This window comes from Moorella sp. E308F (genome assembly GCF_006538365.1).
Classification (GTDB): domain Bacteria; phylum Bacillota; class DSM-521; order Neomoorellales; family Neomoorellaceae; genus Neomoorella.
On sequence record NZ_BJKN01000003.1, the window covers coordinates 175,491 to 232,783 of the forward strand.

Here is a 57,293-nt window from a genome sequence, read left to right on the forward strand (position 1 = left end):
TGGACGGGAAACCCTTGCCTTCATGGACTTATTGTGCTATCTTATAGATGCAAATCGTTTGCATTTAGGCGGTGCATTCATGGCTGGGAGGAATAATCTCGAGGAAACCCTTGCCGGAAGCGGTTACAAGCTGACCAGGCAGCGAAAGGCAATACTGGCGGCCCTGGCCACAACCGGAGAGCACCTTACCGCCGAAGAGGTGCATCAGCGGGTACAAATGACGTGCCCGGAGCTGAACCTGGCCACGGTTTACCGCAATCTGAACCTGTTAGCCGACTTAAAACTTATTGGTCGGGTGGATTTTGGCGACGGCCGCGCCCGCTTTGAAGCCCGGGCCGAACATCATCACCACCTCTTCTGCCTTAGGTGCGGCCGGGTCATAGAACTTTCTTCCTGTCCGGTGCAGCTGGATGAGAGTCTGGCCAGGAAGCACCGCTTCCTGGTAACCGGGCACCAGTTTGAAGCCTACGGCTACTGCCTGGACTGTGAGAAGTGCAAAGGAGGGTCCTAGAGCCATGAGTCACCTCCATATTCCCGACGGGGTCATCGCTCCTGCCTGGCTGGTCGTGGGTTATGCCGTTACGGCCCTTGCTTTAGCCCTGGCTGTCAGGCAAGCCGGTAGGGAAGACCTCAGGAAGAAACTACCCCGCCTGGGATTCGTCAGCGCCTTTATGCTCCTGGCCATGAACGTACCCCTGGGATTACTCCCGGTGCACCTGAATTTAACGGTCCTGGCGGGCATTCTCTTGGGGCCCTGGCTGGGTCTGGTGGCGGTTTTTATAGTCAATCTCATCCTGGCCCTCACGGGCCACGGTGGAATTACTGTTGTGGGCCTGAATACCCTGGTGGTCGGCAGTGAGGCGATTATGGGTTATTACTTATTCTTCGCTTTCAGGCAACGATTCCGCCCGGTAACGGCAGCAGCGGCCGCCACCTCCCTGGCCCTGGTTTTTTCCCTTTCCCTGATGTTTGCTACGCTGGGCCTTACCCGGATAGACCCGGTCCTGGTCTTCTACGAAGACCATCATGAAGAACAGGTAGTAGAAGCCAGCGGACCGGACATAGCCGCTGCCGGGAATGAAATGCACAACGAACCTGGGATATCCCTGGCGCGCCTGCTCCGGGTCGTCCTGCCTATCAGCCTGGCAGGTATAATTGTTGAGTCTGTGGTAACGGCCCTGATCATAGGTTACTTATTAAAAGTAAGACCCGGTTTAATCGACGGCCCGGCTCCACCGGTGGCTACGGAATAGATTTTTCGAGAGAGGGCGAAAAAATGCACCTGGCGGATATTGACTACCTGGCTTTCCGGGGCCATAGTTTCTGGCACCGGGCTTCGGCCACGGCCAAGATACTTTTTACCATCGCAGTAATTGCTGCCGTGGTACTGAGCAGCAAGCTTTTACCCCTTGTCTTAACCCTGGTTTTGCTGCTGGCCCTGCTGATCACGGCCGGTATACCCCTGCGCCGCTTTGTACACATACTTTTCTACCCGGCCTTTTTGGCCGGCGTTTTTGCCATGAGCCTGCCGGGTAACGGCTGGACGGGGCCGGTTCTGGTAATTCTTAAAGCAATCACTGCTGCCACTTCCATGGTCCTGTTGTTAACCACTACCGGTGTCCCCGCTATCTTTGCCTGTTTGCGGAGATGGCTACCGCCGTTCATCGCCGACGCCCTCTTTTTGACCTACCGTTCCTTCTTTATTCTCTTAGACCGGCTTGATAATTTTCTGACGGCCCTGAAGGTTAAGGGCGGCTATAACCCCCTCAAATTAATAGTCAACATGCGCAATGCGGCCGCTGCCCTGGGGGTGCTGCTAATCCATTCCCTGGATACCAGTGAGCGGATGTATCACGTACTGGCCCTGCGGGGCTACCGGCCGGGGAGTTTTTATGAAGGTAAATGGTACCAGCCTACCTGGTATGATCTGGGCCCCTTGCTGGCCGGGCTGGCTGTCCTTCTCTGGGTGGTGATGCTATGACGGAAGTGGTCAGGGTTAAATGCCTGCGCCATGTCTACCCGGACAAAACGGAGGTGAGATTCTGCGGGCTGGATTTTGTGGTCCGGGCCGGGGAGAGAGTAATGATTCTTGGTCCCAACGGTTCGGGAAAAACTACTCTCCTGGCTCACCTTACCGGCCTGCTTAAACCTGTTGAAGGCGAGGTCCAGGTCCTGGGGGTGGACCCGGTCAGGGAATTTGCTTCCTTGAGGCGGCGGGTGGGGGTGGTCTTCCAAAACGTGGATGAACAGATTATCGGGCCTACGGTCTGGGACGACATCGCCTTGGCTCCCAGGAACAGCGGTTTAAAGCCCGGTGAAGTCAGGGAACTGGTGGAGAACATCCTCCGGGCCATGGACATTTATCACCTGAAAGATAAAATCCCCCATTACCTGAGCGGGGGTGAGAAAAAGAAAGTGGCCCTGGCGGGGGCCATGGTCATGCGGCCCGAATTGCTTCTTCTGGATGAGCCCTTCGACGGCCTGGATCCCCGGTCGAAAAGGGAAATAATCCATCTGCTGGATCGATTTAACCACCAGTTCGGCACCACCATAGTGATGACCAACCATGATATCAACCTGGTGCCCTTGGTCGCCGACCGGATATATGTAATCAGCGAGGGCGTGATCCTGATGCAGGGCAGCCCGCGTGAGGTCTTTGCCCGGCTGGATATCTTACGCCAGGCCAACCTGGAACCTCCCCTCCTGGTGGAGCTCTTTGCCCATCTTTCCCGGGAGGGTATACCTGTAAACTTACCCCTAACCCTGGAAGAAGCCAGGCAGGAGCTGCTTCCCCTCTTAAAATCCGGCCTAACCTGCGCCCGTTATGAGGAAAGGGAACCCAAAAGGGTGGCCTGCCTGGAAGGCTAAGGGCCTTTCCGGCGGCGCCGGATTTCTACGGCGGCGTAATTGAAGGTCCCGGGCAGGGGTGCCCGGGGTTTTTTTACCCGCACCAGCACCTCTTCTACCGGGAAGCTGGTGAGGATTTTTTGCGCTACAGCTTCCGCCAGGGCTTCCAGGAGTTTAAAGCGTTGCCCGGTGACGGTCTCCCGAATCAGGCGATAAACCGCATCGTAATTAACCGTGGCCTGCAGGTCATCAGCCTGCCCGGCCGGGGCGAGGTCCAGGTAGAGTTCGGCATCGACGATGAAGGGCTGGCCGAGCTCTGCCTCGGCAGGGTGGCAGCCGTGGAAGGCATAGAATTCCAGCCCGTCCAGGATTATTTTATCTTTAACCATAAAGCCCTCCATGGAGAAAGGTTTAGCCAGTTATTTGCCCCGGATCAGCGCCATAGCCTCGGCCCGGGCGGCCTGGTCACGGCGGAAAAGGCCGCGGACGGCGGAGGTGATGGTCAGGTGCCCGGGCTTTTTGACCCCCCGCATACTCATGCATAAATGCTCGGCTTCAATGACTACTACCACGCCGTAAGGGTCCAGCTTCTCCATGATAATATCGGCGATTTGCGACGTTAAACGCTCCTGGACCTGGGGCCGCCGGGCGGCAATGTCCACTACCCGCGCCAGCTTGGAGAGGCCCGTAATCTTACCACGCGGTATATAGGCAACATGGGCTTTCCCAAGGAAGGGGAGAAAATGGTGCTCGCAGATGGAATAGAGGGGGATATCCTTGACCAGCACCATTTCTTCATGGTGCTCATCAAAGACTACCGTCAGTTCTTCCCCCGGGTCGCGGTTGATACCGGCAAAGATCTCGGCGTACATATCGGCAATACGACGCGGCGTTTCCCTCAAGCCTTCCCGCTCCGGGTCTTCACCTACGGCCTCGATGAGCATCCTTACCGCCTGGCGGATTTTTTCTTTATCCATAATTCTTCCTCCCCGGCGAATTACCATTGTTTTTTGTCATTAAAACATATATCTTACGGCCAGTCAATTCTATGGAGAAGGAATATGGTTTTCAAAAGCGAAATATGTTTCATCAGGAGAATGCGGGGGTGGAAATATGGCCATTGCGGCTACCTATGCCGAGCAATTGCGTTTTTTGGGTATTGGCGAGGCGGAGCTGGCCCTGATGCACGCAGAAAGAGATATTTTTATGAAAGAAGCTGATACTGTAGTTAAAAACTTTTATGATCAGCTTGTTCAGTATCCGTACCTGGATGCTTTAATTAAAAACCACAGTACGATAGAACGACTATCAAAGACCCAGAAAGCTTATTTTATCAGCCTTACTTCCCCGGTCATAGATCAAGAATACATATCCTGGCGCCTGCGCATTGGTAAGAAGCACCAGGAAATCGGCCTCTATCCCAAGTGGTACCTGGGGTCCTATCGCCTTTACTTCAGTGAGCTTCACCGCATTATCTGGCACTACCATGGCGATGATCCCGATCTGGCCCTGCGCTTGCTGGAGGCCTTTACCAAAAGGATTGTCTTTGACATGCAGCTGGCCATTGAAAGCTATATTATTGACCAGCTCCAGCACCTGACCCGTTTCCATGATGAAATCGCTGCCGTAGCCAGGATTATCGGCGATATCGCCGAGCAGACGAAGATCCTGTCCCTCAATGCCTCCATCGAAGCGGCCCGGGCCGGGGAGCACGGCCGCACCTTCACGGTGGTGGCCCAGGCGGTACGGGACCTGGCGGCCCGGACTTCCCAATCGGCCAAAGATATCACCCAGAAGGTCCAGGAGAACCACCGCATCCTGGCCAGAATGCAGCAAAAGGAGAAGTGAGAAAGAGTTGCCCCATGAGGATCTGCAGGCTTATCTTGCCTGCCTGGAACAAAAAAGACTGCTCCACCGGGTGAAGGTAGAAGTCGACCCGGTGCTGGAAATTGCCGCCATAACCGACCGGGTAGTGAAAAAAGGGGGGCCGGCCCTCCTCTTTGAACGGGTAAAGGGCTCACCTTTACCTGTAGCCACCAATCTTTTCGGTAGTGAGGAGCTGGTGAAAGCGGCCCTGCAGATCGCCGACCTGGAAGAACCGGCTGCGCGATTGAGGGCTTTACTCGATTTACCTGGAAAGGCCGGCGGCTGGCTGGAGAAATTGAAAAGCCTGCCGCGCCTGGCCGAACTGGGCCGTTTTCTTCCGCGCCGGGTCAAAACCGCCCCCTGCCAGGAGGTGCGGGTTGACCCTCCTTCCCTGGCGGAACTGCCGGTACTGCAGCTCTGGCCGGAAGATGGCGGTCGCTTTATTACCCTGCCCCTGGTTTTCACCCACGACCCGGTCACCGGCCGTCGCAATGTAGGCATGTACCGCATGCAGGTATTTGATGATCGCACCACCGGCATGCACTGGCAGCTCCACAAGGACGGGGCGGAGCACCTGCGCAAAAGCCAAGGCCGCCTGGAAGTAGCCGTAGCCCTGGGGGCCGACCCGGCCGTGATTTATGCCGCGACTGCTCCCCTGCCGCCGGGATTTGATGAAATGCTTTTCGCCGGGTTCTTACGCCGGGAACCGGTGGAGATGGTCCCGGCCTTAACGGTGAATGTCGAAGTGCCGGCCCGGGCGGAAATCATCCTGGAAGGTTATGTGGACGTCCATGAAAGGCGGCTGGAAGGCCCCTTCGGCGACCATACAGGCTACTACTCGCCGGCCGACTATTACCCGGTTTTCCACCTTACCTGCCTGACAATGCGGCGCCGCGCCGTTTACCCGGCCACGGTGGTGGGGCCGCCGCCCATGGAAGATGTCTATTTAGGCAAAGTAACGGAACGGCTCTTTTTGCCCCTGATCCAGCTCCAGCTGCCGGAGGTTGTGGACATTAACTTCCCGGCCGAGGGGGTATTCCACAACTGTGTCATCGTCTCCATCCGCAAAAGTTACCCCGGCCAGGCGCGTAAAGTCATGCACGCCCTCTGGGGCATGGGGCAGATGATGTTTACCCGGCTGATCATTGTCGTTGACGACGACGTGAATGTGCATGATCTTCAAGAAGTGCGCTGGCGTGTTCTAGGCAACATTGAACCCCGACGGGATACGGTAATCGTGGACGGGCCGGTGGACATCCTCGATCATGCCTCCGCCTATACAGGTTACGGCAGCAAGATGGGGCTGGATGCTACCCGGAAGCTGCCGGAAGAAGGGTACCCGCGGCCCTGGCCCCGGGAAGCGCGCATGAGCCGGGAGATTTTGGAACGCATCGACAGGAAGTGGCACGATTATGGCCTGCCGTAAGCTGAAGATCTTCCTGGAAATGATCAAGTTTGAGCATACCATTTTTGCCCTCCCCTTTGCTTACCTGGGTGCTTTCCTGGCGGCCGGCGGCCGGCCGACTCCGGCCCAGCTTGGCTGGATTACCTTGGCCATGATCGGGGCGCGGACGGCAGCTATGTCGTTAAACCGCCTCATTGACCGCCATATTGATGCCTTGAACCCGCGCACGGCCGGCCGGGCCCTGCCCCGGGGGCTTTTGTCCGTAGCCGAAGTGTGGCTGTATACCCTTCTTTCCTTTGGCCTTTTATTTTATGCCGCCATGCAGTTAAACTGGCTCTGTGTGCAGCTGCTGCCCATTGCCGTTTTTGTCCTGGTTATTTATTCTTATACCAAACGCTGGACCTGGGCCTGCCATCTGGTCCTGGGGCTGGCCGATGCCCTGGCTCCCGTGGGAGCGTGGGTGGCTGTCCGGGCGACCATGGACCTGCCGGCCATAGTCCTGGGCCTGGGCATGGGGAGCTGGGTGGCGGGGTTTGATATTATCTACGCCTGCCAGGATTACGATTTTGACCGGGAGTACGGCATTCATTCTATACCAGCCCGTTTTGGCAAGGCCCGGGCCCTGATTATCGCCCGCTGCCTGCATGCCTTCGCCATCCTGATGCTCGCCCTGGTGGGCGTGCTCCTGCACCTGGGTTTAATCTATTTCCTGGGGGTATTGCTGGCGGCCGTAATCTTAATCTATGAGCATCGTTTAGTTTCCCCGGAAGACCTGTCGCGCTTGAACCTGGCCTTTTTAAACTTGAATGGCTATTTAAGCGTACTCATGTTTGTTTTTACCTTTCTGGCGTTAACCTGGCGGTAAAGGGTTACTGGAAAAAGGAGTGAAAAAATGCGCGGGAAACGCTTAATCTTCTTTTTGCTAACCTTGCTTATGGTTTTAATGGCAGCCGGCTGCAGGGCACCGGGAGGTAAGGCCAGGGGAAAGGAAAGCCTGAAGCTGGGCCTGATCCCGGTAGAAGACAACTTCCCCTTTTTTGTCGCCGAGCAGGAAGGCCTTTTTGCCAGGGCCGGGCTGAAGGTCGAGTTAGTACCCTTCAACAGCGCCCGGGAGCGCGACCTGGCCCTGCAGGCCAAAAGCATTGACGGGGAAGTGGCGGACATTGTGGCCACGGCCCTCCTGCGGAAAGGCGGGACGCCGGTCAAAATCGTCTCCCTGACCATGGGGGCAACACCGTCCGAAGGACGCTTCGCCCTGGTTACCCGGCCGGGCTCCGCTGTCAGCCGCCCGGAACAGCTCAGGGGAGCAACCGTGGGCATTTCGGAAAATACCATCATTGAATATATCGCCGACAGGCTTCTGCAGGGCGCGGGGGTAGAACCCGGCAGCGTGCAGAAGGTGGCCGTGCCCCAGATCCCGGAACGCCTGCAGCTGCTCCTGGGGGGCAGGCTGGAAGCAGCCCTGCTGCCCGATCCCTTTGCCACCCTGGCCGAGAAAAAAGGCGGCCGGGTCATCCTGGACGATACGAAAATTGACCGCAATTTGTCCCAGGTGGTCCTTATCTTCCGGGAAGAAACCATCAAGGAGAAAGGGCCCGCCATCAAGAAGCTGCTGCAGGTTTATGCCGAGGCAGCCGGTCTGGTAAGCAGCCATCCGGATAAGTACCGGGAGCTATTTATTACCAGGGCCAGGATTCCCGCAGAGCTCAAAGATACGTACCTGTCACCCAAATTTTCATCACCAGGGGTGCCGGCAAAAACCGAGGTAGCCGATGTCCAGGAGTGGATGGTGGCTAAAAAATTACTGCCGGCGGCATACAGCTACGAAGAACTGGTGGACCCCACCTTTGTCCCTGCTGGCAGGGAGAATAAGTGATCCGGGTTTTTAATCTTGATTACACCTATTACACCGGCGGGGGGGCCGTACCGGCGCTGGTTGACATCAACCTCACCGTACCGGCGGGGCAGACCTGTGTCCTCATAGGCCCTTCGGGTTGCGGTAAAACAACCCTGCTCTACCTGCTGGCCGGTCTTTTGCAGCCTGCCGGGGGGGAAATATGGATCGGCGGGGAAAGAATAAAAAAGCCGCGGCAGCGGACGGCGATTATTCTCCAGGATTATGGCCTCCTGCCCTGGAAAACGGTGTGGGAGAACGCGGCCCTGGGCCTGGCCCTGCGGAAGTTCACCGCTCGCCAGCAGCAGGAGCGCCTGCAGCCTCTGCTGGCCGGTCTGGGGCTGGCCGGCCTGGAAAAACGCTATCCGGCCCAGCTGAGCGGGGGACAGAAACAACGGGTGGCTATTGCCAGAGCCCTCTCCCTGGAACCGGATGTCCTGCTGATGGACGAGCCCTTTTCCGCCCTGGATGCCCTGACCCGGGAGAGCCTGCAGCAGACCCTGGTAGAAATACAAAACCAGCGCCGGCTGACTACCGTGCTGGTTACCCATAACATCGAGGAAGCCGCTTTTCTGGGACAGCAAATTATTGTCCTGACAGGAGCGCCGGGACAGGTAAAGGCGGTCCTGGCCAACCCGGGGGCGGGAAGGGAGGATTACCGTTTTACCCCTGAATTCCATCAACTTTGCTCCCGCGTGCGCCAGCTCCTGCGAAAATAAATGTAGCACCTAATATTAGCACCGTGTCGCGGGGAGGTGTATAGTCCCGTGCCGGATTCCCGCCGGGCCCTATCCTACCTGGCGTCCATTCTTTTTTTATTTAGCCTCTGGTGGCTTGTGGCCGTATGGATCAACAACCCGGGCCTGCCGGGTCCCTTGCCGGCCTTCCGGAGCCTGGTTAAGGCGGGATGGCCGGAACTGGCCCGGCACTTTTATATCAGCACCTATCGGGTACTGGGAAGCCTGGCTCTGGCCCTTATAATTGGAGTACCTTTAGGCCTCCTGGCCGGCCGCCACCGGGCCTTCGATTCCTTCCTGGCGCCCCTGGTCTATCTGCTTTACCCGGTTCCCAAGGTAGCCCTTTTACCTGTAGCCATGGTCCTCTTAGGCATTGGTGACACCACCAAGATGCTGGTCATTTTCCTGGTCATTGTCAACCAGATCTTGATTACAACCCGGGACGCGGCCCGGCAGATCCCGCCCCAGCTGCTGCTGTCCGTTGCTTCCCTGGGGGCCGGGAAAATCAGCCTCTACCGCCAGGTAATAATACCTGCCTGCCTGCCGGAGATCATTACTGCCAGCCGCATATCCCTTGGCAGTGCTATATCCGTTCTATTTTTAAGTGAGACAATTGCTGGGAACAGCGGCCTGGGCTATTTTATCCTGGACGGCCTGTTCCGGGCCGACTACGGCGCCATGTTTGCCGGGATACTAGCCATGGCCGGCATGGGATTGGTGCTGTACATGATGCTTAATTTCCTTGAATATCTCCTCTGTCCATGGCAGCGGCTATAACTTGACGCCCCGGCCTCTGGCTTTCGACCACTGTTTTTGCCAGGCGTCGGGCCTCCTGGACGACCTGCCAGGCGGGGTCGTCCAGGACTGTGTCCCTGGCGGCGATAATCTTCACCACCTGGTCGATAATCTCTGGTTCGAGGCCAACCCTGGTCATGATCTCCCTGGCCAGGGCAGTGCTGCTTGCTTTTTCTCCGGCTGCACCCAGGTCGTAGAAGAGGCAGGCGGCGATGGCCACCAGGGGCTGCACGCCTTCTTCCCTGGCTATTTTTTCGGCAAAGCCGGCGGCCTTTAAAGCCAGGTTGAGCAATTCCCGGTGGTGGAAAAGATTTTTCCGGGCTTCCACTTCCAGCTTATCGCGGATCACCCGGGGCTGGCGCTGGTAAACAGCGGCCATGTCGCCCAGGCACTTGCTGGCGTAGGAACACCAGGCGGCACAGCCGGGATCAAAGCGGGGATTGGTTACCAGCTTGCGGCAGTGGGGACAGCGTAAGTTTACGTCGTCTTTCCAGAACTCAATCAGCCCGCCGCAGTGGGGGCAGGGTTCCTCGAAAATATCGTCGGGCTTCCAGTAGCGCCGGTCCTGGCCGGGGCAGCGTCCCAGGCTCATTTTTGGGTCCCCCCTTCAAAAATGTTACCTGCATACTAATACACAGGCTTCCAGACAGCTATGATGGAGATCACATAGAAAGGGGATTTACCAGGATAAATGCCACCTGCAGACAAAGTAAAAAAAGTTTCTCTTCTGATCATTACCAGCTTGCTCCTCCTTTTAAACAGCGCAGTACCCGCACTGGCTGCAAGTACCGCCGGCCCTCCCGAACTTACGGCTGCGGCAGCGGTACTGATGGATAGAGCTACGGGAAAGGTGCTCTTCGCGAAAAATCCCGACGAACGCAAGGCTCCGGCCAGTACCACGAAAATCCTCACCGCCATGATTGCCCTGGAAAAAGGCCATTTAAATGATGTGATCACTGTGGGACCAAACCCGCCCCGGGTGGATGGGACCCGGGTCTACCTGGTGGAAGGGGAGAAAGTCACCCTGGAAAACCTCCTTTACGCCATGCTCCTTAATTCCGGTAACGATGCCGCCCTGGCTATAGCCGAACATTACGGCGGTTCCCAGGAAGGCTTTGCCCGGCTGATGAATGAAAAGGCCGCTTCCCTGGGCGCCTTGAATTCCCACTTTGTTACGCCCAGTGGTCTGTCGGACCCTAACCATTATACCACCGCCCGGGATCTGGCCATCATCGCCCGGGCCGCCATGCAGAATGAAACCTTTCGCCGCATAGTAGCTACCAGAACCCGGCCCTGGCACGGCCAGGAATGGGAAACAACCCTGGTCAACCAGAACAAACTCCTCTGGAACTATGAAGGTGCCGACGGCGTCAAAAACGGGTATACTTCCGAGGCCCGCTTTACCCTGGTAGGCTCGGCTACCCGGGAGGGGCAGAGCCTTATTGCCGTTGTTCTCGACGAGCCCAGTGCCCGGGCGGCCGAGGAGGACGTGGCTGCCCTCCTGGACTACGGCTTTAAGGAGTTTCGTTCTTTTCAGCTGGTCCGGCAGGGTGAGATAGTAGCCGTAGTGGACACGGGCAACGGAAAAAAGATAGAACTGGCCGCCGCCGGTGACCTGGCTGTAGTCCGCAAAAATGATAACAGCAGCCCCCCTACCGGCCAGCTGGAGTTATCTTCCCTGAAAGGGCCTCTACCTGCAGGTAAGCGAGTAGGGGAGATGGTTTTCCGGCAGGATGGGGAAGTAATAGGCCGCGTCGATATCATCAACCGCCAGCCCATCCCGGCCCGTTCCCTTAGCCTCAGCGATTGGTGGCTGCGGCTGAGTCTGGTAATGGGGGCGTTCTTCCTTTTATACCGCCAGGCGCAGGTTAAGCGGCAGCGCCGGCGGGTCTTCCGGAGCCGGGTTTTCAGCGATTACCCCTGAGCCCATTAAGGCCGCCCGGCCGCAGCCAGCCCCTGCTGGACGTACTGCTACCCGGACATATCAGGAGAGGAAGTTGCTTCCGGGCCGGATAGCCAGGGGAATGCCCAGGGCTCTGGCCGATACCGGGTTCAGGGCAGCCAGGTCGGTCTTGTTGACCTGGCGGACGGATTTCTTGCCCAGGGCCCGCACTCCTTCCATGATCTCGGCGTTGCACGCCCGTAAAAAATTGGCCAGATTATGGGCCGCCTTGTCTACATCCAGCCGGTCCTGATAGCGCCCCCGGGCAAAAACCACCTCGACCGGAGGTTCCCAGGGCATGGCTTTCAAGACCTGGGTGTGGGTGAGGGCGAAGAGGGCGATGGTACCGATATATACGGCGTCAGCCCCCAGGGCCAGGATTTTTAAAAAGTCGCCCGGGGTAACCAGCCCACCGCCGGCGATGAGGCTTACTTTGTCTTTTACCCCCTGTTTTTTTAGAAAAGTGGCCGCGCGGTTGACGGCGTAAACCGTGGGCACGCCAAAGTCATCCTGGACGATGGGCGGTGAGCCCTTGCTGGCCGCCCCGGCTCCATCGATGGCAATAAAGTCGACGCCTGCTTCCAGGAGGATGGCCAGGTCCTGCTCCAGGTCGTTGCCGGCACCGATTTTAGCGCCGATGGGGACACCGCCGGTCAGGTGGCGTAACCTGGTGACCAGGGGCGGCAGGTCTTTTTGCGGATCTTTAATGCCGGGCATACGGGCATGGGTAACAGCCGCCTGGCCGGGCTTGAGCCCCAGGAGGCGGTGTCCCCGGGGAGGTATCTCTTCATAATTGCTGCTGTGGCCCAGGCCGCCGATGGCTGCCTGGCCGAACTGGACCTCTATCATATCGGCCTGTTTTAGTATGTCCGGGTGATGATTCCAGCCGCCGCGGGTGTACTGGAGGATGAGGTGTCTGGCAGCCTCTCTCTCGGAAGGCAAGAAAGGCCCTTCCCCGGTATTGGTGGCTGTACCGGCCAGGCTGGCCCCCCTGGCCAGGGCTATCTTGGCCTTTTCGCTTAAGGCCAGCCCGTAGGCCATGCCGGAAACGATGATGGGCATGCTTATTTTCAGGGGCCTGGCCGCCCGGGGCCCCAGGGTTACCTTTGTATCAACGGGAACGTTTTCCTCAACAGGAAGCCTGGCCAGCTGCGCCAGGTTAAAAATGAGGCCGTCCGTACCGGGGGAACGCCAGGGGCTGCCGAAAGGACGGTGGATGAGCTTCCCCTGCTGGGCGCGCAAATTGGTCTCCACAATTTTCTGGAGACCGGTACGGGCGGCGGCCGAGACAAACTCCCAGAAATTTTCCTCATACGGATCGGTCATCACGATTTTAAGAAAAGAATCGTGCAGGCGGTTCAGGAGGGGACGGCTGAAAAGCCATAGCCCCAAAAAGGTGAGGCCCGCCGAACCCAGGGCCACTTTCCAGAGATCGGTACTTCCGGCTTTTCTATTACCCATCTGACGCTCCGTTCCCTTGTGGATAATGTATTATCAGTATCTCCTTAAAGGCGAAAAATATATTCTCCGCTCATTACCGCGCCTGGAACTGGACAGACTAGGGCCAGGCAGGTGATAAAAACGAGCGCGGATATCAAACGGGTTGTTTTTGAGCCGGCAGCCCTCAATTATCCCCTGGGTAAAAAACTATATCATGCTTTCCGTCAAAAAGGGCTCGAGATACTCTTTACTCCATCCCACAACCGGGTAACCTGCGTCCCGGGTAGATCAGTGCAAGAAAGTTTCATGGAAGCCAAACGAACCCTGGTGGTGGGGGTAAGACGAAGCAGGCATTTAGAAACCTGCAAACCTTCGGCCCACTACCAGTTGCCCCTGGCTACCAGCTGCCCGGCCATGTGTGAGTACTGTTACCTGTTTACTCATTTTGGACGCAGGCCTTACCAGAGAGTTTATGTAAATCTGAGCGAGATTCTGGAACTGGCCGGGGAATATATTGAGCGCAGAAAACCAGAGGTTACGGTTTTTGAAGCGGCAGCTACTTCAGACCCCCTTCCGGTAGAAAAATATACCGGTAACCTGGCCCGTACCATTGAATTTATGGGTAATCAACCCCTGGGACGCTTGCGCGTTGTCACCAAATTTACCGATGTAGCCAACCTTTTGGGATTAGACCACCGGGGTCATACCCGCTTTCGTTTTAGTATTAACGCCGCAAATATAATTAAGCGTTTTGAGCATGGTACGCCGCCGCTGGCAGAGCGGCTGGCAGCAGCCCTTAAAATTGTAAAGGCCGGTTACCTTCCGGGTTTTATCATAGCCCCCATTTTTTACCTGGACGGCTGGCAAGAGCAATACCGGGCTCTTTTTCAAGAAATTGCCCGGCAACCTTTATTGGCAGAACAAAACGATCTGACCCTGGAATTGATAACCCATCGCTTCACAAAAAAGGCGAAGACCACGATAGAAACTTTATTTCCAAAGACAGAATTACCTCTCGATGAAGAGAACCGTACTTTCAAATACGGCCAGTTCGGTTACGGTAAATATGTTTACCCCGCCAAGGTAAAAACAGAGATTGAGTCGTTTTTTAAAGAGATAGTAGCTGCCTATCTACCCCGGGCGACTATTGAATACTTTATATAGCTATGATTATTAGTTTACAAGGCGCGTATTTTTACTCCCCGGGCGAGGTCTGCGCCGGTTAAATTATAAAGCGTATCCAGGAGGGCTACCTGGAAGCTGGCCGGCCCCTGGCTAACTGCCGCCGCCCTTTCAGCCGCCAGCCCATAATAGGCGAGGGCCGCGGTACTGGCCGTTACACCATCATCTTCCACGGCCCGGAAAGCGGCGATTATCGCGGTGGCAGAACAGCCGGTACCGGTAACAAGAGTCAGCAGCGGGTGCCCGTTGTCCACTGCCAGCAAGCGTTCCCCGTCACTGATGTAATCGGTGGCTCCCGTAACCGCTACCACAGTATTTAAATCCCTGGCTACTTGCTTGACCATGTCTGCCACCTGGGCAGGAGCCCCTGCGGCATCTACTCCTTTTGTATGCCCGCCAAAACCACCTATGCTGGCTATCTCCGAGGCATTGCCGCGCAGGATATCGATATGCAGTTCCTTGATAATTTTTTGCGCCGTCCGGGTGCGGAAAGGCGTTGCCCCGGCTCCTACAGGATCGAAAATTACAGGGATACCGGCCTTATTGGCTGCTTTACCCGCCAGGAGCATGGCTTCTACTACCTCTCCCGTCAAGGTTCCCATATTCAGTACTACCGCCTGGGCCAGGCGGGCCATATCAGCTACTTCTTCCCCGGCATAGGCCATGACCGGCGAGGCGCCAACCGCCAGCGTAACATTAGCCGTAAGATTAGTTACAACTAAATTGGTAATATGATGTACTAACGGCCGTTGTTCATATACCCTTTGCCGTCTCGAAGCCACCTGTTCTCCCCAGTTCATAATACCCTTCCTTTCAAGGAACTTTTTACCTTGTTGAACTTTAGTATACCATAAAGTTCAAGCAATGGAACGATAAATGCCGGCAGGAATTTTAACCTATCCTGGCGAAATTTGCCTTATGATTGATGCACCTTTAGTCCGGGCTACCCTGGCATATATATGCGGGTTGCTCCTGGCCTCACGAATAACAGTGGGGCCAGCCTGGTCCCTTGCCCTGGCTGTAATCCTCCTGGCTCTGGCTTACCTTTTCCGGCAGCCGCCGCGGCGGGCAGAGTGGCAGGTATTTCTCCTGGCCGGTTTTATGGCCCTGGGCCTCTTGAACGGCACCTGGGATAGCAATTTTCACCAGAGCCAGCTTACAGGCGACCGCGAGACCTTCCTCGACCTGACCGGTGTGGTAATAGAGGAACCCCGGGTTTACGCCAACCGGGTCGTCTATACGCTGGCGGCCCGGGAGATAAGGCAGGGAGACTACCATAAAAGGGTAAAAGAAAAGGTACAGGTTGTTCTTTACCGGCCGGTAGAGGGCGGGGAACCTGTACTTTACCGTTACGGTGATGTCCTTCGCGTCCACGGCCAGCTGGCGGCCCCGCCGGCGGCCCGCAATCCCGGTGAATTGGACTACCGCGCCTACCTGGCGCGGCAGTATATCTATAACCGGATGGTAATAAGTGACCCGCGGGCCATAATCAAGCTGGGAACTGAGCCGGGCCATCCCCTGGTGCGCCTGGCCCTGGCAGCTAAAGCCAGGGTAAAAACGGCCATCACCGCCGCCCTGCCGCCGCGCCAGGCAGGGATCCTGGCGGCCCTCCTTTTTGGGGATGTTAACGAGTTAACAGATACTGACAGCGATACCTTCAAAAACCTGGGAGTCTTTCATTTCTTTGCCGTCAGCGGGTCCAACACGGCCATTGTTTTACTTATACTGATGGCCATCGCCGGCTTCCTGGGACTTGAACGCAGCTGGGCAGTATTCCTGGGGCTTGCCGGGCTTATCTTTTATGCCGCCGTCACCGGCTTTACCCCATCTGTCAGCCGGGCCGGCATCATGGCCGGCCTGGGGTTGATAGCCTATCTTCGCCGGGAGCGGCGTGACTTTTACACCGCCCTGGCCCTGGCGGCCCTGGTAATCTTGCTCTTCCGCCCCCGTTCCCTGTATGACAGCGGCTTCCAGCTGTCCTTTGCCGCCGCCTGGGGCATTGTTTATTTTTATCCTTTGCTGGATGACCTCCTGGCCTGGCTCCCGGCCTGGCGGTCTTACCTGGTGGTCCCCCTGGCAGCGCAAGCATCCACCCTGCCCCTGGTGGCCTATTATTTTAACTTTGTTTCCCTTTTGAGCCTTCCGGCCAACCTTGTTACTGCCGGCCTGGTAGGGGTAATTGTCACCCTGGGGCTGGCTGCCTCCACCCTGGCCCTCATCACCCCGGCCCCGGCAGTTATGATATTTGCCGCTCTGGGACCCCTGGTAAACCTGCTTCTGGCCTTCCTGGAACGCCTGGCCGGCCTCCCGGGCATCACTATACCTCTAGCCACACCTTCGCCCCTGGCCGTGGCCGGTTATTACCTGGCCCTAATCCTTTGGCGGGAATTCTGGCTGCGCCGCCATGAACCCCGCTGGCAGGCTCTGTGGCGGTGGCACCGCCGCGAGCTGGGCCTGCTGGCCATCCTTACCCTGGCCACCCTCCTGATTTTTCTTTATCCTCCGGGTCGGCAGGAGGAACTCAAGGTAACCTTTATTGACGTCGGCCAGGGGGACGCTATTTACCTGGCCACCCCTGCCGGCCGGCACCTCCTGGTTGACGGCGGCGGCCGGCCCTACGGCCAGGGCGATTTTGACGTCGGGGAAAGGGTGGTGGTACCTTTTCTCCACCGTCAGGGGGTACGGCGCCTGGACGTGGTGATCAGCACCCACCCTGATGCCGATCATATCGGCGGCCTTATGGCCGTGATCCGGGAAATGCCGGTGTCCCTGGTGGTGGTCCCGCCCCTCCGCGGGGCCATGCTGGACGCCTACCGTCCCTTCCTGGCCGAACTCCAGGCCAGGGGGGTCCCCTGGCAGGAAGCCGGCCGCGGCGATACTCTGGCCCTGGACCCGGCTCTCAATATCCAGGTCCTGCACCCCGGCCGGGAAATCATCGGCAGCAACTCCGACAGCAATAACAACTCCCTGGTGCTGAAGGTAATTTACCGGCAGTTCAGCTTGCTCCTGAGTGCCGATATCGAGGCCGAAGCCATGGTCGATCTTAAGGCCAGCGGGGCAGACGTCCGCAGCACCGTTTTCAAAGTGCCTCACCACGGCAGCCGCTACGGCCTGGAACGGGAGTTTTTAAAAGAGGTGGCCCCGCAGGTGGTGGTGATTCCCGTCGGCGAGAAGAATAATTTCGGCCACCCGGCGCCGGAAATTTTAAGTTACTGGCAGGAGCAGGGCGTCCCCGTTTACCGCACCGACAGGCAGGGGGCGATTATAATCAAGAGCGACGGGAAACGCTGGCAGGTTGATACCACCATCCCCTGACGGTATTTACCTGGTTGCTAAAAAGAACCATGGAGTGCAGAAGGAAATAGTTAACTAAGGGCGAATATTTTATTGCAGCACCCTATCTTACCTGGTGCACAGGCAATAGCTGGAAAACTGCATACTCACCCCGGGGGTGCCCGTGAGGGCTGAGAGGTGCTAACCGTGCACTAACCCTTGGAACCTGATCTGGGTCATACCAGCGTAGGGAAGTGGGGTCAAAGGTATGTCAAGATCACCTGCTTGCCGCAGGTGTTTTTTATTAAAAAGGGGGTAAACGCAAATGACGCAAATAGAGGCGGCCCGGGTGGGACAGGTAACGCGGGCCATGGAAAAGGTGGCGGCAAAGGAAGGCATCCGGGTAGAAGACCTGATGGCGGCGGTGGCGGCCGGCCGGGTGGTGATCCCGGCCAATAAAAATCACCGCAACCTGGAACCCTGCGGCATTGGCAAAGGTTTAAGGACCAAGGTCAATGCCAACCTGGGGACTTCCACGGCCTACCCGGATATTGAGCCGGAACTGGAAAAGCTTAGAGAAGCCCTGGACGCCGGGGCCGATGCCGTCATGGACTTAAGCACCGGCGGCGATATCGATGCGTGCCGGCGCCAGATTATTGCCCATTCCCCGGTTGCCGTCGGCACGGTGCCCATCTACCAGGCCACGGTGGAGGCCCAGGAAAAATACGGTGCCCTGGTGGAGATGACCGCCGAGGACTTATTTAGAGTAATCGAAAAGCAGGCTGAAGACGGGGTGGACTTCATCACCGTCCACTGCGGCGTTACCCTGGAAGTAGTAGACCGCCTGCGGCGGGAGGGGCGCCTGGCTGACATTGTCAGCCGGGGTGGTTCTTTCCTGACAGGGTGGATGCTGCACCATGGGGAGGAGAATCCCCTCTATGCCCAGTACGACCGCCTGCTGGAGATCGCCCGCCGTTATGATGTCACCTTGAGCCTGGGCGACGGCCTCCGGCCCGGCTGCCTGGCCGATGCTACTGACCGGGCCCAGATCCAGGAATTGATTATTCTGGGTGAACTGGTAGACCGGGCCCGCGAAGCTGGCGTCCAGGCCATGGTCGAGGGGCCGGGACACGTGCCCTTAAACCAGGTGCAGGCCAACATCCTGCTGGAGAAGAGGCTGTGCCATGAGGCGCCCTTTTATGTCCTCGGTCCCCTGGTAACCGATGTCGCCCCGGGCTACGATCATATAACGGCGGCTATTGGCGGTGCCCTGGCAGCAGCGGCGGGAGCGGACTTCATCTGTTATGTTACCCCGGCCGAGCACCTGGGCCTCCCCACCCTGGCTGACGTGCGGGAAGGGGTAATTGCCGCCCGTATTGCCGGTCATGCTGCCGACCTGGTCAAGGGTATTTCCGGGGCCTGGGAATGGGACCGGGAGATGGCCCGCGCCCGAAAAGCCCTGGATTGGGAGCGCCAGCTGGAGCTAGCCATTGACCCCAAAAAGGCGCGGCAGTACCGCCAGAACCGCAACGAAGCTGCCGCCGTTACCTGTTCTATGTGCGGCGATTTTTGTGCCATGCGCCTGGTGGGGGAGTACCTGGGCAAGCCGGTAGAAAAGTGCTAAAATGAAGGGAGAACCTTTTGGGGGCCAGCGCCCCTAGCAAAGGTTCCCCCATAGGGACTCGTGCCAGGGAGGACTTATCATTTGGACTGGCAGGAACTGGACAGGGAACTGGAACAAGGTAAGATAGCCCCGGTATATCTCTTTTATGGTAACGAAAGTTATCTCCTGGAACGGGCTTTAAAAACCCTCCAGGAAAAACTGGTCCCGGGGGAAGTAGCGGCCTTTGATTACCAGGAATTGGACGGCCGGGAGCTGACAGCCGGAACGATAGTCCTCGTGGCCGCTACCCTGCCGGCCCTGGCGCCCAGACGGCTGGTGGTAGTAAAAGATCCAGCCCCGGAAATATTGCAGGCCGGGGCGGGAGAACTCTTGGCCTATCTGGAAAACCCGGCTCCGACAACCTGCCTGATCCTGGCAGTTAATGGTAGTATTGACAAACGCTTAAAGCTTGTCAGGCTAATCCAGCAGACCGGCCGGGTGGTAGAATTTTTACCCCTTAAGGCGGCGGACTTGGAAAAATGGCTGCAGCGTGAGGCCCGCGAGGAGGGTTATATATTACCTCCGGCGGCAGCCCGGGCCCTGGTCCAGGCCAGCGGGGGAGACCTGCGCCTGGCCATGAATGAATTATATAAAGTAATGACCTTTACCGGGCAGCCGGGTACCATTACACCGGCAGATGTTGAGGTCCTGGTGCCGGCCGCGGCTGCGCAAACCACAATTTTCCAGTTAGTAGACGCCCTGGGGAACCGCAATGCCGCCCTGGCCATCAGCTCCCTGCGCCGACTGCTGGAAAAAGGCGAAGCCCCGTTAGGTATCCTGGCTATGCTGGCCCGGCAGCTGCGGCTAATTTACCAGTATCACCTGGCGGCGGATAAACGCGCGCTGGCCGCCAGGCTGGGAGTAAGGCCCTTTGTCGTGCAGAAAGTTGCTGCCCAGGCCCGCAATTTTTCCCTGTCTGCTGCCGCGCGGGCCCTGGAGGAATTATTAAAGGTAGATACCGGAATCAAAACCGGGCAGGGCGGAGCCGGTTCCCTGCTGGAAAAAGCCATCTGGACTATTATTAAAGGGGAGCATTAATGCTCCCCCAGCTTTACTCTTCACCAGCGGGTCGCTTCTGGTCCCTTCCCCGGACTGCTCCGGCAGTACCCCTGGCAGTACCGGGTGTATTAGTACCGGGGGTCGCAATTTCGGTACCAAATTCATAGGCGGTACCGCGGGTACCTTCGGTAGCAAGGCCCTTCCGGGTGGCTTCTTTTTCCGGGCGCTCTTTGGCGGCACCAGGTTTTTCCGGCATAAATTAAAGTCCCTCCCTTCTTAAAGCCTGTTTTTATTATGGCATGTTGAAGGGGGGAAAATACCGGCCTGCAACTGGGACCATTCCCTTATGCTGTCAAATTAAAAACCCCCTGTATAGGCGGGGGTTATGCTGCTCAAATTAAGCCGTAGGATTAAGCAGATGTTTTGTTAAACAGGCGCTGTAGTCTTGATTTTTTCCGGGCGGCAGTGTTAGGGTGGAGAACGCCTTTGGTAACGGCTTTGTCGATGGTGCGAATGGCCTGGCGCAGTTTTTCAGCAGCGGTACTATCTCCCTGTTCCAGGGAGGCCCGGAATTTTTTGATGGCCGTTTTCACGCGGGATTTGACGGCCTTGTTGCGTTCGGTACGAATGCGGGTCAGCTCTACGCGTTTGATGGCCGACTTAATGTTGGGCATCCCAGCTCACCTCCCGCCTTATTTTATCATGGCAACCTGGTAAAAGCAATATTTAACCAGATTGAGCCGGGTTTTCCCGCCGTAGCTCTTCGATAACTGCGGCCAGAACCCTGGCGACCAGGCGGGCGGAACGTTCAGCTTCTTCCAGGGTATTATTATCGCTGCCGATTTCGAAGAGCAGGGCACGGGGCAGGAGGTGCTGGTTGTAGCGTCCTTCCTGGACCCGGACACCCAGGCATAAACCGGGATAAAATTCGTCCATTTTTTTCGCCACCCGCTGGGCAAAGGCTTCATTCTGGCGCCAGTTGGGGTGTTCCAGGCGGGCATTGCTGCCTACGATAATGAGCACCTGGGCGACTTTCTGGTTGTTGATTTCCACTACCGGTGGTGCCGGCAGGCCGGCGTTGCGGTGGATATCCAGGGCTACCAGGACGGAAGGGTTTTCCGCCAGCATTCTTTTCAGGGTTTTTTCGGAATTGGCATAGGACCTGGTGAAGTCGGGATAATCGTGGATGGTAGTTGAACGTACTACCGGGACACCGTAGTCTTTACTTAAAGCTTCGGCCAGGACCGCCGCCACCTGGCTGACGCCGCCGTTTTTCCCGGGAAATTTAGCCTGTCCCTCACTCGGCTGGTAGGATTCCGCATTGTGGGTGTTGTATATAGCTACCAGGGGGTTTCCGGCGCTGGGGAGCTCCATTTCTGATGGCGCTGGCGGTACACTTTCCTCCGGCAGGGGCTGGGGTAATACATACTCTTCTTCGGTGGTTAAGAGGCGTGTTGATTCAGCGCTACCGGGGAAAACTACCAGGGGTGAGGCCAGGACCTGGACGGCAGCCGCCAGGGCTTCACTGGAATTATCCTGCGGGCTGCTGGCCGCGCGTAAAGCAAGGGTCGGCAGGCCCTCGCTTAAAATGCCTTCCAGCAGGGGCAGTGGTAACCAGGCAGAATAACCGGGTACTCCCAGGGATAGCTGGCGGCCGGCTTTAATCAAACGCCAGGTACCGGTAGCCAGGGAAAAAATAACCACCACTGCCACGAGAACTTTTACCAGGCGGGATAGAAAGAGTCTGGCCTGCCAGCGGGTAATAACGTGAATCCGCAACCTTTCCGCCCCCTTGCTGGTAGCCATTTTATTCCTCCGCGGGATAATTTAGACCTGGGGAGGGACCACGAGGGGCAATGTTTAGGAGCCCCTCATGGCGGTACGCTGCCACCAGCGAGGGAATGAAAAATGCCTGGCTGGCATTTGTCGGAAGCGAGCGACTTGGCCCGAGTGGCGAAGCGGCCCAGGCGAAGCTGAGGAGCGAGGGCGGGGCCGAGGACAGGATGTCCGAGGCCGGATTCTAAAGGCAAGGACGCCGAATAGGCCGGGAACCCCGCCCGAGCCCGAGGCTGAGCCGTAGGCCGCTCCACAAGGGCCATGGAGCGAGCGTGACAATGCCAGCCTGCGATAGAGTTATTTCCGGAGGAGGCTGAGCAGTGACTGAGGCCCAACTCAAGGATCTTTTGCAGGCCTATAAAGCCGGACAGGTTGACCTGGACACGGTTATGGGGCATTTAAAAACTTTAAAGGAAGAAGACCTGGGCTTTGCCAAGGTCGATCATCACCGTGCCTTAAGGAACGGCTTTCCGGAGGTTATTTTCGGCCAGGGAAAAACAAAGGAACATGTGGCGGCCATTGCCTCCCGCCTGGCGGCCGCCGGCTCAACGGTCCTGGTAACCAGGACTACCAGGGAAGCATACCAGGAGGTTGCCGCCCGCCTGCCGGCGGCTGAATTTAACGAACTGGCCCGGACCATCGTGGTTGCTGCCGGGGAGATCAAGCCTACCGGTGGTAGAGTGGCGGTTTTAAGTGCCGGGACGGCCGACCTGCCTGTGGCTGAAGAAGCAGCGGTGACGGCGGCGGTAATGGGTAATGAGGTTGAGAGAATTTACGATGTCGGTGTGGCCGGCATTCACCGCCTGCTGGGGCGGGTGGAGCTGGTACGCCGGGCTGATGTGGTCATTGTCGTGGCAGGCATGGAAGGCGCCCTGGCCAGCGTTGTGGCCGGCCTGGTGGACCGGCCGGTAATTGCCGTGCCGACAAGCATCGGTTACGGTGCGAGTTTCGGCGGGCTGGCCGCCCTGCTGACCATGCTCAACAGCTGTGCTGCCGGCATCGGCGTCGTTAATATTGACAACGGTTTTGGCGCTGCCGCCCTGGCCACGGCCATTACCCGCCTGAAAAAAGTATAATTTACCTCCTTTTTGGGCAATGCTATAGGCGAACCCGAAGGAGGTGATAAATATGACCAATTGGGTGGGTACTGTTGTCCGCTTTGTTGTCTCGGCCCTGGTACTGATGCTGGTAGGTTTTATCCTTCCCGGCATTAGAGTAGCAGGTTTCACCGGTGCCCTGATTGCAGCTGTGGTTATAGCCATCCTGGGCTGGCTGGCAGAAGCCGTCCTTGGCAAACGGATTTCCCCCCATGGTCGCGGCATTGTCGGCTTTATCGTCGCGGCAATTGTAATCTATCTTGCTCAATTTATTGTCCCCGCCTACTTAAGCGTGAACATCTTGGGTGCTTTACTGGCGGCTCTAGTTATCGGTGTAATTGATGCCTTTGTTCCTACCGAGCTGCGCTAGGAAATAGACTGCCGGGGCGGGCCGGGCTTTTAGCCCGGCCCGCTTTCTGCTATAATAGAGCCGGTTCTAGTGGAGTTACTCATGTTCCCGTATAGATGACAGGATGGCACTTCCTGCTTCTGACTTCCATTTTGTGGGGGAGGAAGTTGTTTAGTGACGGAGCTGAAAAATATCCGTAATTTCTGCATCATTGCCCATATTGACCACGGCAAGTCTACCCTGGCCGACCGCCTCCTGGAGTATACCGGCGCTTTGAGCAAGCGGGAGATGGTGGATCAGGTCCTGGATACTCTGGAATTGGAACGGGAGCGAGGCATCACCATCAAGCTCCAGGCGGTCCGCCTGAATTATCGCGCCCGGGACGGCCAGGAATATGTGCTAAACTTGATTGACACTCCGGGGCACGTGGACTTTACCTATGAAGTATCCCGGAGCCTGGCTGCCTGTGAAGGAGCGCTGCTCGTAATTGACGCGGCCCAGGGCATTGAGGCCCAGACCCTGGCCAATGTTTACCTCGCCCTGGAACACAACCTGGAAATTATCCCGGTCATCAATAAAATCGACCTGCCTAATGCCGAGCCGGAACGGGTACGCCGCGAGATAGAGGACGTCATCGGCCTGGACGCCGGTGAAGCCATCCTGGCCTCGGCCAAGACCGGGGTGGGGACGGAAGAGATCCTGGAGGCCATTGTCCGGCGCATTCCCCCGCCCCGGGGCGACAGAGAAGCGCCGCTGAAGGCGCTGATTTTTGATTCCATCTTTGACAGCTACCGGGGGGCTATCCCCTATATCAGGGTTGTCGAGGGCCGGGTGCAGAAAGGCGACCGCATCCGTTTCATGGCCACGGGGGCCGAATTTGAAGTCAATGAGGTGGGCATTTTCACCCCGGCGCCGCGGCAGGTTACAGCACTAGCCGCCGGGGAGGTAGGCTTTCTTTCCGCCAGTATAAAAAATGTCAAGGATACCCGCGTCGGCGACACCATTACCAGCGCTACCCGGCCGGCCGGGGAGCCCCTGCCGGGCTACCGCAGGGTAATGCCCATGGTTTACTGCGGCCTGTTCCCGGTGGACTCGGAACAATTTGACAGCCTGCGGGACGCCCTGGAAAAGCTGCAGTTAAATGACGCCTCACTAAGTTTTGAGCCGGAAACATCGGTGGCCTTAGGATTCGGCTTTCGCTGCGGTTTCCTGGGACTCCTGCACATGGAGATTATTCAGGAGCGGTTGGAAAGGGAGTACGGCCTGGAACTCATAACTACCGCGCCCAGCGTAGTCTACCGGGTGGTGCGCACTGACGGGCGGGTGGAGATGGTTGACAATCCCACCGCCCTGCCGGCACCTAACCTGATAGACCATATTGAAGAACCCTACGTCGAGGCCACCATTATGACACCCAAAGAATATGTAGGTCCGGTAATGGAACTCTGCCAGGAGAAACGCGGCACTTTCCTTAATATGGATTACCTTTCGGAGAAAAGGGTGGCTTTAAAGTACGACCTGCCCCTGGCGGAAATAATCTATGACTTCTTTGACCAGCTTAAAAGCCGGACGCGGGGTTACGCTTCCCTGGATTATGAAGTCAAGGGCTACCGGCCGGCGGAACTGGTAAAGATGGATATCCTTATTAATAATGAAGTGGTGGATGCCCTGTCGGTGATCACCCACCGGGACCAGGCCTACCACCGCGGCCGCGCCCTGGTGGAACGCCTGCGCCAGCTGATACCCCGCCAGCTCTTTGACGTGCCCATCCAGGCCGCCATCGGCAGCCGGGTCATCGCCCGGGAAACCATCCCGGCGCTGCGCAAAAACGTCCTGGCCAAGTGTTATGGCGGTGATGTGACGCGGAAGCGCAAGCTCCTGGAGAAACAAAAGGAAGGTAAAAAGCGCATGAAACAGGTGGGCACGGTGGACATCCCCCAGGAGGCCTTTATGGCCGTGCTGAAGGTAGGGAAGTCGTAGGCTTTGATGATAGTATCTGAGACTGGCTTTAGTTTGGAGCGAGCGAGCTTCTCCGAGCGGCGAATTGGCCTTGGTGAAGCCGAAGAGCGAAGGCGGGGCCGAGGACAGGAGGTCCGAGGCCGGCCTTTGAGGCAAGGACGCCGAATAGGCCGCCCAGCACTCACAGTAACCAAGTTACAGTAACCAGTTCTTCGGTTTATGCAGTCGCACTACCTTTGGAGGCACCTGAGTTTAGTGAGTGCTGGGCGCCTTAAGCCTTACGGCTGGAACCGTAGGCCAATCCGCAAGGGCCAGGGAGCGAGCGAAAACAAAGCCAGCTCCATTTACATCCATATCCCCTTCTGTGTCCGCAAGTGCCATTACTGCGATTTCGTCTCCTATCCCGGCCGGCCGCCGGAGGAAATGGCCGCCTACTGCCGCGCCCTGGAGCGGGAAATGGACCTGGTTGCCGGGAAATGGCAGCCGGGACCGGCGGCCACCGTTTATATCGGCGGCGGTACCCCGACCCTGCTCCCGGCCCGTAATTTGGAGCAGGTCCTGGACGCCGTGGACCGCTTCTTCGGCCGGCAGCCGGGGGCGGAGGTCACCGTAGAAGCCAACCCCGGCACAGTGGACGGGAGGAAGCTTAAGATTCTTAAGGCCGCCGGGGTTAACCGCCTTTCCCTGGGGGTCCAATCCCTCGACGACGACCTACTGGCGGCCATGGGCCGCATCCACCGGCGCCGGGACATCTACGAGGCCTTTGATCAGGCGCGCCGGGCTGGCTTTAGCAACATCAACCTGGACCTCATCTTCGGCCTGCCGGGCCAGACCCTGGACGGCTGGCGGGCTACCTTAAAGGAAGCCATTGCCCTGCAGCCCGAGCATATTGCCGCTTACAGCCTCCAGGTGGAGGAAGGTACGCCCTGGGGAAAACTGGCGGCTGCCGGCGAGTTACCCCTGCCCGGGGAAGAACTGGAACTGGCCATGTACCAGGAAGCCCGGCAAATGCTCGCCGCCGTCGGTTATCAGCAATATGAAATATCCAACTTCGCTCGGCCGGGGTACCAGTGCCGCCACAACCTCACTTACTGGTTAAACCAGCCCTATCTGGGCCTTGGGGCGGCGGCGGCCTCTTACTGGCGGGGCCGGCGCTGGCAAAATTATAGCGAGCTGCACCGGTACCGGCACGTCTTATCCCGCGGCCGGCTGCCCCGGGCGGAAATAGAAACCTTAACGCCCCACCAGCAGATGGCCGAAACCATGTTCATGGGCCTGCGCCTGATGGCCGGTGTAGACTTGGAGGACTTCCGGCGGCGTTTCGGCGTTGACGCCCGGGAAGTTTATGCCCGGGAACTGGCTGGTCTTTACCGGGCGGGACTGGTGGAGGAAAAGGACGGCCATTTAAGGCTCACCGAAAAGGGTTTACCCCTGGCCAATGAAGTTTTTATGCAGTTTGTCTAGCCTTTACTTTCCCTTGACAAAACGAAAGGCCGGTGGTATGTTTTAAGTAAGCTCTTAGCACTCTTACCTTAAGAGTGCTAATAAGAGGGTGAGATCATGCGGATGGATGAGCGGAAAAAAAAGGTCCTGGCCGCCGTTGTTCAGGATTATATCCTTACTGGCGAACCGGTAGGCTCACGCACCATTGCCCGGCGGTACAACCTGGGAGTAAGTCCAGCCACCATCCGGAATGAGATGGCCGACCTGGAAGAAATGGGCTTGCTGGAGCAACCCCATACCTCGGCCGGCCGTATACCTTCGGATTACGGTTACCGTTACTACGTTGACTGCCTCATGGCGCCGGAAAAATTAACCCCGGCAGAAGAGGAATACGTGCGCCGGCGTTACAACCAAAAAATGCTGGAAATTGAGCAGGTCCTGGAGGAAACGGCCCGTTTACTGTCCGAGATGACCGCCTATACGGCAGTAGCCCTGGGTCCCTATCAAAATAATGCCATTCTGGAACAGGTGCAAATTCTACCTGTCCATTCAGCCAACAAGGCCCTGCTGGTAGCAATCACCAGTACCGGTATGGTCGAACACCGGATTTTTGTCATTCCGGAAGACGTAACGCCGGAGGATCTAACCCGTATCTCCAGGGTTCTCAATGCCAGTCTGCAGGGTATAGCTCTGGAAGAGCTGCGTCAGGCGGTATTGAGGGATATTTACCGGGAAGTAGCCGAGCACCGGGGTTTAATCAAACAGGTGATTGACCTTTTACAGCAAATTCTGGCCCTGGAAGGCGGGGAGAAAGTTTACCTGGAAGGCATCCTCAATATTCTAAGCCAGCCAGAGTTTAAAAATTTAGAGAAGGTCAAGGATATCTTGGCTTTTCTTGAGCGGGAAGAGGCGTTGAGGCGTATTTTTAATGCTGCTCCTGGAAGCGGCCTTACTATAAGGATCGGGCAGGAGAATAAAGAAGAAGGTATTGATAAATGCAGCGTAGTAACCATTAGCTATGCCGTTGAAGGGAAAATAATGGGGAAAGTGGGCTTACTCGGACCAACGCGGATGCACTATTCCCGGGTTATATCGGTTCTCCAGTGTGTAGCTGATAGTTTGTCCCGCGCTTTGGAGCAATTTTACCGCTAAAGTTAGAGGGCCACCTGGACAAGGCCGGTGCCTTTAGGTGCTGGCCTTTTTTACGAAAGGGAGTGACCATAAGAAGTTATGGATGCCAGTCAGGACAATAAAATGAATAATGGAACGGCAAGTGGGGAAATGGAAGAAAGGCTGACCAGCCCGGGAGAAGCGCCTGCCGGAGAGGCAGGGGAAGGAACAGGGCAGGAAACTAGCAGCCCGGCCGGGGCTGGAGCAGAGCCGGTCGAGGAAAGTAACGAAACGGTCGGAGAAGCCAGCCAGGAAGTATTAAACCGCCTTCAGGGGGAGCTGGCCGCTAAAACGGAGGCTTTAGCGGAGCTGCAGCAACGCTATTTGCGCCTGCAGGCCGATTTTGACAACTACCGCAAGCGTACCCGCCGCGAGTACGAGGAACTGACCAGGCTGGCCAATGCCCGGCTCATTGAGAGCCTCTTGCCCATCCTGGATAACCTGGAACTGGCCCTGGCAGCAGCTGCGGGGGCAGAAAAGCAGGCCCTGGAGACGGGGGTAGAAATGACTCTGCGGCAATTACAGGAAATCTTGGCCCGGGAAGGGTTAATGCCCGTAGCTGCTTTGGGTCAGCCCTTTAACCCTGAGCTCCATGAAGCAGTGGCGCGGGAAGAAACACCGGAGCCGGATAAAATAAACCTGGTGGTGGAAGAATTGCGCCGGGGTTATACTTTACATGGCAAGCTCCTGCGGCCGGCCATGGTCAAAGTGGCGGTAGCGGCCGGTGCCACCGAACAGGAAAACAAACAAGACCCTCATGCCGCTAACTCGGCACCAGCAGAAGAATGAAAATAAGTGGCTGGCATTTGTTTGGAGCGAGCAAAAACAATGCCAGCCTTGAGCGAAGTTATTTTCAGGGTAGAAGCTGGAGAACAGGAGGTAGATCACAATGGGTAAAGTAATCGGTATCGATCTGGGTACAACTAACTCCTGCGTAGCCGTCATGGAAGGCGGGGAAGCAGTAGTCATCCCCAATGCGGAAGGCGGCCGTACCACACCTTCCGTTGTAGCTTTTACCAAAGACGGGGAGCGGGTTGTCGGCCAGGTGGCCAAACGCCAGGCCATCACCAATCCCGACCGGACCGTCATGTCCATTAAACGCCATATGGGCACCAATTATAAAGTAAAAATCGATGATAAGGAATACACGCCGCAGGAAATATCGGCCATGATCCTGCAAAAGCTGAAGGCCGACGCAGAGGCCTACCTGGGCGAAAAGGTGACCCAGGCGGTCATAACGGTACCGGCCTACTTTACTGACAGCCAGCGCCAGGCTACTAAAGACGCCGGCCGCATTGCCGGCCTGGAGGTTTTAAGGATTATCAACGAGCCTACGGCCGCGTCCCTGGCCTACGGCCTGGACAAAGAAGAAGACCAGACCATCCTTGTTTATGACCTGGGCGGCGGCACTTTTGACGTTTCCATCCTGGAACTGGGGGATGGCGTCTTTGAAGTCAAAGCTACCAGCGGTAATAACCGCCTGGGCGGTGATGACTTTGACCAGCGGATTATGGACTATCTGGTAGACATCTGCCGCCGGGAGCACGGGGTGGACCTGAGGCAGGATAAAATGGCCATGCAGCGCCTGAAGGAAGCGGCGGAAAAAGCTAAGATCGAGCTTTCCAGCATGACCAGCACCAACATTAACCTGCCCTTCATCTCAGCGACGCCTAACGGTCCCATCCACCTGGATGTCAACTTAACCCGGGCCAAGTTTGAAGAACTGATAGCCGACCTGGTAGAAAAGACCGTCGGTCCCACCAGGCAGGCCCTGGCCGACGCCGGGCTGGAGCCCAAGGATATTGACAAGGTGTTACTGGTAGGCGGCTCCACCAGGGTGCCCCTGGTCCAGGAGACGGTGCGCAAGATCCTGGGCAAAGAGCCTCACAAGGGCATCAACCCGGATGAGTGCGTTGCCCTGGGTGCCGCCATCCAGGCCGGGGTCCTGGCCGGCGAGGTCAAGGACGTCCTGCTCCTGGATGTTACCCCGCTGTCCCTCGGCATTGAAACCCTGGGCGGCGTGTTCACGAAGATAATTGAACGCAACACCACTATCCCGACGTCCAAGAGCCAGATCTTTTCCACCGCCGCCGACAACCAGACCACGGTGGAAATTCACGTCCTCCAGGGCGAGCGGGCCATGGCCGCCGACAATAAAACCCTGGGCCGCTTCCAGCTGACGGGTATCCCACCGGCGCCCCGGGGCGTGCCCCAGATCGAAGTCAAATTTGATATCGACGCCAACGGCATCGTCCACGTCTCGGCCAAAGACCTGGCCACCGGCAAACAGCAGGCCATAACCATTACTTCATCCAGCGGCCTCACGGAAGAAGAGATCCAGCGTATGGTAAAGGACGCCGAAGCATATGCCGAGAGCGACCGCAAGCGCAAGGAGGAAATTGAAACCAGGAACCAGGCGGACTCCCTCATCTACCAGGCCGACCGCACCTTGAAGGAATTTAAAGACAAAGCCGACAAGGCCGATGTGGACCGCATCGAACAGGCCAAGAAAGAACTCCAGGACGTCATGGACAGCAAGAATACGGCTAAGATCAAAGAAAAGATGGAAGCCCTTTCCCAGGCCCTCTATACCCTGACTACGAAGGTGTACCAGCAGGCCGGTGCCCAGGCCGGCGGGGCCCAAGGTGGCAGCGGTTCTACCGGCGAGGCCAAACAGGACGGCAATGTCTACGATGCCGACTACAAAATCGTCGATGACGACAAGAAATAAAAGCCGGTGACCAGCCATGGCCAAGCGCGATTATTATGAGATCCTGGGGGTTTCCCGGGATGCCTCCGAGGCGGAAATCAAGAAGGCTTACCGCCAGCTGGCGCGCAAGTACCACCCGGATATGAACCCGGGGAATAAAGAGGCCGAAGAAAAGTTCAAAGAAGTCCAGGAAGCCTACGAAGTCTTGAGCGATCCGGAGAAGAGGGCCCGCTACGACCAGTTCGGCCATGCCGGTATGGAGACGGGCGGGCCCGGCTTCGGCGGTTTTGATTTCGGCGGCGCTGGTGCCGATTTCGGCACCTTTGGCGACATCTTTGACATGTTCTTTGGCGGCGGTTTTGGCCGCACGGCCAGGCGTCAAGGTCCCCAGCGGGGCGATGACCTGCGCCTGGATATAGAAATTTCCTTTGAAGAAGCCGCCTTTGGCGGGGAAAAGGAAATCGGCGTACCGCGCCAGGAAAAGTGCCCGGCCTGTGACGGCAGCGGCGCGGCGCCCGGTACCAGGCCCAGGACCTGCCCCACCTGCCACGGCAGCGGGCAGATCCGCATCTCCCAGAGCACGCCCCTGGGCCACTTCCAGACGATACGCACCTGCCATCACTGCCACGGCCAGGGGACCATTATTGAAACGCCCTGTCCCACCTGCCGCGGCCGGGGTGTAGTCCAGCGCACCCGTAAGATAAAGATCAAAATTCCCGCGGGGGTGGACACTGGTGCCCGTCTGCGTATGGCCGGCGAAGGCGAGAGCGGTATCCGCGGCGGGCCGCCGGGCGACCTCTATGTCTATATTAATGTCCGGCCCCATCCCTTTTTCCGGCGGGAAGGATATGACGTCCTCTGCGAGGTACCGGTAACCATGGTCCAGGCGGCCCTGGGGGACAGGATCTTGGTGCCCACCCTGGACGGTAAAGTAGAACTGAATATTCCCGCCGGCACCCAGAGCGGGGCCACCTTCAGGCTGAAGGGCAAGGGCATCCCCCGCTTGAACGGCGCCGGCCGGGGCGATCAGCATGTCCGGATTCATGTCGAGACGCCTACCAACCTTAATGAAAAACAGAAGGAACTGTTGCGGGAGTTTGCCCGCCTGTATGGCTGGGAGCCCAAAGGCACCAGGGAACAGGATAAAGGTTTCTTTAAGAAAGTAAGAGACGCCTTTATGGGCTAAAGCCCTGTCCCTGGTGGCTGGTAAGGTTATGTTCAGCTACCCTGTGGGAGGGTGAGCCGATATGGCCCACCATTTTTTTCTGCCCGGGCCTGTTGTTCCCGGCGAACCGGCCGTCCTGGAAGGGGAAAACGCCCATCACGCCCTCCGCGTCCTGCGCCTGCGGGTGGGAGAGACCATCTCCCTGGCCGACAGCCAGGGTCAGGGGTACCTGGCGGAAATCATCGCCATCCACAAAGACCGGGTGGTCGCTGCCGTCAAAGCCCCCCTGGAGAGCTCCGAGCCGCGGGTAAAAGTCACCCTCTACCAGGGCTGGCCCAAGGGCGATAAAATGGATTTTATCATCGAAAAATGTACAGAATTAGGGGTAGCCAGGATTGTCGTCCTCAATACGGAACGTTCCATCCCCCGGCCGGACCAGGTGGCCTGTGCCCGGCGGCGGGAACGCTGGCAGCAGAAGGCCCGGGCAGCAGCCAGCCAGAGCCGCCGGCACCTGATCCCCGCGGTGGACGGCCCCCTGGAGCTACAGGCAGCCCTGGCAGGGCTTAAACCCGGCACCTTGTTGCTGGTCCCCTGGGAAGAAGAACGCTCCTGTGACCTCAAGTCCATACTCACCGCAGTCCCGGAAGAACAGGAACTGGCCTTGCTTATTGGCCCCGAAGGGGGCTTGAGCCGGGCGGAAGTCGAACTGGCCCGTAAATTTGGTGGTTTACCCGTAACCCTCGGCCCCCGCATCTTGAGGACGGAAACGGCCGGCCTGGTCTGCCTGGCTGCCATCATGTATGCCCTTGGGGAACTGTCATAAACCCCGCTATTGAGGCAAGCAAGACAAGATACCTGTGCCGCTGGCGCGGCACCAGCAGATGGCTGAAAACAACAAGCTGGCATTTGTCGGGAGCGAGCGAGCTTCTACCGAGTGGTGAAGCGGCCCAGGCGAAGCTGAGGGATGGATGATAAGCGGGGCCGAGGACAGCGAGGCCTTCGGCCGGATTCTAAAGGCAAGGATGCCCAATAGGTCGGGAACCCCGCCTTAAGCCCTGGCTGACCCAGCACTCAACTCGCAACGGTTTTGTTCGCGAAGAGACACCTATTACAAACGAGTTGAGTGCTGGGCGCTCCACAAGGGCCATGGAGCGAGCGAGACAATGCCAGCCTGCGATAAAATTATTTTCAGGGTAGATCAGAGGTGAAACTCGTGCCCTCATCCCGAGTGGCCCTGGTGAGCCTGGGCTGCAAAGTCAACCAGAACGAACTGGAAGCCATGAAGCACCTCTTCCGGGAGGCCGGCTACGAGATCGTACCCTTCCCGGAAAAGGCCGACGTCTACGTCGTTCACACCTGCACGGTCACCCACATCAGCGACCGCAAGTCGCGGCAGCTTATCCGCCGCGCCCTCCGGGCCAACCCGGAAGCAGTAGTGGCCGTTACCGGCTGCTATGCCCAGGTAGCTCCGGGGGAGGTGCTGGCTATCCCCGGCGTCGATGTAATAGTCGGTACCCGGGATCGGCACCGGCTGGTAGAATTAGTAGAAAAAGCACGCGAAGAAGGTGCTCCGATTAACGCCGTCCGCGCCCATGAGCCCGGCGAAGCCTTTGAGGAATTGCCTCTGGTAGAGGTGAGCAGGGCGCGGGCTTTCCTGAAGATTCAGGAAGGTTGCGAGGAATTCTGTACATACTGCATTGTCCCTTATGCCCGCGGGCCCTTACGCAGCCGGGCACCAGAAGCGATTCTGGCCGAGGTGGAGCGCCTGGTAGCTGAGGGTTACCTGGAAATAGTCCTCACCGGCGTCCACACCGGCGCCTATGGCCGCGACCTTCCCGGAGGGATAGACCTGGCCAGCCTTCTGAAAAAAATCGTCCAGATCCCCGGGCTGCAACGCCTTCGCATCAGCTCCATTGATCCCCTGGATTTTACCCCCGAATTGAAGGCCGTGCTGACAGGGGAAGAGGTCATCTGTCCCCATTACCATATCCCCCTCCAGAGTGGGGATGATACCATCCTGCAAAGAATGGGACGCCGTTACAGCAGCCGTTACTACCTGGAGTTAATCGCTTCCCTGCGCTCCAGGCGGCCCCGGGCGGCCTTTACCAGCGACGTCATGGTCGGCTTTCCAGGGGAAACAGAAGAGCAGTTTCAAAATACCATGGCGTTAGTCAAGGAGGCAGCCCTGGCTGCGATCCATGTTTTTCCTTATTCCCCGCGCCGGGGTACGCCGGCGGCGGCCATGCCTGATCAAGTAGCCCCTGAGGTAAAAAAGGAGCGGGAACGGCGGCTCCTGCAGCTGGGGCGCCGCCTGGCCCGCCAGTATGCCCGGGAGTTTTTAAACGAAACCATGGCGGTCCTGGTGGAAAGACCTTTGCCCGGTCAACCGGGGGTTTATGAAGGCCATACCGACAATTACCTGAACGTAGCCTTTCCGGCGGAAAGGGATTTGACGGGACAACTTGTCACGGTAAGGCTTAAGGAATTACAGGGAGGTTTAATCTGGGGCAGATTAGAAAAAGATGTTAAGGAGAAGCAGGAAAATGGCCCTGGAGAGAGAAATAAAGATTTAGTACAGCATTGAGAAGGGAGTAAATCACGTGGCCGAGGAATGTATCTTTTGTAAAATAGCCGGGGGTCAGCTCCCGGCCGAGGTGGTTTACCAGGATGAGCAGGTGGTAGCCTTTAAAGACATCCGACCGGTAGCCCCGGTACATATTTTAATTATCCCCAGGAAGCATATACCCGATCTCACGGCCATTACCCCGGAAGATAAAGAACTGCTCGGCCACATCCACCTGGTGGCGGTGCAAATTGCCCGCGAGCTGGGCCTGGCCGAGCGCGGTTTCCGCCTGGTAAATAATTGTAAAGAAGAGGGCGGGCAGGTTATTTACCACCTCCATTTCCATCTTCTGGGAGGCCGGCAGCTGAGAATCCTGGGTTGACGCCCAAAAAAGGATAGAGTATAATTAAAATCATGCTGAGCTTTTGAGGGTAGCATCCACCGGGTGGCGGGGGGAGGGAAGCAAGGGTTGAGCGAGGTTAGAATTGGCAAAAATGAATCCATTGATGCCGCTTTAAAGCGGTTCAAGCGTATCTGTCAGAAGGCAGGTATTCTTTCAGAAGCCCGGCGCCGGGAACACTACGAAAAACCCAGCGTCAGGCGCAAAAAAAAATCCGAAGCGGCTCGCAAACGTCGCTGGCACTGATGAAACAGAGTATGTTGCCTCCCTCTGGCGAATAATTTTCCCGGTGGCCAGCTTTCCTGGAAATACAGGCCCGGTCCGGCAGGACCGGGCTTTTTTACGGTCTTTTTTGCCCTGCCTTTGCATAAAGTATTGGCAGGAGGGGACAGGATGGGGAAAAATCGTTCCCGGCGCAATGTAATGGACAGAGCACGGCGGCTGGAAAAGGCTGTTACCGAATATTTAGAGTTACCGGCAGACGCCGTCCTGGATCTGCCGCGCCTGACCCTGGTAGGCAACAGCCGGCTGGTAGTGGAAAACCATCGGGGCATCAGCGAGTACCAGCCGGACCTGGTACGCCTGAGACTCAGTACCGGCGAGCTGGAGATCAAGGGGACAGGCATAATCCTGCGGGAAATCAAGCCGGATGCCATCGCCCTGGAAGGTACCATCCAGTCCCTAAGATTTTTGTAATTATTTCCACAGGGGAGGAAGAAACCGGTGGCCTGGCGCAGCTGGCTGACTTACGTGGAGGGCTATCTGGTACTTACCATCAGCGGTGACGACCCGGAAGGCTTTCTCAATCTGGCCCTGGCCAGGAACATCAGCTTCTGGGATATTACCATTAACAGGAACGGCAGTATCCAGGCTAAAATGAAGGCCGGCGAATACCGCGCCCTGCGCTCCCTGGCCCGGCAGAGCCACTGCCGGGTCCGTATTGTGGACAAGCGGGGCTGGCCCTTTTTCAGCCGCCGCCTGCGGGGGCGGCAGGTGCTGCTCCTGGGTAGTATTTTCTTTTTACTGGCTATCTACCTCCTGTCCACCTTTATCTGGGTGGTGGAAGTCAGGCCGGAAAGCGGGCCGCTACGCCGGGTAACGCCGGCCCAGGTCCTGGCCGCGGCTAGGGCGGAAGGCTTAAAGCCCGGTGCCAGGAAAAGCGCTCTCGATATCCGCGTCCTGGAGCACGCCCTGGAGCGCCGTCTGCCTCAGGTAGCCTGGGTAGGTATCCGCTTCCAGGGTACCAGGGCCGAGATCACCGTGGTAGAAAAGGCAGCCCCTCCCGGGGAGGAAGCCTCTGACCGGCCGGCCAGTATTATTGCCGCCAAAGACGGGGTAATAAAGGATATCTTGGTCATCAACGGCGAGGGCAGGGTAAAGGCCGGTGATACGGTCCGACAGGGAGAAATACTGATTTCAGGCCTCATTTTACCCCCCCCGCCGGAAAAAAAGCCGGGCGAGGCAGCTTCTCCTGAGCAGCCCCTCTCCCCACCTCGGCTGGTTCGGGCGCGGGGTATTGTGCGCGCCCGGGTCTGGTATGAAGGGGAAAAAGAGATCAGTCGCCGGCAGGTCCAGGAAGTGCCAACCGGCCGGCAGCAAACGACGATAATGGTGCAGGTTCCCGGCCACCGCTATATCTTGAAAGGACCGGAACGGCCTTCCTATACCAATTACCGCAAGGAAAATAAAGTTATGGCTTTGCCATCCTGGAGGAATTTTACCCTGCCCGTCGAACTCATTATTACGACCTATTATGAAGTCCAGGTCCGGTACCGGCAGCTTTCTTTTGAAGATGCAGTAAGGGCTGCCGGCGAACAGGCCCTGGCGGAACTCAAGGAAAAATTACCACCGGGAGCCGGCATTACGGGTCAGAAGATAGTTCCCTTAAGCAAACCCGAAGATGAGGTAGTGCGTGTCCGGGCCTGGGTGGAAACGGAAGAGGACATCGGGCAAGTTGTTCCCCTTAGCGGCAATGGTTAAGAGGCCGAAACAAGGCGGCGGCATTTACCCTGGCTGCTGTATATGCTAAAATAAAATGATTAAGATTATACAAGGAGCTGATGGATAAAACCTTGACCAACAATTACGAAACCCGGCTGACAGTTGGCAGCAACGGCGAGGCTGTCAATCTTTTCGGTCATCAGGATGAAAACCTGAAATTTATTGAGAGCCATACTTCAGCCCGGATCGTAGCGCGCGGGAATGAACTGACTTTAAGCGGGACGCGCCAGGAAGTCGAGGAACTGGAAAGACTTTTCCGACAGTTGATTAAACTGGCCCATTCCGGCATGACCATTAATACAGCAATCATTAACTACACGTGGAACCTGGTCCGGCACCAGAATGACATGGCGGGCCAGACCGACCTGGCCCAGGCCCTGGGGGAAGTACTTTACGTTACTCCCCGGGGTAAACAGATTCGCCCCAAAACCCTGGGGCAGCTACGCTATGTCCAGGCTATGCGCCGTTATGATATTGTCTTTGGCATTGGCCCGGCCGGGACAGGGAAAACCTACCTGGCCGTAGTTATGGCCGTCAATGCCCTCCGGTCCCGCAGTGTGGAACGGATAATACTCGCCCGGCCGGCAGTTGAGGCCGGGGAAAAGCTGGGCTTCCTGCCCGGCGACCTGCAGGAAAAGGTTAACCCCTATCTACGGCCCCTTTATGACGGCCTTTATGATATTTTAGGTATGGAAACGGCACAAAAGTATATGGAAAAAAATATTATAGAAGTAGCGCCTCTGGCCTATATGCGGGGGCGTACCCTGGATGACGCCTTCATTATCCTGGATGAAGCCCAAAACACTACTTCCGAACAGATGAAGATGTTCCTCACCCGTATAGGCTTTGGCTCCCGGGCCGTCATTACCGGCGACGTTACCCAGGTGGACCTGCCCCGGGATACGACTTCCGGCCTGGTAGAAGCCCAGCAAATCTTAAGGGGTATTGAGGGCATTGCCATCGAGTATCTAACCGAGGCTGACGTTGTCCGCCATCCCCTCGTCCAGGAGATCATCAAGGCCTATGAGAGGAGTGACCGGATGTGCCATGGCAGCGGCTAAAAGGGTTAATGCACCCGCTGCTGGCCCGGCTTGGTCCTAAATTTTTGCGAACCAGGGTCATCTGTGGAATGGCCCTGTTTGCCGTTGCCGTAACCATTATGGCCCTGGATTACCTGCCGCAAAAGCTGGATTTAAAGGTGGGGCAGCCCAGCCCCCAGGATTTCAAGGCGCCCCAGGGCATTGTTTACGAAAGTGAGGTTTTAACCCAAAAGGCCAGGGAAGAAGCGGCCCGGCAGGTAACTCCCGTTTACCGGGTGGACAGCTCGGTAGTAACTACTTTAACAGATCAGGTAGATAATATTTTCCAGGCGATAAGGGAGATTAATAATAGTACAGGTAACAGCAGCGAACGGGTGGCACGTTTAAAGGACCGGTTAAGCCAGTTAAAATTAACTGCTCCCACCCTCCAGGCCCTGGCGGCAGCCGATGCCACTACCCTCAATAACCTGGCCGGCATGACCAAGAATATTGTCAGCCAGGTAATGAATGAGGCCGTACCCCAGGATGCCGTGAGTACCGCCAGGGACAAGATGCTGGCAGCCGTTGAGACGGCGGGAATAGAGGCCAGGTATAAACCTGCAGTGGTAGCCATTATCCAGAACCTGGAATTAAAGCCCAATCTCATCTATGACGTTGCCGCCACCATGCAAAAGCGGGAGAAAGCTGCCGCCGAGGTGAGCCCGGTCCAGGTAACCATCCGCCAGAATGAAAAAATCGTCAGCGACGGGGAACTGGTAACGGCGGAAGATATCGAAGCCCTGCAAAAACTGGGCCTCCTGCGCTCCGGGGCTTCCTGGGGAGCGCTATTTGGCCTTATCTTTTTCCAGGCCCTTCTGGTAGCCCTGCTGCTCCTGTATTTACGCTTTTTTAAACCGGATATTTATAACAGCAACCAACTGTTACTGTTGCTGGGTCTATTATGGTTGATTTTCCTTATTTTTTCCCGGGTTGTGGCCGCCATCAGCCTGGGTGGCCGGGCAGAATTTACCCGCCTGGTAGGATATCTCATGCCGGTAGCCGCCGGTTCCATGCTGGTAGCCATCCTCATGGATGCCCAGGTGGCTGTAATTTTTACCGTCTTCCTGGCCCTGGAGGCCGGGATCATCGGCGGTAATCTCTACCAGTTTACGGCCATGGGTGCCGTCAGCGGCCTGGTGGGTATTTACTGTGTCACCCATTTAAGTCAACGTTCGGATCTCGCCCGGTCCAGCCTCTTTTTAATGCTGGCCAACCTGTTAAGTGTTATCGCGCTGGGACTGATGCTCAAGTCCACTCTGTCCCAGCTGAGCGTCGCCGCGGTCCTGGCCCTGGCCAACGGACTGCTTTCCACGGTCTTAACCATCGGCTTTTTGCCCTTTCTGGAGAACAGTTTCGGTATAACCACGGCGGTAAAGCTCCTGGAGCTTTCCAATCCCAATCACCCTTTGTTAAAGCGCCTGCTTCTGGAAGCTCCGGGCACCTACCACCACAGCATCCTGGTGGGGAACCTGGCCGAGGCGGCGGCCGATGCCGTGGGGGCCGATTCCCTCCTGGCCCGGGTAGGAGCCTATTACCATGATATCGGGAAGCTAAAGCGGCCCTACTTTTTCATTGAAAACCAGGTGACGGCCGAAAACCCCCATGACCGGCTGGCCCCGACTTTAAGTACCCTCATCATTTCCTGCCATGTCAAAGACGGCCTGGAAATGGCGCGGGAATATCGCCTGCCCCAGGTAATCCAGGATATTATTGCCCAGCACCACGGGGCTACTTTGATGACCTATTTCTACCACAAAGCCCGGGAAAACAGTCGGGGCGACAGTGTAAATGAAAACGACTTTCGCTATGAAGGGCCGATCCCCCGGAGCAAAGAAGCTGCCATAGTCATGCTGGCCGACAGCGTCGAAGCCGGCATCCGTTCCCTGCCCAGGCCCACACCCGGCCGCATGGAGGGTTTTGTGCGCAAGATTATCCGGGAAAAGCTGGATGACGGCCAGCTGGAAGCCAGCGATTTAACGTTTAGGGAACTGGCTGTTATCGCTGAGGCCTTTATGCGCGTCTTAAACGGCATCTTTCACACCCGGGTGGAGTACCCGGAAGTTGTCCTCAAGGAAATGGAAAGGAGAAAAAACCGTAATGGAGTGCTCCATAAACAATCAGCAGGATGATTACCCTCTGGGGGAGGAACTGATATCCTTACTGGAAAAGGTCCTCCAGGAGGCCGCTGCTGTGGAGGGAGTGGACCCGGGAGCCGAAGTGGGCCTGACCCTGGTCGATGACGCTGCCATCCGGGACCTCAACCGGACCTACCGGGGTATTGATGCCCCTACCGACGTCCTTTCCTTTGCTTTAGAAGAAACAAGTCCCGGGGAACCTGCTCATTTTGACCCGCGGGTGGACAGGCTCCTGGGGGATATCGTTGTTTCGGTACCCACGGCCGCCCGCCAGGCGCAAAACTACGGCCACTCCCTGGCCAGGGAACTGGCTTTTCTTACCGTCCACGGTTTCCTGCACCTCCTCGGCTATGACCACGGCACGGAAGATGCAGCCGCCAGGATGGAGGCGCGCCAGGAAGATATACTTGCCCGGGTGGGGCTGAAGCGGTAATGCCGGCCAAATTCCGGGCCGCTCTGGCCGGGGTTGTCTACTGCCTGCGGACGCAGATCAATATGGTCATTCACCTGGCAGCAATGATGGCCGTCATAGGGGCCGGCTGGTATTTCCACGTGCGGCCATGGGAATGGGTAGCGCTGGCCATAGCCATCACCATGGTCCTGGCTGCTGAAGCCTTCAATACAGCTCTAGAAGTAACCGTAAACCTTTATACGAGTAAATACCATCCCCTGGCGCGCATCGCCAAAGACGTCGCCGCCGGGGCCGTTTTAATTACTGCCCTGGGGGCGGTAGCCGTGGCGTACATCATTTTTGGCCCGCGCCTGGGTTTTTAGGCGGCTTACCCGGGCGCAGCATATTTTAAAAAGCCTGGTGGTGGATGGTGCGGTAGAGGATTCCGGCCGGCGGGGTACCATCAAGTAGATTCCAGGCAGCCAGGAGTTCCTTTAACCCCCTGCTGAGGGGATAAGCAGTTACTTCATGCAGGGGTATCCAGCCGGCGGCAGCAGCATCGGTGGCCGGGCATAAGCTCCCACCCCGGTATTCCGCCCAGAAATCAATCAGGACGTAATGGTACTTAATCCGGCCGTTGTCATCGGTATGGATGCTGTCCAGGACGGCGATGGGCGGTCCGGCAGCCACCTTGATGCCACACTCTTCGAAAACTTCACGTTCCACAGCCTCCCGGGCCGTTTCCCCTGTTTCCTGGGCGCCGCCGGGCAGGCTCCATAAACCTGCCGCCGGCGGCGTCCCCCGGCGGACCAGCAGGATGTTCCCTTCCTTGATGACCACCGCCCCTACCCCTACAATTGGGTGGAGGGGATAACTCCGTTCCATAGGCATGGCAAAACACCCCCGCCAATATTATATCCCAGGGGTAGAGGACGGGGCCAGGGGGCGTTAAAATTGACCGCCTGCTTAACTGAATGGTAAAATTAGATCGGGGAGGTACCTGCGGTGGCCTGTAATCCCGAAGATCTAATCGCAGCGGCGGCCGGAGCGAAAGAGAAAGCTTACGCGCCTTACTCTCGCTTTAAGGTGGGCGCGGCCCTGCTTACGGCCGGGGATAGGGTCTATACCGGCTGCAATATTGAAAATGCCTCCTACAGTTTGACCATCTGCGCCGAGCGGGTGGCCCTGTTTCAGGCCGTGGCTGCCGGCGAACGGGAGTTTGTCGCCCTGGCCGTAGTCGGCGGGGAACTCACAGCCTGTTTTCCCTGCGGCGCCTGCCGCCAGGTGCTGGCCGAATTTGCTCCCGGGCTGGAAATCATCACCGGCCAGCCCGGTGGACCCGTTCATCGCCGCTTTTTAAAGGAACTGTTACCGGATACCTTTACCTTGAAATGAGGTGCCTGTTCCTTGGCCGAGGAGTATGTTTCCGGATTTGCCGGGCTTATAGGCCGGCCCAATGCCGGTAAATCGACCCTTTTAAACCAGCTGGTGGGCCGGAAAATTGCTATCATGTCCGATAAGCCCCAGACGACGCGCAATAAGATTTTAGGGGTGCTGACGACAGATAGTTGCCAGATCGTTTTTTTAGATACCCCCGGTATCCATAAGCCCCAGCACCAGCTGGGGGAGTATATGGTAGCTGTGGCCCGGAACACCCTGGCCGAAGTCGATGTCATCCTTTATGTGGTTGACGCTGCCGTCGCCCCGGGGGCCGGTGAGGAATATATCATTGAGCAATTAAAAGGGGTGGCTACCCCAGTAATCTTGATTCTCAATAAAATTGACCTGGTGGATGCCGCCACCCTGCAGCAGCGGGAGGACTTTTTCCGGGCCCGCCTGGATTTTAAAGCTGTCCAGGCAGTGTCGGCCCTGGCAGGTACCAATGTGGCCGCCCTGCCCGATTTAATCAGCCATTTCCTGCCACCGGGACCCCAGTATTACCCCCCGGAAATGGTCACCGACCAGCCGGAGAAATTTGTCATGGCCGAGCTCATCCGGGAACAGGTCCTCCGGGTGACCCGGGAAGAAGTTCCCCATGCGGTGGCCGTGGTGGTGGAGGAAATAGCCGAGCGCCCCAATGACTACCTCTACGTCGACGCCGTGATTTACGTGGAAAGGGATTCCCAAAAAGGTATTATCATCGGCCAGGGAGGGCAGCGGCTGAAAGAGATTGGCACCGGGGCCCGCCTGGAAATGGAAGCCCTTTTGGGCAGCAAAATTTTTTTAAATTTAAGGGTGCGGGTAAAGAAAAACTGGCGCCAGCAGGAACTGGCTCTAAGGCAGCTGGGATATGACCGCCGGCTCATCCAGTAGAAACCTGGTATAAGACCCGGCATTCAGGCTAGCCTAATAAGTGCCTGACCAGTAGGAGAAACCCGGAAAGGATGACACTTATGACATTAAACGAAGCATGGTGGCACCTGTTTACCCTGACGGGCAGTATCGAGGCCTATCTCCTTTACCGTGGCATCCTGGAACCGGTTGAATCCTCCCCGCCGGCAGCCCGCAGCAAGGTTAGAGTTAGCTTCCGGCCGGGCAAGGGGCCGGCTGCGGGGCCGGGGATTAAAATTTAGGCGGGAGGGAAATTTTTTCCGGAGGCATAGAAATGGCGGGTTATTTCCGGGCCGAAGGTATAGTCCTGAAAAGCAGGGACTATCAGGAAACGGACCAGCTGCTGACCATTCTGACCCCCAACCACGGCAAGATAGACGCCATCGTCAAAGGAGTGCGTAAACCCAAAAGCAGCTTGCGCAGCGGTACCCAGCAGCTCTGCCGGTCCCGCTTTTTATTTTACGCGGGCAAAAGCCTGGCCACCGTCACCCAGTGTGAGGTGCAATCGATCTTCGCCCCTTTACGCCAGGACTTGCGACGCCTGGCCTATGCCTGCTACCTGGTAGAGATAGCCGACAGCGTCGTCATGCCCGGCCAGGTGAATCCCGCTATGTACAACCTTTTGAAGCAGGGGCTGGAGCAGCTGGCCGTGGCGCCGCCGGCTCTGGTGGCCCGCGCCTTTGAAGCCCGGACGTTAAAAATCCTGGGCCTGGAGCCGCGCCTGGACCGCTGCGCCTCATGCGGGGGGGCTTTAAGGAGTGTCGAGCGGGTAACCGTAGCCCCGGCGGCCGGCGGCACCATTTGCCCGCAATGCCGCGGGCGGGAGGGCCCGGAGTACCAGGTAAGGCCGGGTAGTATAAAGATCTGGCAACAGTTAAATCATATGAACTGGCGGCATCTCCGGCGACTACGGATTAGCCCTTACCTGGCCAGGGATCTGGAGGAAATTATGCCCGCCTTTTTGGAATACTATTTAGACAGGAAACTTAAATCCCGTGCTTTGATTAATGAAATAGGGGGGCAATGAAGATGACGGAACTGGAAAAGATCGACCAGCTGCGCGAGCGCTTAGGGATTAGTTACCGTGAAGCAAGGGAGGCCCTGGAGCGGGCCGGCGGTGATGTCCTGGAGGCCCTCATCCAGTATGAAGAAAGCGCCAAGGAAGGCTTCCAGAAGGAACTGGCCGGCTGGAGCGAGAAACTCATGGAGCGCATTCGCAGCATCCTGCGCCATGGCAATGTGACGCGGATTAAAGTAAAAAAGGATGGCAAAACCGTGGCTGAAATACCGGCAACCGTCGGGGCCCTGGGGATCATGGGTATCCTGGCCAGCAGCGAGCTGGCCATTCTGGCCGGCTTAAGTACGGTGGCGGCCCTCTTTAACCGCTATACCCTGGAAGTAGAGCGGCCCGACGGCAGGGTGGAAGAACATACCCTGGATGTGGAGAACCAAGTTGACAAGTAGAGGAGGTTTTTGCTAAATTATTGTTATGTGAGGCTGGCCAGGGGCCGGCCGCTATGTTGCCACGAAAAGTTAGCTCCCGTCCCTGGCAGGGCGGGGCTTCTTTTATTAAGAGGGGAGTAATTGCACTTGAATTTCCAGGAACTCATCATGACCCTGCAGCAGTACTGGGCGGCCCAGGGCTGTGTTATCCAGCAGCCCTACGACCTGGAAAAAGGAGCCGGAACCATGCACCCGGCGACCTTTTTACGGGTGCTGGGACCGGAGCCCTGGCGGGTAGCCTATGTCGAACCCTCCCGCCGGCCCACCGACGGCCGCTACGGTGAAAACCCCAACCGCCTCCAGCACTACTATCAGTACCAGGTCATCTTAAAGCCTTCCCCCGACAATGTCCAGGATTTATACTTAAAGAGCCTGGAAGCCATCGGCATCAATCCCCACGAGCATGACATCCGCTTTGTCGAGGATAACTGGGAATCCCCTACCCTCGGCGCCTGGGGCCTGGGGTGGGAAGTGTGGCTGGACGGCATGGAGATCACCCAGTTCACCTACTTCCAGCAGTGCGGCGGGTTTGACTGCCGGCCGGTGAGCGCCGAGATTACTTACGGCCTGGAACGGCTGGCCATGTACATCCAGCAGGTGAACAGCGTCTATGACATTGAATGGGTAGACGGTATCACCTACGGTGACATCCACCACCAGGCAGAGGTTGACTACTCCCACTACAACTTTAATGCTGCCGATACCAGCATGCTTACCGCCCTTTTTAATGCCTACGAGGCTGAAGCCAGGCGGGTAGTAGAACAGGGCCTGGTCCAGCCGGCCTACGATTACGTCCTCAAGTGTTCCCACACCTTTAACCTCCTGGATGCCCGGGGAGCCATCAGCGTTACCGAGCGTACGGCCTATATCGGCAGGGTACGCCACCTGGCACGCCTGTGCGCCGCCGCGTATCTAGAGCAGCGGCAAAAACTGGGCTATCCCCTGCTAACCCCTTCTCCTGCAGCTGTAGTCTCCGGCCAGGACCGTAAAGACGCCTACGATGTCAAGGAGGGATAGCCCGTGGCCCGCGATCTTGTATTTGAAATAGGTACCGAAGAGATTCCCGCCCGCTTTATGCCCGGGGCATTAGAACAAATGGCGACCCTTGCCGGGCAGCTTTTAGAGGAATACCGCTTAAAATACCAGCAGGTGACAACCTACGGCACCCCCCGGCGGCTGGCCCTTTACATAAGCGGCCTGGCCGAAGAGCAGGAGGAACTGGTGCAGGAAATCAAGGGACCGCCGGTAAAGGTAGCCTTTACTGCCGACGGCCAGCCCACGAAGGCCGCCCTGGGATTTGCCAGGAACAACGGCGTAAAGGTAGAGGAACTGGTCACCCGTAAAATTAACGGCGGGGAGTATGTCTTTGCCGTCAAGAAAGAAGCCGGGCGGCCGGCCCTGGAGGTCCTGCCGGACCTGCTTCTGGCCGTAGTCGATGGTTTAAGTTTTCCCAAGCCCATGCGTTGGGGATCCCTTGATATGCGTTTCGCCCGCCCCATTCGCTGGGTCCTGGCCCTCTTCGGGGAGGAAGTCGTTCCCCTGGAGCTGGCCGGCCTCGCTTCGGGCCGCCTAACCTACGGCCACCGTTTCCTGGCCCCCGGTCCCCATGAAGTACCGGCTGCTCCCGCCTACCTCCAGGTTCTGGAGAAAAACTACGTCCTAGCCGACCAGCACCGCCGCCGGCGGCTCATCTGGGAGCAGGTTACACAACTTGCCGCCCGGGAAGGAGGCCGGGTGGAGGAAGACCCCGACTTACTGGAAGAGATCAATTACCTGCTGGAATACCCCACGGCCCTAACCGGCCGTTTTAACCCGGAATACCTGAAGCTCCCCCGGGAAGTAGTCATTACCCCCATGCGCGACCACCAGCGCTATTTTCCCGTGTGGAATGACCGGGGCGAGCTCCTTCCCCTGTTTATAACCGTCCACAATGGCACGGCCGCCCACCTGGATACCATCAGCCGCGGCAATGAAAGGGTGCTGGCCGCAAGGCTCGCCGACGCCGCTTTCTTTTACCGGGAAGACCGGAAAATTCCTCTTGCAGACAGGGTGAACAAACTGGAAGAGATTGTTTTCCAGGAGAGCCTGGGGACCATGCTGGCCAAGACCCGGCGCATCAAGCGATTGAGCCGGATGCTGGTCCAGGCCCTGGACCTGCCGGGGGAGCTGGTCCCGGTTGTCGAGCGCACGGCGGAGCTGGCCAAGGCCGACCTGGTAACCTCCATGGTTTATGAATTCCCCGAGCTCCAGGGGATTATGGGCTCCTATTACGCCGCCCACGACGGCGAGGCCCCCGAAGTCTGCCAGGGCATCCGCCAGCACTACTGGCCGCGCTTTGCCGGCGACCGCCTGCCCGATTCCCTGACGGGTATGGTCGTGGGCCTGGCCGACCGCCTGGACACCCTGGTGGGCTGCTTCGGCGCCGGGTTAATTCCTACCGGCTCCCAGGACCCCTACGCCCTGCGCCGCCAGGCCGCAGGTCTGGTAACCATGGCCGTGGAGCTCGATTTGCAATTTTCCCTGGCCGGGGTCATTGCCGCCGCCTATGAAGGCTATACGGAGGCCGGCATCCGGCTGGCCCAGGATTTAACCGCCGTCCGGGAGCAGCTGGCCGGGTTCTGCCGCCAGCGGCTGGAGCATCTCCTGGCCGAAAAGGGCATTCGTTTTGATGTCATCCAGGCCTGCCTGGCCGCCGGCAGCGACGACCTGGCCGGCGTCTTCCACCGCGCCCGGGATTTAAACGCCTTCCGGGAAGAAGAAGGTTTTGCCGCCCTGCAGACGGCCTTCACCCGCGCCTTCAACCTGGCCCGTAAGGCCGGGGAAAGGTATGTCCTGCAGCCGGATGCATTGAAAGAAAAAGTGGAAATCGATCTTTACCGGGCCCTGGAAAAGGTACGACAGCAGGCGGAACCAAAGCTTAAGGCAGGCAATTACCTGGAAGCTTTAAAGGCCATGACCCCTCTGCGGGAACCCATTGACGCCTTCTTTGACGGCGTCCTGGTCATGGCTCCGGAAAAAGAAGTTCGCAACAACCGCCTGGCCCTGCTTCAGGAGGTAGTGGACCTGGTCTTCCAGGTGGCCGACTTTTCCCGCCTGGTATCCTAGCAAAAATTTTTAGATAAGCAAGAAGGAAAATGACCGGGCATGTGGTATACATTACAAAGTATACAGGCTGGGGGCCGGGAGGAGGGGTAAAAGGTGCAGCTTTCCCCGCGGCAACAGCAGATAGTGGCCATAGTTAAACGTTCCGGGCCCATTACCAGCCAGCAGATTGCCGAGGAGTTAAACCTGACCCGCGCTGCCCTGCGTCCGGACCTGGCCGTCCTCACCATGTCCGGCATCCTGGAAGCCCGTCCGCGGGTAGGCTATTTTTTAAGTACTAAGCCTTCCCAGGCCCTGGTGGCTGAAGAGATCAAAAAGATTAAAGTGGGCGACGTCAAGGGGCTGCCGCGGGTCATCAGGGCCAATGCCTCGGTCTATGATGCCATCGTAAACATGTTTATCGAAGACGTCGGTACCCTGATGGTGGTCGACGAAGAAGGTCACCTGGAGGGGGTCATCTCCCGCAAGGATTTGCTGAAAGCCGCCATTGGCGGCGGTGACCTGCAAAAGATGCCGGTCTCGGTAGTTATGACGCGGATGCCCAACATTATCTGCACCACACCGGAAGAAACCGTCCTGACAGCAGCTCGCAAAATAATTGAACATGAGGTCGATGCCCTGCCGGTGGTCCGCCCGGTGGATGGGCAGGGGAAAAAATTAGAGGTAATAGGCCGCCTGACCAAGACGACCATTACCAGGCTGTTTGTCGAACTGGGTGAAGGCGGCCGCTAGGAAAGGAGGGTTTACCATCGGCGTTATCTACGTCATTTCCGATTCGTTAGGGGAAACGGCCGAATATGTGGCCCGGGCGGCGGCCAGCCAGTTTGACGGCGGCGAGCTAGACATCCGCCGGGTACCCTATGTGACCGACGCCGAGCACCTGGAAGAGGTCATCAACGAAGCGGCACAGGAACAGGGCGTTATTGCCTTTACCCTGGTCCTGCCAGAACTGAAAAAGCGGCTGCTGGAACTGGCGGCAGAGCGGGGTCTGACGGCCGTAGACCTGCTCGGCCCCCTGATGGATGCCATTGCCCGGGCGACGGGGGTGCAGCCGCGGCTGGAGCCGGGCCTCATCCGTCGTCTGGACGAGGATTATTTCCGCAAGATGGAGGCCATCGATTTTGCTGTTAAATATGACAACGGCAAGGATACCCGGGGCCTCTGCCATGCCGACCTGGTGCTTATCGGCGTTTCCCGGACTTCCAAGACGCCGGTGTGTATGTACCTGGCCCACAAGCGCCTGCGGGCCGCCAATCTCGCCCTGGTGCCCGAGGTGCCCCTGCCCGAAGAATTGCTTTCCCTCCCAGCGGAAAAGATAATAGGGCTGACCATAGATGCCGAAAAACTGTACCAGATTCGCCAGGAACGCTTGAAAACCTTGGGTTTGCCGGGGCAGGCCGACTACGCCACCCGGAGTCGTATTGAACAGGAACTGGCCTATGCCCGTAAAGTCATGGACCAGCTGGGCTGCCCGGTGATTGATGTTACCAATAAGGCCGTTGAAGAGACGGCCGGTAAAATACTCCAAATTTATTATCGGAGGGAAGGTTATGGCAAGTAAAAAGTATGTCTACCTGTTCAGCGAGGGTAGGGCCGACATGCGGCGCCTCCTCGGCGGTAAAGGCGCCAATCTCGCCGAGATGACCAACATCGGCCTGCCTGTGCCTCAGGGGATTACCATCACCTGCGAGGCCTGCAATGAATACAACCGCCTGGGCCAGCAGTTCCCGCCCGGTCTGGAGGAGGAAGTTGCCGCCCGCCTTAAAGACCTCGAGGCCATCAACGGCAAAAAGCTCGGCGACCCCGAGAATCCCCTGCTCGTCTCCGTCCGTTCCGGGGCGCCCGTATCCATGCCCGGCATGATGGACACCATCCTGAATCTGGGTTTAAACGACGAGTCGGTTAAGGGCCTGGCCGCCCAGACGGGTGACGAGCGCTTTGCCCTGGACTGTTACCGCCGCTTCATCCAGATGTTTGGCAATGTGGTTCTGGGAATCGAACATAACAATTTTGAAGCTGTCCTGGAAAAACATAAAGAGCGCCTGGGCGTCAAATTCGACAACGAGCTGACCCCGGAAGCGTTGCGGGGAGTTATTGCCGAGTACAAGGATGTCGTCAAGAGCCAAAGCGGCCGCGACTTCCCCCAGGACCCCCGGGAACAGCTCTACATGGCCATCCGTGCCGTCTTCAACTCCTGGAACAATCCGCGGGCCATCGTCTATCGCAAAATCAATAAGATTGCCGATGACCTGGGCACCGCCGTCAACATCCAGACCATGGTCTTCGGCAACATGGGTTCCACCAGCGGTACCGGCGTGGCCTTTACCCGCAACCCGGCCACGGGCGAGAAGGGCGTCTACGGCGAATACCTCATCAATGCCCAGGGCGAGGACGTGGTGGCCGGCATCCGCACTCCCAAACCCATCAGCACCCTGAAAGAAGAGATGCCGGAAGTTTACCGCCAGTTTGAAGATATCTGCCAGCTCCTGGAGAAACACTACCGCGACATGCAGGATATCGAATTTACCATTGAGAAAGGCAAGCTCTATATCCTCCAGACCCGCAACGGTAAGCGTACGGCGGCCGCGGCCGTTAAAATCGCCGTCGATATGGTGAACGAAGGCCTGATTACCAAAGAAGAAGCGGTCCTCCGCGTCGACGCCGATCAATTAGGCCAGCTCATGCATCGCCGCATCGACCCGAAGGCGAAACTCGAAGTGGTGGCCAAAGGCCTGCCGGCTTCTCCTGGCGCCGCCTGCGGCCAAGTGGTCTTCGACGCCGATGAAGCCGAAAAGATGGGCCTCGACGGTCAGAAGGTCATCCTGGTGCGTACCGAAACCACCCCGGACGATATCCACGGCATCGTCCAGGCCCAGGGCGTGCTCACGGCCCGGGGCGGCATGACCAGCCATGCAGCCGTGGTGGCCCGGGGCATGGGCAAACCGGCCGTCACCGGCTGCGACGCTATTAAAATTGACGTAGAAAACAAGCGCTTCTTTATCGGCGACCTGGTGGTTAAAGAAGGCGATCTCATCTCCATCGACGGTTCCACCGGTAACGTCATGCTGGGTGAGGTCCCCCTGATAGACCCGCAGCTGACCGGTGAATTTGAAACCATCCTGGAGTGGGCCGATTCTTTCCGCCGGCTCAAAGTTCGCGCCAATGCCGACACGCCGGAAGACGCCAAGAGGGCCCGGGAGTTCGGCGCCGAGGGCATTGGCCTCACCCGTACCGAGCACATGTTCATGCAGGTCGACCGGCTGCCCGTTGTCCAGGAGATGATCCTGGCTAAGACCAAAGAAGAACGAGAAGCGGCCCTGGCCAAGCTCCTGCCCATGCAGCAGGGCGACTTCTACGGCATCTTGAAGGCCATGGAGGGCCTGCCGGTGACCATCCGGCTCCTCGACCCGCCCCTGCACGAGTTCCTGCCCAATATTGAAGAGCTGCTGGTGGATGTCACCCGGCTGCAAGCGACAAACGGCGATCCCAAAGAGCTGGAAGAAAAACAGGCCCTCCTGCGCGAGGTGCGGGCGCGGCACGAATTTAACCCCATGCTGGGCCACCGCGGCTGCCGCCTGGGGATCACCTACCCGGAAATCTACGCCATGCAGGCCCGGGCCATTTTCCAGGCTGTCGCCCAGCTGGTAAAGGAAGGGATCAAGGTTCTGCCGGAAGTGGAGATCCCCCTGGTCATCCATGTCAACGAGTTAAAGCGCCTCCACGAACTGGTGGATGAAGTGGCCGCGGCTGTCAAGAAGGAGACGGGCGTTGACTTCGAGTACAAGGTCGGCACCATGATCGAAATGCCGCGCGCCTGCGCCACAGCCGATGAAATCGCCAGGGAAGCCGAGTTCTTCTCCTTCGGCACCAACGACCTCACCCAGACCACCTTCGGCTTCAGCCGTGACGACGCCGAAGGCAAGTTCCTGCACCAGTATGTGGACGAGAAGATCCTGAAAGAGGATCCCTTCATCGTCCTCGACTGCGACGGGGTGGGCAAATTCATGAAGATGGCCGTCGAACTGGGCCGCAGCACCAATCCCAAGCTGGAAGTCGGCATCTGCGGCGAGCACGGCGGCGAACCCAGCTCGGTGGAGTTCTGCCACCAGATCGGCCTGAACTACGTCAGCTGCTCACCCTTCCGGGTGCCGGTAGCGAGACTCGCCGCCGCTCAGGCCGCGTTGAAGGAAAAGAAGGACTAACTGGAACAAAAGGGAGAATAGTAGGAAAGGTAATATAGTAAAATTACAGGCTGCTGACTTTACACCGGTCGGCAGCCTTTTTTCGCACCTTAGCCTGAGCCTAAATTTTTTAAAAAAAATTTTATGAACCAGCAGGAGATGTTCGAAGTTTGGCGAATATGTTATAACAAAAGAACGATATCAAACAAAATAGCACATCATGGAGGCTTTATGATTTCCATCCAGCGCCGTAAAATCATTATCGATAAAATTAACTCAGGCATGCCCTTAAGCGTAAGCGAGCTCAGCCGGGAACTGGGCGTATCGCCAATGACCATCCGCCGGGATCTTAGCAGCCTGGAAAAAGAGGGCCTCCTCACCCGCACCCATGGAGGGGCGGTACCTGTTCGTGGCGGAAGTGCTGAAGAACCTTCATTCATAGAGAAAGTCAATAAATTTCCGGCTGAAAAGTTAGCAATTGCCCGTAAAGCTGCTGAGCTTATTGTAGATGGGGATACTATTCTACTTAATGCAGGTACTACCATTACTGCCCTAGCTCAACTACTAAAAGATCGCCATAACCTTACTGTTGTAACCAATACTGTCAATATTGCTATGGAACTGGCGCATAGTGAGGGCATCAACCTTGTGCTAACAGGTGGGAATATGCGTACTAAATCTTATGCCATGGTGGGTTCCCTCACTGAAAGAGTACTGCGTGAAATCCATGTCCAGAAGGCTTTTTTGGGTGTTAATGGCATAAGTATCGAGCATGGCCTTACAACACCCAATATGACCGAGGCCCATACAAATAGCTTAATGGTTGCTGCTGCTGACCAGGTGATAGTACTGGCCGATCATTCAAAAATTGGCCGGGTAACTTTATCACGCTTTGCACCTATTTCTGCAGTTAATACTCTAATTACCGACAGTAATGCTCCTCGTGACTTTATAGAAGAACTCACCCGACGGGGCATCCAGGTAATTGTTGCTTAAGGATGGTGCTGGCATTACGCTTGCTATGTTGAGTATAGCAAGGGGGTTTGCTTTCGTTTACACCCAGAGTAAACCTATTTTTGGCCTCCCTCAAAGTTTTAACTGGATTGGGCAGGGATATATTGGCCCTATCCCGGTTATCGTGTTGATTATGATTTTTTGTCTGGCTATAGCCCATATTGTCTTATCAAAAACCTGTTTTGGACGTTATATTTATGCCATTGGTAGCAACGAAGAAGTTGCTAAATTATGCGGTATTAATGTTGCTCGGGTGAAGTTTATTGTTTATGTAATCAGTGGCGTCCTTTCTTCCCTGGGCGGAGTTGTTCTGGCATCGCGTTTAGCAACAGGGCAACCAGCTGCTGCCAGCGGCTATGAATTAAATGCTATTGCAGCGGTTGTTCTGGGAGGTACCAGTCTTTCGGGAGGTAAAGGCGGTATTGGCAAAACCATTATCGGTATTATGACTATTGGTGTGATTAATAACGGTTTAAGCCTGCTGCGCATATCTTCCTATTGGCAATCCATTACCATGGGTTTAATCATTATGATTGCCGTAATACTGGATAAAATAAATACCCGCAAGAAGTGAGGAATGAAGATGTGGCATGCTGGTAGATAGCTGCTACGGTACCGGCCCCGTCAGTCAAGACATAGAAACGTTGAAGTAATATCCCCGGTGGTCGAAGCCAGAAACCCCCAAAGGATTTCTCAAAAAGAGCGATTTCTAGATAGACCTAAAAGTCCAAACCTGCCCTGTCTGCCCGGGCATCAAGCCGTAAAAGTACGCCGCAACCACAAAACCAATGAGCTCAAAGCCTTTGACTTCTCTAAAAGGCGAATACCGCCGGCATCGTCCGGCCATAGAACGAAAGCAAGCCTAGATGGTGCTCCATGGGGGTCCGTAAAGCCCGCTCCTTCGGTCTGGCTAAAGTCCGGCTACAAATACTCTTTGTAGCAGCTACTATTTTAACTACAAGCGTTTAATCAAAAATCTAGGAGAAGGCGGCAGGCGCCATAAAAACCAAAAATCAATGCCTAAGGTAATAACGGTTGGTGAGATCCTGCACCTGAAATTCCAGTTAATAGAGACCTGGCTCTTCTTGAGTATACCAGGAAATTGATTCTTGAGGAAAAAGACATCAAACGGCGAGCCGACAGCCTGTCGGTAGCCATATCAGTCGCGGAACGTTATTTTGATAGGGAAATTTTGCTCAATATCTTCCGGGAGGAATTTAAAATGCTGCTCAAAGAATCCAGCTTTGTCCAGGAATGGTATAATGAAGGCTTACAAAAAGGCCTTAGGGATGGCATGGAAAAAGGTTTAGCAGAAGGCCTGGAAAGAGGGCTGGAAAGAGGCCTCGAAAAAGGATTGGTAAAGGGCCTGGAAAAGGGCAGGATTGAGGCATTAAGGGATAGTATCCTTGAGGTCCTGGAAGAACGTTTTGGCGTCCTGCGATCTGGTATTGGCAAGAAGCTGGAGGAAATAGATGATTCGGCTGCACTGAAGTCATTATTCAAAATGAGCCTCAAGGTGAATTCCCTGGAGGAATTTGAAAAAATTCTTGGCCAGGTTTAGAAAAAGCGTCGGCAGGGCTCTTCCAGAATTCTGCTGCTGCTAACCGGTCAATTATCAAGTCTTCTACCCCGATTATATAAACCTCCAGGCCGTTTATTTCCACCGTCGTCAACTTATCTAAAGAACCGTCCAGGTATTCGTCGGGTATTTCCAGTGCCAGGTCCAGCTCTTCGTGATACCAGTGCCGCTCACCGGGCCGGTGTAAAAACCCATTCTTGCAAGAACAGCCCTGGCCTGCTCCCTGCCGTTGATGACCAGGTCCATGTCTTTGGTTGCATATCTACCTAAAGTGTAAAATTCCAGCGCCCGCCCGCCTACCAGAATGGTTTTTATAACTAAAGGTTTAAGGGCTGCCGTTAAAACAGCCAGTACCCCCAGGATTTAAAGGGTCCAGCATTGCCGCTAAATCTTTATCCATTCCATCTAAATTTTATGAATGCATATGGTAAATATTGTCAACCATTCTTGAACACATGCGTGAAAAAGTAACCCATAATGTGCAAATTTTAACAACTAACCGGTCTGACCGGGGCGATGAAAAGACGGATTTTGAGGATAAATTGTATTCCTTATACCCCTCCGTTCCCTTCCTGCCGCTTAAAGCAAGCCAGGCACGCTTTCAAACGGCCAGGATGACTTTTGGCGGCCAAAGCCTTTATTTTTTATGGTATACCATTTAAAATAGAGGCTCAAGAGGGTAGTATACGGATGGGGGGTAAGTGTAATGCTTGTGGCTGAAGTTCTCATAAAAATATTGGAAAGCGAAGGCGTTGAGGCCGCTTTTGGGATACCGGGTGCCAGCATTACGCCGGTGTATAAGTATTTGGCCCGGTCTGAAAAAATAAGGCATTACACGGCAAGACATGAAGAGGGTGCAGCCCATGCCGCCGACGGCTACACCAGGGCCAGCGGGAAGATCGCCTGCTGTATTGTTACCTCAGGACCCGGGGCGACCAACCTGGTTACAGGGCTGTACAACGCACAAATAGATTCCATACCCATGGTGGCGATCACCGGCCAGAATACCCGTTCCCAGCTTGGTAAAGAGGCTTTCCAGTGCGTCGATATAGTAAGTACGGTACGGCCTTATGTTAAAGGCGCCTGGTGCATTACCGAACCGGCCAGGGCGCCGGGTATCATCAGAGAGGCTTTCCGCGTCGCCAGGTCGGGTAGGCCGGGTCCTGTCCTTATCGACTTACCCCTGGATGTTCAGACAACTGATATACCATATGATCCGGAGCTGGACGCTCCCCTGCCATGGGATAAGCCTAAACCGCATCCCAGACAGATTGAAAAGGCTGTAGAGATGATTTTAGCCAGCAAATCCCCCATTATCCTTGCCGGCGGCGGGGTGATCATAGCAGGAGCTACCAGGGAGCTTTTAGAGTTAGCCGAGTACCTTTCTTTGCCAGTTGTAACTACCTATATGGGCAAGGGCAGCATGCCTCCGGACCACCCTCTTTACTGCGGCCAGGTAGGGATCCAGTGCAATACACCGTTCGGCAACAAAGCCTTCCTGGAATCTGACCTGGTTTTGGGCATCGGGTGCAGGTTTAATGACCGGCATACAGGTAACGTTGATATCTATACCCGGGGGCGAAAGTTTATCCATATCGATATAGAACCAACCCAGATAGGGCGCATCGTCAGCACCGATCTGGGCATAGTCGCAGATGCCAGGTTGGCACTGGCGGCGCTGCTGGAAGTTGCGAAAGCGAAAACCAGGAAAAGAATTCCCCGGGGCTGGGTAGCCGGGATACCGGAGCTCAGGGCACAAACCGAGCGCCGGCTGCAATTCGATAATGTTCCCATTAAGCCTCAGAGGGTGTTTCACGAAATAAACGAATTGTTGGGCGAAGACACGATTTTTACGGTCGGCTGCGGCGTTGTTCAGATATGGTCGGGGCAATTCCAGAAAATATGGCGGCCCAGGTACTACCTCCCCTCGGGGGGAGCGGGGACGCTGGGTTATGAAATCCCGGCGGCCGTAGGTGCCAAAATAGCGAATCCTGATGCCCGGGTTTGTGCCATCGTAGGTGACGGCGGCTTTACCTTTCAGGGCGAAGCCCTGGCCATGGCCTGCCAGTATGGTGTTCCAATTATAGTCGTAATAGTGAACAACGGCTACCTGGGCCTTATCCGCCAGAACCAGGCCCAGAATTATGGCTATGAATATGCCGTAGACCTGTGGTACGGCGACGGGAAAATAGATTTTGTCCGGGTTGCGGAAGGATACGGTGCCAGGGGAGAGAGGGTAACGCGACCGGAGGAGATAAAACCGGCGCTGGAAAGGGCAATGCACGCCGACATACCTTATGTGCTTGATATAATTGTAGAGAGAACAACACTTTGCTCCATGGGTACCAGCATTGACGCCATCCAGGAATACGAATAATAAACAGCCGGGAGGTGATCGTCCGGGAAATAATACGGGTACACCGGCCGTTATATTGTAAAAGTTACTTTGCACAGGAGGAATGTTTTTATGCCGAAGTTCGCCGCCAATTTAACGATGCTGTTTACCGAACTGCCCTTCCTGGAACGCTTTAATGCTGCCCGTAAAGCCGGGTTTAGAGCGGTGGAGTTCCTTTTCCCCTATGAATATGCCATAAACGACATCAAAAGTTTACTTATCGAAAATAACCTCCAGGCGGTACTTTTCAACCTTCCCGCCGGCGATTGGGCAGCCGGGGAGCGGGGCATTGCCGCCGACCCCGGGCGCAAGGAAGAGTTCCGCGCCGGCGTCAGGCAGGCAGTCGAGTGGGCCGACCAACTCAATGTCCCGCGTTTGAACTGCCTGGCAGGCAAAATGAACCAGGCTTTTTCCCGGGAAGAGCACTGGCAGACGCTGATAGAAAACGTCCGCTATGCAGCGCAGGCCCTGGCCGGAAACGATTTAAAGCTGATGATAGAACCCATCAATCATTATGACGTTCCAGGCTTTTTCCTTAATACCACGCGCCAGGCCCTGCAACTGATCAATGAAGTAAACATGCCCAATGTCTACCTGCAATATGACCTTTACCATGCTCAGAAGGAAGAAGGTAATTTAACGGTTACCTTGCGCGAAAACATTCAAAGGGTAGGACACATCCAGATAGCCGACAATCCCGGCAGGCATCAACCCGGTACCGGCGAAATAAATTATCCATTCTTGCTGCGAGAAATTGATAACCTGGGGTATGAAGGCTACGTATCCCTGGAATATATTCCCGAGCCGGATACTCTAAATTCTTTAGGCTGGATCACAGCTTATGGGT

The 57,293-nt window shown here is 56.7% G+C and carries 58 protein-coding genes and 1 riboswitch (1 of these 59 only partly in view); of the genes, 48 read left to right on the top strand and 10 right to left on the bottom strand.

Going from position 1 to position 57,293, the window contains the following annotated elements; genetic code table 11:
- Nucleotides 1-79 precede the first annotated feature (79 nt).
- Genes E308F_RS13555 through E308F_RS13570 form a run of 4 tightly spaced genes read left to right on the top strand, consistent with a single transcriptional unit; the run spans nt 80 to nt 2,868 of the window.
- The gene (locus E308F_RS13555; RefSeq protein WP_172613410.1) at nt 80-511 is read left to right on the top strand and encodes a Fur family transcriptional regulator; all 432 of its coding nucleotides are present in this window, start codon (nt 80-82) and stop codon (nt 509-511) included.
- A gap of 4 nt (nt 512-515) precedes the next feature.
- Nucleotides 516-1,253 carry an energy-coupling factor ABC transporter permease gene (locus E308F_RS13560; RefSeq protein WP_141265455.1) on the top strand — a complete coding sequence of 246 codons (738 nt, stop codon included), beginning with the start codon at nt 516-518 and terminating at the stop codon, nt 1,251-1,253.
- Nucleotides 1,254-1,276: 23 nt separating this feature from the next.
- Entirely contained in the window at nt 1,277-1,981 is a 705-nt protein-coding gene (locus tag E308F_RS13565; protein WP_141265456.1) for an energy-coupling factor transporter transmembrane component T family protein, read from the top strand.
- Nucleotides 1,978-2,868 (top strand): energy-coupling factor ABC transporter ATP-binding protein, encoded by an 891-nt coding sequence (locus E308F_RS13570; protein ID WP_141265457.1) that lies wholly within the window; start codon nt 1,978-1,980, stop codon nt 2,866-2,868. The genes E308F_RS13565 and E308F_RS13570 overlap by 4 nt, the downstream gene beginning before the upstream one ends.
- Here E308F_RS13570 and folB read toward each other — a convergent pair.
- Both folB and folE read right to left on the bottom strand, forming a co-directional pair.
- Nucleotides 2,865-3,236 carry a dihydroneopterin aldolase gene (folB, locus tag E308F_RS13575; protein WP_141265458.1) on the bottom strand — a complete coding sequence of 124 codons (372 nt, stop codon included), beginning with the start codon at nt 3,234-3,236 and terminating at the stop codon, nt 2,865-2,867. The genes E308F_RS13570 and folB overlap by 4 nt on opposite strands.
- Nucleotides 3,237-3,266: 30 nt before the next feature.
- Nucleotides 3,267-3,824 carry a GTP cyclohydrolase I FolE gene (folE, locus tag E308F_RS13580; RefSeq protein WP_141265459.1) on the bottom strand — a complete coding sequence of 186 codons (558 nt, stop codon included), beginning with the start codon at nt 3,822-3,824 and terminating at the stop codon, nt 3,267-3,269.
- Between the two features lie 136 nt (nt 3,825-3,960).
- Here folE and E308F_RS16750 point away from each other — a divergent pair, with 136 nt between their 5' ends.
- Genes E308F_RS16750 through E308F_RS13610 form a run of 6 tightly spaced genes read left to right on the top strand, consistent with a single transcriptional unit; the run spans nt 3,961 to nt 9,526 of the window.
- Entirely contained in the window at nt 3,961-4,695 is a 735-nt protein-coding gene (locus E308F_RS16750; protein ID WP_141265460.1) for a globin-coupled sensor protein, read from the top strand.
- 7 nt (nt 4,696-4,702) lie between these two features.
- Nucleotides 4,703-6,139, top strand: a complete 1,437-nt coding sequence (locus tag E308F_RS13590) for a menaquinone biosynthesis decarboxylase (RefSeq protein WP_141265461.1) — start codon at nt 4,703-4,705, stop codon at nt 6,137-6,139.
- Complete coding sequence (locus tag E308F_RS13595; RefSeq protein ID WP_141265462.1) at nt 6,126-6,983, top strand: UbiA-like polyprenyltransferase; 858 nt, start codon at nt 6,126-6,128, stop codon at nt 6,981-6,983. Before E308F_RS13590 ends, E308F_RS13595 begins: the two co-directional genes overlap by 14 nt.
- A gap of 27 nt (nt 6,984-7,010) precedes the next feature.
- On the top strand, nt 7,011-7,994 hold the full coding sequence (locus E308F_RS13600; RefSeq protein ID WP_141265463.1) for an ABC transporter substrate-binding protein: 984 nt from the start codon (nt 7,011-7,013) through the stop codon (nt 7,992-7,994).
- Nucleotides 7,991-8,731, top strand: a complete 741-nt coding sequence (locus tag E308F_RS13605) for an ABC transporter ATP-binding protein (protein ID WP_141265464.1) — start codon at nt 7,991-7,993, stop codon at nt 8,729-8,731. The genes E308F_RS13600 and E308F_RS13605 overlap by 4 nt, the downstream gene beginning before the upstream one ends.
- Nucleotides 8,732-8,779: 48 nt before the next feature.
- Complete coding sequence (locus E308F_RS13610) at nt 8,780-9,526, top strand: ABC transporter permease (protein ID WP_253260481.1); 747 nt, start codon at nt 8,780-8,782, stop codon at nt 9,524-9,526.
- Here the strand turns inward: E308F_RS13610 and E308F_RS13615 are convergent.
- Nucleotides 9,483-10,136, bottom strand: coding sequence for a hypothetical protein (locus E308F_RS13615; RefSeq protein WP_141265466.1), 654 nt, complete (start codon nt 10,134-10,136; stop codon nt 9,483-9,485). The genes E308F_RS13610 and E308F_RS13615 overlap by 44 nt on opposite strands.
- A 99-nt stretch (nt 10,137-10,235) precedes the next feature.
- On the opposite strand from E308F_RS13615, the gene E308F_RS13620 reads away from it, so the two are divergent.
- Nucleotides 10,236-11,468 (top strand): D-alanyl-D-alanine carboxypeptidase family protein, encoded by a 1,233-nt coding sequence (locus E308F_RS13620; protein WP_141265467.1) that lies wholly within the window; start codon nt 10,236-10,238, stop codon nt 11,466-11,468.
- 60 nt (nt 11,469-11,528) lie between these two features.
- Here E308F_RS13620 and E308F_RS13625 read toward each other — a convergent pair whose 3' ends face one another.
- Nucleotides 11,529-12,947: an FMN-binding glutamate synthase family protein gene (locus E308F_RS13625; RefSeq protein ID WP_141265468.1), complete on the bottom strand. Its 1,419-nt coding sequence runs from the start codon at nt 12,945-12,947 to the stop codon at nt 11,529-11,531.
- Nucleotides 12,948-13,061: 114 nt separating this feature from the next.
- Here E308F_RS13625 and splB point away from each other — a divergent pair, with 114 nt between their 5' ends.
- Nucleotides 13,062-14,090: a spore photoproduct lyase gene (splB, locus tag E308F_RS13630; RefSeq protein ID WP_141265695.1), complete on the top strand. Its 1,029-nt coding sequence runs from the start codon at nt 13,062-13,064 to the stop codon at nt 14,088-14,090.
- 14 nt (nt 14,091-14,104) lie between these two features.
- Here the strand turns inward: splB and thiM are convergent, their stop codons facing one another.
- Nucleotides 14,105-14,908: a hydroxyethylthiazole kinase gene (gene thiM / locus E308F_RS13635; protein WP_141265469.1), complete on the bottom strand. Its 804-nt coding sequence runs from the start codon at nt 14,906-14,908 to the stop codon at nt 14,105-14,107.
- A 118-nt stretch (nt 14,909-15,026) separates the two neighbouring features.
- Here thiM and E308F_RS13640 point away from each other — a divergent pair, with 118 nt between their 5' ends.
- The 3 genes from E308F_RS13640 (at nt 15,027) to holA (ending at nt 20,082) form a co-directional block, all read left to right on the top strand.
- Nucleotides 15,027-17,423, top strand: coding sequence for a DNA internalization-related competence protein ComEC/Rec2 (locus E308F_RS13640; RefSeq protein ID WP_141265470.1), 2,397 nt, complete (start codon nt 15,027-15,029; stop codon nt 17,421-17,423).
- 122 nt (nt 17,424-17,545) lie between these two features.
- Nucleotides 17,546-17,651, top strand: a riboswitch (TPP riboswitch).
- 55 nt (nt 17,652-17,706) lie between these two features.
- The gene (gene thiC, locus E308F_RS13645) at nt 17,707-19,005 is read left to right on the top strand and encodes a phosphomethylpyrimidine synthase ThiC (protein ID WP_141265471.1); all 1,299 of its coding nucleotides are present in this window, start codon (nt 17,707-17,709) and stop codon (nt 19,003-19,005) included.
- A gap of 81 nt (nt 19,006-19,086) precedes the next feature.
- Nucleotides 19,087-20,082, top strand: a complete 996-nt coding sequence (gene holA, locus E308F_RS13650; protein WP_141265472.1) for a DNA polymerase III subunit delta — start codon at nt 19,087-19,089, stop codon at nt 20,080-20,082.
- 13 nt (nt 20,083-20,095) lie between these two features.
- Here holA and E308F_RS13655 read toward each other — a convergent pair whose 3' ends face one another.
- From E308F_RS13655 to spoIIP, 3 genes are all read right to left on the bottom strand, one after another.
- Entirely contained in the window at nt 20,096-20,299 is a 204-nt protein-coding gene (locus tag E308F_RS13655) for a hypothetical protein (RefSeq protein ID WP_141265473.1), read from the bottom strand.
- 154 nt (nt 20,300-20,453) lie between these two features.
- Nucleotides 20,454-20,717: a 30S ribosomal protein S20 gene (gene rpsT, locus E308F_RS13660; protein ID WP_141265474.1), complete on the bottom strand. Its 264-nt coding sequence runs from the start codon at nt 20,715-20,717 to the stop codon at nt 20,454-20,456.
- A 52-nt stretch (nt 20,718-20,769) separates the two neighbouring features.
- A complete protein-coding gene (gene spoIIP, locus E308F_RS13665) occupies nt 20,770-21,849 on the bottom strand; it encodes a stage II sporulation protein P (RefSeq protein WP_172613409.1) in 1,080 nt (359 codons plus the stop codon).
- Nucleotides 21,850-22,199: 350 nt separating this feature from the next.
- On the opposite strand from spoIIP, the gene larB reads away from it, so the two are divergent.
- The 18 genes from larB (at nt 22,200) to E308F_RS13755 (ending at nt 40,724) form a co-directional block, all read left to right on the top strand.
- Nucleotides 22,200-22,955: a nickel pincer cofactor biosynthesis protein LarB gene (larB, locus tag E308F_RS13670; protein ID WP_141265475.1), complete on the top strand. Its 756-nt coding sequence runs from the start codon at nt 22,200-22,202 to the stop codon at nt 22,953-22,955.
- Nucleotides 22,956-23,007: 52 nt separating this feature from the next.
- A complete protein-coding gene (locus E308F_RS13675) occupies nt 23,008-23,346 on the top strand; it encodes a phage holin family protein (RefSeq protein WP_141265476.1) in 339 nt (112 codons plus the stop codon).
- A 153-nt stretch (nt 23,347-23,499) separates the two neighbouring features.
- A complete protein-coding gene (lepA, locus tag E308F_RS13680) occupies nt 23,500-25,305 on the top strand; it encodes a translation elongation factor 4 (RefSeq protein WP_141265477.1) in 1,806 nt (601 codons plus the stop codon).
- 279 nt (nt 25,306-25,584) lie between these two features.
- Complete coding sequence (hemW, locus tag E308F_RS13685) at nt 25,585-26,748, top strand: radical SAM family heme chaperone HemW (protein WP_428846036.1); 1,164 nt, start codon at nt 25,585-25,587, stop codon at nt 26,746-26,748.
- Between the two features lie 96 nt (nt 26,749-26,844).
- Nucleotides 26,845-27,879 carry a heat-inducible transcriptional repressor HrcA gene (gene hrcA / locus E308F_RS13690; RefSeq protein WP_141265479.1) on the top strand — a complete coding sequence of 345 codons (1,035 nt, stop codon included), beginning with the start codon at nt 26,845-26,847 and terminating at the stop codon, nt 27,877-27,879.
- 78 nt (nt 27,880-27,957) lie between these two features.
- The gene (gene grpE / locus E308F_RS13695) at nt 27,958-28,686 is read left to right on the top strand and encodes a nucleotide exchange factor GrpE (RefSeq protein ID WP_172613957.1); all 729 of its coding nucleotides are present in this window, start codon (nt 27,958-27,960) and stop codon (nt 28,684-28,686) included.
- Nucleotides 28,687-28,786: 100 nt separating this feature from the next.
- Nucleotides 28,787-30,628 (top strand): molecular chaperone DnaK, encoded by a 1,842-nt coding sequence (gene dnaK, locus E308F_RS13700; protein WP_141265480.1) that lies wholly within the window; start codon nt 28,787-28,789, stop codon nt 30,626-30,628.
- Between the two features lie 16 nt (nt 30,629-30,644).
- Nucleotides 30,645-31,793: a molecular chaperone DnaJ gene (gene dnaJ, locus E308F_RS13705; RefSeq protein ID WP_141265481.1), complete on the top strand. Its 1,149-nt coding sequence runs from the start codon at nt 30,645-30,647 to the stop codon at nt 31,791-31,793.
- A gap of 61 nt (nt 31,794-31,854) precedes the next feature.
- Nucleotides 31,855-32,595, top strand: a complete 741-nt coding sequence (locus E308F_RS13710) for a 16S rRNA (uracil(1498)-N(3))-methyltransferase (protein WP_141265482.1) — start codon at nt 31,855-31,857, stop codon at nt 32,593-32,595.
- Between the two features lie 390 nt (nt 32,596-32,985).
- Nucleotides 32,986-34,356, top strand: a complete 1,371-nt coding sequence (mtaB, locus tag E308F_RS13715) for a tRNA (N(6)-L-threonylcarbamoyladenosine(37)-C(2))-methylthiotransferase MtaB (RefSeq protein ID WP_141265483.1) — start codon at nt 32,986-32,988, stop codon at nt 34,354-34,356.
- 16 nt (nt 34,357-34,372) lie between these two features.
- On the top strand, nt 34,373-34,717 hold the full coding sequence (locus E308F_RS13720; RefSeq protein ID WP_141265484.1) for a histidine triad nucleotide-binding protein: 345 nt from the start codon (nt 34,373-34,375) through the stop codon (nt 34,715-34,717).
- Nucleotides 34,718-34,804: 87 nt separating this feature from the next.
- A complete protein-coding gene (gene rpsU, locus E308F_RS13725; RefSeq protein WP_106004464.1) occupies nt 34,805-34,981 on the top strand; it encodes a 30S ribosomal protein S21 in 177 nt (58 codons plus the stop codon).
- 147 nt (nt 34,982-35,128) lie between these two features.
- Nucleotides 35,129-35,431: a sporulation protein YqfC gene (gene yqfC / locus E308F_RS13730; protein ID WP_141265485.1), complete on the top strand. Its 303-nt coding sequence runs from the start codon at nt 35,129-35,131 to the stop codon at nt 35,429-35,431.
- A gap of 27 nt (nt 35,432-35,458) precedes the next feature.
- Nucleotides 35,459-36,715, top strand: coding sequence for a sporulation protein YqfD (gene yqfD, locus E308F_RS13735; RefSeq protein ID WP_141265486.1), 1,257 nt, complete (start codon nt 35,459-35,461; stop codon nt 36,713-36,715).
- Between the two features lie 80 nt (nt 36,716-36,795).
- Nucleotides 36,796-37,797 (top strand): PhoH family protein, encoded by a 1,002-nt coding sequence (locus tag E308F_RS13740; protein ID WP_141265487.1) that lies wholly within the window; start codon nt 36,796-36,798, stop codon nt 37,795-37,797.
- Complete coding sequence (locus E308F_RS13745; RefSeq protein ID WP_141265488.1) at nt 37,779-39,944, top strand: HD family phosphohydrolase; 2,166 nt, start codon at nt 37,779-37,781, stop codon at nt 39,942-39,944. Before E308F_RS13740 ends, E308F_RS13745 begins: the two co-directional genes overlap by 19 nt.
- Entirely contained in the window at nt 39,913-40,383 is a 471-nt protein-coding gene (gene ybeY / locus E308F_RS13750) for an rRNA maturation RNase YbeY (protein WP_141265489.1), read from the top strand. Before E308F_RS13745 ends, ybeY begins: the two co-directional genes overlap by 32 nt.
- Nucleotides 40,383-40,724 (top strand): diacylglycerol kinase family protein, encoded by a 342-nt coding sequence (locus E308F_RS13755; protein WP_141265490.1) that lies wholly within the window; start codon nt 40,383-40,385, stop codon nt 40,722-40,724. Before ybeY ends, E308F_RS13755 begins: the two co-directional genes overlap by 1 nt.
- 25 nt (nt 40,725-40,749) lie before the next feature.
- Here the strand turns inward: E308F_RS13755 and E308F_RS13760 are convergent, their stop codons facing one another.
- Nucleotides 40,750-41,232 carry an NUDIX hydrolase gene (locus E308F_RS13760; protein WP_253256389.1) on the bottom strand — a complete coding sequence of 161 codons (483 nt, stop codon included), beginning with the start codon at nt 41,230-41,232 and terminating at the stop codon, nt 40,750-40,752.
- Between the two features lie 114 nt (nt 41,233-41,346).
- On the opposite strand from E308F_RS13760, the gene E308F_RS13765 reads away from it, so the two are divergent.
- From E308F_RS13765 to E308F_RS16310, 13 genes are all read left to right on the top strand, one after another.
- Nucleotides 41,347-41,736 carry a cytidine deaminase gene (locus E308F_RS13765; protein WP_141265491.1) on the top strand — a complete coding sequence of 130 codons (390 nt, stop codon included), beginning with the start codon at nt 41,347-41,349 and terminating at the stop codon, nt 41,734-41,736.
- A 12-nt stretch (nt 41,737-41,748) separates the two neighbouring features.
- On the top strand, nt 41,749-42,654 hold the full coding sequence (era, locus tag E308F_RS13770; RefSeq protein WP_141265492.1) for a GTPase Era: 906 nt from the start codon (nt 41,749-41,751) through the stop codon (nt 42,652-42,654).
- Between the two features lie 71 nt (nt 42,655-42,725).
- On the top strand, nt 42,726-42,914 hold the full coding sequence (locus E308F_RS13775) for a hypothetical protein (RefSeq protein WP_141304258.1): 189 nt from the start codon (nt 42,726-42,728) through the stop codon (nt 42,912-42,914).
- Between the two features lie 32 nt (nt 42,915-42,946).
- Nucleotides 42,947-43,699, top strand: coding sequence for a DNA repair protein RecO (recO, locus tag E308F_RS13780; RefSeq protein ID WP_172613958.1), 753 nt, complete (start codon nt 42,947-42,949; stop codon nt 43,697-43,699).
- Between the two features lie 2 nt (nt 43,700-43,701).
- Complete coding sequence (locus E308F_RS13785; RefSeq protein WP_141265494.1) at nt 43,702-44,136, top strand: DUF4342 domain-containing protein; 435 nt, start codon at nt 43,702-43,704, stop codon at nt 44,134-44,136.
- Nucleotides 44,137-44,262: 126 nt separating this feature from the next.
- Nucleotides 44,263-45,192, top strand: coding sequence for a glycine--tRNA ligase subunit alpha (glyQ, locus tag E308F_RS13790; protein ID WP_141265699.1), 930 nt, complete (start codon nt 44,263-44,265; stop codon nt 45,190-45,192).
- A 3-nt stretch (nt 45,193-45,195) separates the two neighbouring features.
- Nucleotides 45,196-47,280 (top strand): glycine--tRNA ligase subunit beta, encoded by a 2,085-nt coding sequence (gene glyS / locus E308F_RS13795; protein WP_141265495.1) that lies wholly within the window; start codon nt 45,196-45,198, stop codon nt 47,278-47,280.
- Nucleotides 47,281-47,373: 93 nt separating this feature from the next.
- A complete protein-coding gene (locus E308F_RS13800) occupies nt 47,374-48,009 on the top strand; it encodes a helix-turn-helix transcriptional regulator (protein WP_141265496.1) in 636 nt (211 codons plus the stop codon).
- A complete protein-coding gene (locus E308F_RS13805; RefSeq protein WP_141265497.1) occupies nt 47,981-48,838 on the top strand; it encodes a pyruvate, water dikinase regulatory protein in 858 nt (285 codons plus the stop codon). Before E308F_RS13800 ends, E308F_RS13805 begins: the two co-directional genes overlap by 29 nt.
- Nucleotides 48,828-51,479: a pyruvate, phosphate dikinase gene (gene ppdK / locus E308F_RS13810; protein WP_141265498.1), complete on the top strand. Its 2,652-nt coding sequence runs from the start codon at nt 48,828-48,830 to the stop codon at nt 51,477-51,479. The genes E308F_RS13805 and ppdK overlap by 11 nt, the downstream gene beginning before the upstream one ends.
- A 123-nt stretch (nt 51,480-51,602) precedes the next feature.
- A complete protein-coding gene (locus E308F_RS13815) occupies nt 51,603-52,454 on the top strand; it encodes a DeoR/GlpR family DNA-binding transcription regulator (protein WP_172613406.1) in 852 nt (283 codons plus the stop codon).
- Nucleotides 52,444-53,046, top strand: coding sequence for an ABC transporter permease (locus E308F_RS13820; protein WP_253256387.1), 603 nt, complete (start codon nt 52,444-52,446; stop codon nt 53,044-53,046). The genes E308F_RS13815 and E308F_RS13820 overlap by 11 nt, the downstream gene beginning before the upstream one ends.
- A 528-nt stretch (nt 53,047-53,574) precedes the next feature.
- The gene (locus E308F_RS16310; protein WP_216363816.1) at nt 53,575-54,033 is read left to right on the top strand and encodes a hypothetical protein; all 459 of its coding nucleotides are present in this window, start codon (nt 53,575-53,577) and stop codon (nt 54,031-54,033) included.
- A 117-nt stretch (nt 54,034-54,150) separates the two neighbouring features.
- Here E308F_RS16310 and E308F_RS16315 read toward each other — a convergent pair whose 3' ends face one another.
- Nucleotides 54,151-54,297 (bottom strand): hypothetical protein, encoded by a 147-nt coding sequence (locus tag E308F_RS16315; protein ID WP_216363815.1) that lies wholly within the window; start codon nt 54,295-54,297, stop codon nt 54,151-54,153.
- A gap of 460 nt (nt 54,298-54,757) precedes the next feature.
- Between E308F_RS16315 and ilvB the strand changes: the two genes are divergently transcribed.
- Nucleotides 54,758-56,428 (top strand): biosynthetic-type acetolactate synthase large subunit, encoded by a 1,671-nt coding sequence (gene ilvB, locus E308F_RS13830; protein WP_141265500.1) that lies wholly within the window; start codon nt 54,758-54,760, stop codon nt 56,426-56,428.
- 90 nt (nt 56,429-56,518) lie between these two features.
- Nucleotides 56,519-57,293: the 5' portion of a hydroxypyruvate isomerase gene (hyi, locus tag E308F_RS13835; RefSeq protein WP_141265501.1), read on the top strand. The gene runs 14 nt beyond the window's last position; only the first 775 of its 789 coding nucleotides appear in the window; it begins with the start codon at nt 56,519-56,521; the stop codon falls past the right edge of the window.

Bases quoted from the DNA above. Each gene is read 5' to 3' on its own strand.
- dnaJ (WP_141265481.1), top strand. From the start codon at position 30,645: ATGGCCAAGCGCGATTATTATGAGATCCTGGGGGTTTCCCGGGATGCC.
- E308F_RS13675 (WP_141265476.1), top strand. From the start codon at position 23,008: ATGACCAATTGGGTGGGTACTGTTGTCCGCTTTGTTGTCTCGGCCCTG.
- E308F_RS13620 (WP_141265467.1), top strand. From the start codon at position 10,236: ATGCCACCTGCAGACAAAGTAAAAAAAGTTTCTCTTCTGATCATTACC.
- E308F_RS13710 (WP_141265482.1), top strand. From the start codon at position 31,855: ATGGCCCACCATTTTTTTCTGCCCGGGCCTGTTGTTCCCGGCGAACCG.
- E308F_RS13640 (WP_141265470.1), top strand. From the start codon at position 15,027: ATGATTGATGCACCTTTAGTCCGGGCTACCCTGGCATATATATGCGGG.
- E308F_RS13560 (WP_141265455.1), top strand. From the start codon at position 516: ATGAGTCACCTCCATATTCCCGACGGGGTCATCGCTCCTGCCTGGCTG.
- E308F_RS13785 (WP_141265494.1), top strand. From the start codon at position 43,702: ATGACGGAACTGGAAAAGATCGACCAGCTGCGCGAGCGCTTAGGGATT.
- rpsT (WP_141265474.1), bottom strand. From the start codon at position 20,717: ATGCCCAACATTAAGTCGGCCATCAAACGCGTAGAGCTGACCCGCATT.
- E308F_RS13760 (WP_253256389.1), bottom strand. From the start codon at position 41,232: ATGCCTATGGAACGGAGTTATCCCCTCCACCCAATTGTAGGGGTAGGG.
- E308F_RS13775 (WP_141304258.1), top strand. From the start codon at position 42,726: ATGACACTTATGACATTAAACGAAGCATGGTGGCACCTGTTTACCCTG.
- E308F_RS13565 (WP_141265456.1), top strand. From the start codon at position 1,277: ATGCACCTGGCGGATATTGACTACCTGGCTTTCCGGGGCCATAGTTTC.
- E308F_RS13570 (WP_141265457.1), top strand. From the start codon at position 1,978: ATGACGGAAGTGGTCAGGGTTAAATGCCTGCGCCATGTCTACCCGGAC.
- thiC (WP_141265471.1), top strand. From the start codon at position 17,707: ATGACGCAAATAGAGGCGGCCCGGGTGGGACAGGTAACGCGGGCCATG.
- E308F_RS13615 (WP_141265466.1), bottom strand. From the start codon at position 10,136: ATGAGCCTGGGACGCTGCCCCGGCCAGGACCGGCGCTACTGGAAGCCC.
- E308F_RS16750 (WP_141265460.1), top strand. From the start codon at position 3,961: ATGGCCATTGCGGCTACCTATGCCGAGCAATTGCGTTTTTTGGGTATT.
- yqfC (WP_141265485.1), top strand. From the start codon at position 35,129: ATGGGGAAAAATCGTTCCCGGCGCAATGTAATGGACAGAGCACGGCGG.
- E308F_RS13815 (WP_172613406.1), top strand. From the start codon at position 51,603: ATGAACCAGCAGGAGATGTTCGAAGTTTGGCGAATATGTTATAACAAA.
- E308F_RS13755 (WP_141265490.1), top strand. From the start codon at position 40,383: ATGCCGGCCAAATTCCGGGCCGCTCTGGCCGGGGTTGTCTACTGCCTG.
- spoIIP (WP_172613409.1), bottom strand. From the start codon at position 21,849: ATGGCTACCAGCAAGGGGGCGGAAAGGTTGCGGATTCACGTTATTACC.
- E308F_RS13595 (WP_141265462.1), top strand. From the start codon at position 6,126: ATGGCCTGCCGTAAGCTGAAGATCTTCCTGGAAATGATCAAGTTTGAG.
- E308F_RS16315 (WP_216363815.1), bottom strand. From the start codon at position 54,297: ATGGACCTGGTCATCAACGGCAGGGAGCAGGCCAGGGCTGTTCTTGCA.
- ppdK (WP_141265498.1), top strand. From the start codon at position 48,828: ATGGCAAGTAAAAAGTATGTCTACCTGTTCAGCGAGGGTAGGGCCGAC.
- thiM (WP_141265469.1), bottom strand. From the start codon at position 14,908: ATGAACTGGGGAGAACAGGTGGCTTCGAGACGGCAAAGGGTATATGAA.
- folB (WP_141265458.1), bottom strand. From the start codon at position 3,236: ATGGTTAAAGATAAAATAATCCTGGACGGGCTGGAATTCTATGCCTTC.
- ilvB (WP_141265500.1), top strand. From the start codon at position 54,758: ATGCTTGTGGCTGAAGTTCTCATAAAAATATTGGAAAGCGAAGGCGTT.
- E308F_RS13555 (WP_172613410.1), top strand. From the start codon at position 80: ATGGCTGGGAGGAATAATCTCGAGGAAACCCTTGCCGGAAGCGGTTAC.
- ybeY (WP_141265489.1), top strand. From the start codon at position 39,913: ATGGAGTGCTCCATAAACAATCAGCAGGATGATTACCCTCTGGGGGAG.
- hrcA (WP_141265479.1), top strand. From the start codon at position 26,845: ATGCGGATGGATGAGCGGAAAAAAAAGGTCCTGGCCGCCGTTGTTCAG.
- E308F_RS13625 (WP_141265468.1), bottom strand. From the start codon at position 12,947: ATGGGTAATAGAAAAGCCGGAAGTACCGATCTCTGGAAAGTGGCCCTG.
- E308F_RS13740 (WP_141265487.1), top strand. From the start codon at position 36,796: ATGGATAAAACCTTGACCAACAATTACGAAACCCGGCTGACAGTTGGC.
- E308F_RS13600 (WP_141265463.1), top strand. From the start codon at position 7,011: ATGCGCGGGAAACGCTTAATCTTCTTTTTGCTAACCTTGCTTATGGTT.
- folE (WP_141265459.1), bottom strand. From the start codon at position 3,824: ATGGATAAAGAAAAAATCCGCCAGGCGGTAAGGATGCTCATCGAGGCC.
- grpE (WP_172613957.1), top strand. From the start codon at position 27,958: ATGGATGCCAGTCAGGACAATAAAATGAATAATGGAACGGCAAGTGGG.
- E308F_RS13655 (WP_141265473.1), bottom strand. From the start codon at position 20,299: ATGCCGGAAAAACCTGGTGCCGCCAAAGAGCGCCCGGAAAAAGAAGCC.
- recO (WP_172613958.1), top strand. From the start codon at position 42,947: ATGGCGGGTTATTTCCGGGCCGAAGGTATAGTCCTGAAAAGCAGGGAC.
- dnaK (WP_141265480.1), top strand. From the start codon at position 28,787: ATGGGTAAAGTAATCGGTATCGATCTGGGTACAACTAACTCCTGCGTA.